This window comes from Streptomyces lacrimifluminis, assembly GCF_014646095.1.
Lineage (GTDB): Bacteria > Actinomycetota > Actinomycetes > Streptomycetales > Streptomycetaceae > Streptomyces > Streptomyces lacrimifluminis.
In genome coordinates, this window is the sequence record NZ_BMMU01000006.1 from 113664 (window position 1) to 171334 (window position 57671).

45 protein-coding genes (2 of these 45 cut by a window edge) are annotated in these 57671 nt (G+C 70.6%); 22 read left to right on the plus strand and 23 right to left on the minus strand.

What is annotated here, in order from left to right; genetic code table 11:
• A protein-coding gene (locus IEY89_RS11965) for an autotransporter (protein ID WP_189147478.1) crosses the window boundary here: on the minus strand, nt 1-1422 show its 5' portion. The gene continues 687 nt to the left of window position 1, outside the view; the window shows 1422 of its 2109 coding nt (coding positions 1-1422); it begins with the start codon at nt 1420-1422; the stop codon falls past the left edge of the window.
• A gap of 313 nt (nt 1423-1735) precedes the next feature.
• Between IEY89_RS11965 and IEY89_RS11970 the strand changes: the two genes are divergently transcribed.
• Nucleotides 1736-2920 (plus strand): glycoside hydrolase family 43 protein, encoded by a 1185-nt coding sequence (locus IEY89_RS11970; RefSeq protein ID WP_189147331.1) that lies wholly within the window; start codon nt 1736-1738, stop codon nt 2918-2920.
• Nucleotides 2917-4329, plus strand: a complete 1413-nt coding sequence (locus IEY89_RS11975) for an RICIN domain-containing protein (protein WP_189147332.1) — start codon at nt 2917-2919, stop codon at nt 4327-4329. The genes IEY89_RS11970 and IEY89_RS11975 overlap by 4 nt, the downstream gene beginning before the upstream one ends.
• A gap of 27 nt (nt 4330-4356) precedes the next feature.
• On the opposite strand, the gene IEY89_RS11980 is transcribed toward IEY89_RS11975, so the two are convergent.
• Entirely contained in the window at nt 4357-6054 is a 1698-nt protein-coding gene (locus tag IEY89_RS11980) for a rhamnogalacturonan lyase B N-terminal domain-containing protein (RefSeq protein WP_189147333.1), read from the minus strand.
• A gap of 216 nt (nt 6055-6270) precedes the next feature.
• Here IEY89_RS11980 and IEY89_RS11985 point away from each other — a divergent pair, with 216 nt between their 5' ends.
• Nucleotides 6271-7329 (plus strand): rhamnogalacturonan acetylesterase, encoded by a 1059-nt coding sequence (locus IEY89_RS11985; protein WP_189147334.1) that lies wholly within the window; start codon nt 6271-6273, stop codon nt 7327-7329.
• Between the two features lie 635 nt (nt 7330-7964).
• Here IEY89_RS11985 and IEY89_RS11990 read toward each other — a convergent pair.
• Complete coding sequence (locus tag IEY89_RS11990) at nt 7965-8774, minus strand: alpha/beta fold hydrolase (RefSeq protein ID WP_189147335.1); 810 nt, start codon at nt 8772-8774, stop codon at nt 7965-7967.
• Nucleotides 8775-8906: 132 nt separating this feature from the next.
• The gene (locus IEY89_RS11995; RefSeq protein WP_189147336.1) at nt 8907-10226 is read right to left on the minus strand and encodes a jacalin-like lectin; all 1320 of its coding nucleotides are present in this window, start codon (nt 10224-10226) and stop codon (nt 8907-8909) included.
• Between the two features lie 219 nt (nt 10227-10445).
• Here IEY89_RS11995 and IEY89_RS12000 point away from each other — a divergent pair, with 219 nt between their 5' ends.
• Nucleotides 10446-12152, plus strand: a complete 1707-nt coding sequence (locus tag IEY89_RS12000) for a PHP domain-containing protein (RefSeq protein ID WP_189147337.1) — start codon at nt 10446-10448, stop codon at nt 12150-12152.
• A complete protein-coding gene (locus IEY89_RS12005) occupies nt 12149-12661 on the plus strand; it encodes a hypothetical protein (protein WP_189147338.1) in 513 nt (170 codons plus the stop codon). The genes IEY89_RS12000 and IEY89_RS12005 overlap by 4 nt, the downstream gene beginning before the upstream one ends.
• A gap of 43 nt (nt 12662-12704) precedes the next feature.
• Here IEY89_RS12005 and IEY89_RS12010 read toward each other — a convergent pair whose 3' ends face one another.
• The 9 genes from IEY89_RS12010 to IEY89_RS12050 form a co-directional block, all read right to left on the minus strand.
• Nucleotides 12705-13505, minus strand: a complete 801-nt coding sequence (locus tag IEY89_RS12010) for an ABC transporter permease (RefSeq protein WP_189147339.1) — start codon at nt 13503-13505, stop codon at nt 12705-12707.
• 5 nt (nt 13506-13510) lie between these two features.
• A complete protein-coding gene (locus IEY89_RS12015) occupies nt 13511-14314 on the minus strand; it encodes an ABC-2 family transporter protein (RefSeq protein WP_189147340.1) in 804 nt (267 codons plus the stop codon).
• Nucleotide 14315: 1 nt separating this feature from the next.
• The gene (locus IEY89_RS12020; protein WP_189147341.1) at nt 14316-15329 is read right to left on the minus strand and encodes an ABC transporter ATP-binding protein; all 1014 of its coding nucleotides are present in this window, start codon (nt 15327-15329) and stop codon (nt 14316-14318) included.
• An 82-nt stretch (nt 15330-15411) separates the two neighbouring features.
• Nucleotides 15412-18300, minus strand: coding sequence for a glycoside hydrolase family 2 TIM barrel-domain containing protein (locus IEY89_RS12025; protein WP_189147342.1), 2889 nt, complete (start codon nt 18298-18300; stop codon nt 15412-15414).
• A 25-nt stretch (nt 18301-18325) separates the two neighbouring features.
• Nucleotides 18326-19204, minus strand: coding sequence for a carbohydrate ABC transporter permease (locus IEY89_RS12030; protein WP_189147343.1), 879 nt, complete (start codon nt 19202-19204; stop codon nt 18326-18328).
• Nucleotides 19201-20166, minus strand: coding sequence for a carbohydrate ABC transporter permease (locus IEY89_RS12035; RefSeq protein WP_189147344.1), 966 nt, complete (start codon nt 20164-20166; stop codon nt 19201-19203). Before IEY89_RS12035 ends, IEY89_RS12030 begins: the two co-directional genes overlap by 4 nt.
• A 20-nt stretch (nt 20167-20186) precedes the next feature.
• Complete coding sequence (locus IEY89_RS12040) at nt 20187-21449, minus strand: ABC transporter substrate-binding protein (RefSeq protein WP_189147345.1); 1263 nt, start codon at nt 21447-21449, stop codon at nt 20187-20189.
• Between the two features lie 216 nt (nt 21450-21665).
• A complete protein-coding gene (locus IEY89_RS12045; RefSeq protein WP_189147479.1) occupies nt 21666-22907 on the minus strand; it encodes an ROK family transcriptional regulator in 1242 nt (413 codons plus the stop codon).
• Nucleotides 22908-23082: 175 nt separating this feature from the next.
• Nucleotides 23083-24327 carry an FAD-binding protein gene (locus tag IEY89_RS12050; RefSeq protein ID WP_189147346.1) on the minus strand — a complete coding sequence of 415 codons (1245 nt, stop codon included), beginning with the start codon at nt 24325-24327 and terminating at the stop codon, nt 23083-23085.
• Nucleotides 24328-24476: 149 nt separating this feature from the next.
• Between IEY89_RS12050 and IEY89_RS12055 the strand changes: the two genes are divergently transcribed.
• On the plus strand, nt 24477-25799 hold the full coding sequence (locus IEY89_RS12055) for a radical SAM protein (RefSeq protein ID WP_189147347.1): 1323 nt from the start codon (nt 24477-24479) through the stop codon (nt 25797-25799).
• 263 nt (nt 25800-26062) lie between these two features.
• Nucleotides 26063-27556: a cellulose-binding domain-containing protein gene (locus IEY89_RS12060; protein WP_189147348.1), complete on the plus strand. Its 1494-nt coding sequence runs from the start codon at nt 26063-26065 to the stop codon at nt 27554-27556.
• 85 nt (nt 27557-27641) lie between these two features.
• On the opposite strand, the gene gnd is transcribed toward IEY89_RS12060, so the two are convergent.
• Nucleotides 27642-29084, minus strand: a complete 1443-nt coding sequence (gnd, locus tag IEY89_RS12065) for an NADP-dependent phosphogluconate dehydrogenase (protein ID WP_189147349.1) — start codon at nt 29082-29084, stop codon at nt 27642-27644.
• Between the two features lie 317 nt (nt 29085-29401).
• Here gnd and rsgA point away from each other — a divergent pair, with 317 nt between their 5' ends.
• From rsgA to IEY89_RS12080, 3 genes are all read left to right on the plus strand, one after another.
• Entirely contained in the window at nt 29402-30559 is a 1158-nt protein-coding gene (gene rsgA, locus IEY89_RS12070) for a ribosome small subunit-dependent GTPase A (protein ID WP_189147350.1), read from the plus strand.
• 278 nt (nt 30560-30837) lie between these two features.
• Nucleotides 30838-32253: a bifunctional transcriptional activator/DNA repair enzyme AdaA gene (locus IEY89_RS12075; RefSeq protein ID WP_189147351.1), complete on the plus strand. Its 1416-nt coding sequence runs from the start codon at nt 30838-30840 to the stop codon at nt 32251-32253.
• Nucleotides 32250-32777: a methylated-DNA--[protein]-cysteine S-methyltransferase gene (locus tag IEY89_RS12080; RefSeq protein ID WP_189147352.1), complete on the plus strand. Its 528-nt coding sequence runs from the start codon at nt 32250-32252 to the stop codon at nt 32775-32777. Before IEY89_RS12075 ends, IEY89_RS12080 begins: the two co-directional genes overlap by 4 nt.
• A gap of 13 nt (nt 32778-32790) precedes the next feature.
• Here IEY89_RS12080 and IEY89_RS12085 read toward each other — a convergent pair whose 3' ends face one another.
• Nucleotides 32791-33162, minus strand: a complete 372-nt coding sequence (locus IEY89_RS12085; RefSeq protein ID WP_189147353.1) for a PPOX class F420-dependent oxidoreductase — start codon at nt 33160-33162, stop codon at nt 32791-32793.
• Nucleotides 33163-33291: 129 nt separating this feature from the next.
• On the opposite strand from IEY89_RS12085, the gene IEY89_RS12090 reads away from it, so the two are divergent.
• Nucleotides 33292-34563, plus strand: coding sequence for an SGNH/GDSL hydrolase family protein (locus tag IEY89_RS12090; protein WP_189147354.1), 1272 nt, complete (start codon nt 33292-33294; stop codon nt 34561-34563).
• A 104-nt stretch (nt 34564-34667) separates the two neighbouring features.
• On the opposite strand, the gene IEY89_RS12095 is transcribed toward IEY89_RS12090, so the two are convergent.
• On the minus strand, nt 34668-35150 hold the full coding sequence (locus tag IEY89_RS12095; protein ID WP_189147355.1) for a DUF456 domain-containing protein: 483 nt from the start codon (nt 35148-35150) through the stop codon (nt 34668-34670).
• 357 nt (nt 35151-35507) lie between these two features.
• On the opposite strand from IEY89_RS12095, the gene IEY89_RS41490 reads away from it, so the two are divergent.
• The gene (locus IEY89_RS41490; protein ID WP_268240730.1) at nt 35508-37421 is read left to right on the plus strand and encodes a protein phosphatase 2C domain-containing protein; all 1914 of its coding nucleotides are present in this window, start codon (nt 35508-35510) and stop codon (nt 37419-37421) included.
• Between the two features lie 25 nt (nt 37422-37446).
• On the opposite strand, the gene IEY89_RS12110 is transcribed toward IEY89_RS41490, so the two are convergent.
• Complete coding sequence (locus IEY89_RS12110) at nt 37447-38685, minus strand: helix-turn-helix domain-containing protein (protein ID WP_189147356.1); 1239 nt, start codon at nt 38683-38685, stop codon at nt 37447-37449.
• A gap of 258 nt (nt 38686-38943) precedes the next feature.
• Here IEY89_RS12110 and IEY89_RS12115 point away from each other — a divergent pair, with 258 nt between their 5' ends.
• From IEY89_RS12115 to IEY89_RS12125, 3 genes are all read left to right on the plus strand, one after another.
• A complete protein-coding gene (locus IEY89_RS12115; protein WP_189147357.1) occupies nt 38944-39612 on the plus strand; it encodes a hypothetical protein in 669 nt (222 codons plus the stop codon).
• Between the two features lie 90 nt (nt 39613-39702).
• On the plus strand, nt 39703-40218 hold the full coding sequence (locus tag IEY89_RS12120) for a hypothetical protein (protein ID WP_189147358.1): 516 nt from the start codon (nt 39703-39705) through the stop codon (nt 40216-40218).
• Nucleotides 40219-40660: 442 nt separating this feature from the next.
• Nucleotides 40661-41077 (plus strand): ATP-binding protein, encoded by a 417-nt coding sequence (locus IEY89_RS12125; protein ID WP_229695193.1) that lies wholly within the window; start codon nt 40661-40663, stop codon nt 41075-41077.
• Nucleotides 41078-41140: 63 nt separating this feature from the next.
• Here the strand turns inward: IEY89_RS12125 and IEY89_RS12130 are convergent, their stop codons facing one another.
• Nucleotides 41141-42187, minus strand: coding sequence for a DUF2637 domain-containing protein (locus IEY89_RS12130; RefSeq protein ID WP_189147360.1), 1047 nt, complete (start codon nt 42185-42187; stop codon nt 41141-41143).
• A 331-nt stretch (nt 42188-42518) separates the two neighbouring features.
• Nucleotides 42519-43361, minus strand: a complete 843-nt coding sequence (locus IEY89_RS12135) for a (2Fe-2S)-binding protein (RefSeq protein WP_189147361.1) — start codon at nt 43359-43361, stop codon at nt 42519-42521.
• Between the two features lie 237 nt (nt 43362-43598).
• Between IEY89_RS12135 and IEY89_RS12140 the strand changes: the two genes are divergently transcribed.
• Nucleotides 43599-44486, plus strand: a complete 888-nt coding sequence (locus IEY89_RS12140) for a GntR family transcriptional regulator (protein ID WP_189147362.1) — start codon at nt 43599-43601, stop codon at nt 44484-44486.
• 120 nt (nt 44487-44606) lie between these two features.
• On the opposite strand, the gene IEY89_RS12145 is transcribed toward IEY89_RS12140, so the two are convergent.
• Together IEY89_RS12145 and IEY89_RS12150 are read right to left on the minus strand one after the other, a co-directional pair.
• Nucleotides 44607-45380, minus strand: coding sequence for a hypothetical protein (locus IEY89_RS12145; RefSeq protein WP_189147363.1), 774 nt, complete (start codon nt 45378-45380; stop codon nt 44607-44609).
• Between the two features lie 285 nt (nt 45381-45665).
• A complete protein-coding gene (locus tag IEY89_RS12150; RefSeq protein ID WP_189147364.1) occupies nt 45666-47345 on the minus strand; it encodes a PucR family transcriptional regulator in 1680 nt (559 codons plus the stop codon).
• Between the two features lie 313 nt (nt 47346-47658).
• On the opposite strand from IEY89_RS12150, the gene IEY89_RS12155 reads away from it, so the two are divergent.
• From IEY89_RS12155 to IEY89_RS12175, 5 genes are all read left to right on the plus strand, one after another.
• Nucleotides 47659-48549, plus strand: a complete 891-nt coding sequence (locus IEY89_RS12155) for an FAD binding domain-containing protein (RefSeq protein ID WP_189147365.1) — start codon at nt 47659-47661, stop codon at nt 48547-48549.
• The gene (locus IEY89_RS12160; protein ID WP_189147366.1) at nt 48549-49136 is read left to right on the plus strand and encodes a (2Fe-2S)-binding protein; all 588 of its coding nucleotides are present in this window, start codon (nt 48549-48551) and stop codon (nt 49134-49136) included. Before IEY89_RS12155 ends, IEY89_RS12160 begins: the two co-directional genes overlap by 1 nt.
• 1 nt (nt 49137) lies before the next feature.
• Nucleotides 49138-51537: a xanthine dehydrogenase family protein molybdopterin-binding subunit gene (locus tag IEY89_RS12165; protein WP_189147367.1), complete on the plus strand. Its 2400-nt coding sequence runs from the start codon at nt 49138-49140 to the stop codon at nt 51535-51537.
• Between the two features lie 256 nt (nt 51538-51793).
• On the plus strand, nt 51794-53236 hold the full coding sequence (locus IEY89_RS12170) for an NCS2 family permease (RefSeq protein WP_189147368.1): 1443 nt from the start codon (nt 51794-51796) through the stop codon (nt 53234-53236).
• A gap of 48 nt (nt 53237-53284) precedes the next feature.
• Nucleotides 53285-54436 (plus strand): XdhC family protein, encoded by a 1152-nt coding sequence (locus IEY89_RS12175; protein ID WP_189147369.1) that lies wholly within the window; start codon nt 53285-53287, stop codon nt 54434-54436.
• A gap of 172 nt (nt 54437-54608) precedes the next feature.
• On the opposite strand, the gene IEY89_RS12180 is transcribed toward IEY89_RS12175, so the two are convergent.
• Together IEY89_RS12180 and IEY89_RS12185 are read right to left on the minus strand one after the other, a co-directional pair.
• The gene (locus IEY89_RS12180; RefSeq protein ID WP_229695172.1) at nt 54609-55253 is read right to left on the minus strand and encodes an ATP-binding protein; all 645 of its coding nucleotides are present in this window, start codon (nt 55251-55253) and stop codon (nt 54609-54611) included.
• A 519-nt stretch (nt 55254-55772) separates the two neighbouring features.
• Entirely contained in the window at nt 55773-56213 is a 441-nt protein-coding gene (locus IEY89_RS12185) for an SRPBCC family protein (protein WP_189147370.1), read from the minus strand.
• A 286-nt stretch (nt 56214-56499) separates the two neighbouring features.
• Between IEY89_RS12185 and IEY89_RS12190 the strand changes: the two genes are divergently transcribed.
• Nucleotides 56500-57671 carry the 5' portion of a cytochrome P450 gene (locus IEY89_RS12190; RefSeq protein ID WP_189147371.1) on the plus strand. It continues 91 nt past the right edge of the window, so 1172 of the gene's 1263 nt are visible here — the first part of the coding sequence; its start codon is at nt 56500-56502; its stop codon lies off the right edge, out of view.

The following is a 57671-nucleotide window of genomic DNA, read 5'->3' on the forward strand; positions in this document are numbered from 1 at the left end:
GCGAGCGAGAGTTGCTCCGCCGCTGAGTGCCAGCGTGCCCTTCGTGACCGTCGTGGTCCCGCCGTACGTCACTCCGCTGCCCGTCAGGGTCGTCGTCGCCGCGCCCGACTGGGTGAACGAGCCGCCGCCGCTGATCCGCGACAGCACCAGTGCACGGCTCGTGTTCCGGACCACCAACGAGCCGTTGTTCACGACCTTGTAGAGCGAGCCTGCGGTGTACAGGCCGCCGTCGCCGCCCGCCCTTCCGCTGCCCAGGCGCAGCACCGCGCCCTTCTCGACCGTCGTCGACCCGTCGTAGTACTGGACGGCGGCGAACGTGACATCGTTGCCGCGCGTCCCCTTGATGACGATGTCCCCGGCGCCGGGCGCGGACAGGGTGTCGTGGAACCGGCCGCCGCCTATGGGGGCGCCCAGCGTCACCGGGCCGTTGTAGTCGAACGTCAGGAGCGAACGGGACCTCGCCGCAAGAAGGTTGATGTATACCGTCTCCGACGTACCCGGCATGAAGATCTTGTTCGTGGTGCCGTCGCCCCACTGGACGTTCGCGCCCTTGATGTTGGTGCCGCGCTTGTTGACGTTCCTGCGGGCGGGTGTCCAGTTGAGGGCGGGGTCGCTGAGCGAGGGGTCGGTGTCACCGCCCTGGTCCGACCAGCTGTACTGGCCGGTCAGCACCACCTTCGAGCCCGGGCGGGACTGGACGTTGATGTCGCTGCCGTACTCGCGCTGGTAGAAGTCCATGCCCATGGAGACCGTCTGGCCGAGCGGTGTGTCGACCGTCCAGGTGCCCTGGTTGAGGACCTTGCGCACGAGGGGGAGCGACGTCGCGAACTCCGGTCGGCCCGCGTTCACTTGGGTGCCGTTGTCGATCACCCCGGCGAAGGCGTGGATGCCCGAGAGGTCCCAGGTGCCCCAGAGGAAGCGAGGCTGGGTCACGAGTCCGGCGCCGCTGATCGTGCCCAGGTTGTACGCGCTCTTCAGCGAGAGGCGCAGGGTGCCGTCCACCCGGATGTTGTCCTGGTTCAGGCGGAACGCCGGGGTGTTGTAAGGGAAGTGGCCGATCAGGCCGGTCGTACCGCCGTTGCCGTACTGGAGGGTGGCTCCCCGTTCGACCGTCACCGCAGGCGGGTCGGGGTTCGTCACCGTGACGTACGGGTGGTTGCCGCCCGGGATGCGCACCGTCTGCCCCTGCCGGGACCTGGGCAGCGTGAAGTCGCTGTCCCTGGTCAGGACCAGGGTGCCCGTGCCGCGCACGGTGAGGGTGCCCTCTCCGCGGAAGACACCGTTGTACGTCGTCGTCCCGGCAGGCACGGTCACCACCGTGTCGCCGGTGAGCGTGACGTCCCGGCCGGCGAGTACGTCGGCGGTGGCGTCCCGGGAGCCGGCCGCCGACGCGGGCGGGGAGCCGAACAGGACGGCGGTCATCGCGAGGGCCGCGGCGGCCGTGACCGTCCGGCGACATGTCCTGGGGGCGGGGCTGGTGTTGGGGGAGTGGCTGTGCACGTGACCGGAGACGGACGGACTTCCGGGTAATAACAGAAAGTTGCCCAGCGGATTCGTGCCTTCCGACCCGTTGACCTTCCCGTAGCACGCGCTTACCTTTTCGGCGTTCGGAATGGCAGATCTTGTTCGCAATTACGAACGTTTCTCGTGTCACTCCCCACGCACGCACACAAATGCACACTCCGAGCCCCGCACCCATCGACATCTCGTGCCCCACCCCCGAGAGGCAGTCAGCATGAGCCGCGCCGACGACCTGCCCGAAGTCCCGTCCGAAGCCCCGCCCGAAGACTCCGTCGCCTCCGCCCTCCCCTCCCTCTCCGCCCGGAGGACCCTCCTGAAGGGTGCCCTGGCCGGCGGATTCCTGGCAGCCGGTTCCGCCATCGCCGGTGTCTCCGGCGCCGCGCATGCCGCCACCGCCCCGGCGGGTGCACCCTGCGCCACCGCCCCGTACGTGAACCCCCTTGTGCGCAACCGCGCCGACCCCCACATCCACCGCCACACCGACGGCCGTTACTACTTCACGGCCACCGCCCCCGAGTACGACCGCATCATCCTGCGCCGCTCCCGCACCATCCGTGGGATCGCCACCGCCGACGAGTCCGTCATCTGGCGCAAGCACGCGACCGGGCCCATGGGTGCGCACATCTGGGCGCCGGAGATCCACCACATCGACGGCAAGTGGTACGTCTACTTCGCCTCCGCACCCGCCGAGGCCGTCTGGGACATCCGTATCTGGGTCCTGGAGAACTCCAACCGCGATCCGTTCGCCGGCACCTGGGTCGAGCGCGGGCAGTTGAAGACCGCCTGGGAGACCTTCTCCCTCGACGCCACCACCTTCACCCACCGCGGCTCCCGCTATCTCGCCTGGGCGCAGCACGAGCCCGGCATGGACAACAACACGGCTGTCTGGCTGTCGAAGATGGCCGACCCGCTGACCCTGACGGGACCTCAGGTGCGCCTCACCACACCGGAGTTGGACTGGGAGCGCATCGGCTACCGGGTCAACGAGGGGCCGTCGTTCATCAAGCGCAACGGCCGGATCTTCATGTCGTACTCCGCCAGCGCCACCGACTTCAACTACTGCATGGGCCTGTTGACCATCGACGCCCGCGCCGACCTCATGGACCCGGCCAACTGGACCAAGTCCCGGACACCCGTCTTCACCAGCAACGACACGACCAAGCAGTACGGCCCCGGCCACAACTGCTTCACCGTCGCCGAGGACGGCTGTACCGACGTCCTCGTCTACCACGCACGGCAGTACAAGGAGATCGTCGGCGATCCGCTCAACGATCCCAACCGGCACACCCGGGTGCAGAAGCTCGGCTGGAACACCGACGGCACCCCGGACTTCGGCGTCCCCGTCGCCGATACACAGACAGACACGCAGGTCGGCTCACTTACGGAGAGTGGCTCATGAGACGTGTGTACGCGGTTCTCCTCGCCCTGTGTCTGGCGCTGGCCGGCGCCCTCGCCACCGCCGGCCCCGCCCAGGCCGCGGCCGTCACCATCACCAACGGCACCCAGTTCACCGCTACCAACGGAGGCCCCGTGCACGCGCACGGCGGCGGGGTCATCAAGGTCGGCTCCTACTACTACTGGTTCGGCGAGCACCGCAACGCCGACAACACCTTCCAGTACGTGGACGCCTACCGTTCCACCGACCTGAAGAACTGGGAGTTCCGCAACCACGTCCTGACGCAGTCCAGCGCCTCGGAACTCGCCACCGCCAACATCGAGCGGCCGAAGGTCGTCTACAACGCGGCCACCGGCAAGTACGTGATGTGGATGCACAAGGAGAACGGCGCCGACTACAGCGAGGCCCGTGCCGCCGTCGCCGTCTCCGACACCGTCGACGGCAACTACACCTGGCAGGGCAGCTTCCGCCCGCTGAACACCCACATGTCCCGTGACATCACGGTGTTCGTGGACACTGACGGCACCGGGTACATGATCTCGGCGGCCCGGGAGAACTACGACCTCCAGATCTACCGGCTCACCGCCGACTACACCGGCGTCGCCGCGCTGGTCGCCGACCCCTGGCACGGCGGTCACCGCGAGGCGCCGGCCCTGTTCAAGCGCAACGGCGTCTACTTCATGCTGACGTCGGGCGCCACCGGCTGGAACCCCAACCAGCAGCAGTACGCCACCGCGACCAGCATCACCGGCCCGTGGACCGCCATGACGAACATCGGCGACGCGACGACCTACGGCTCGCAGACCGCGTACGTCCTTCCCGTGCAGGGGAGTTCGGGCACCTCGTACCTCTACATGGGCGACCGCTGGGGCAACGCCTTCGGCGGGACCGTCAACGACTCCCGTTATGTGTGGCTGCCGTTGAGCTTCCCCTCCTCGACCACGATGTCCATGTCCTGGTCGCCGGAGGTCACCCTCGACACCGCCACCGGGACGGTCACGGGCAACAACGCCACGTACAACACGCTGATCGCCCGGCACTCGTCCAAGTGCGCCGATGTCACCAGCCAGTCGCTGTGGGCGGGCGCCCAGATCAAGCAGTACACCTGCAACAGCGGCAACAACCAGAAGTACTGGTTCAAGTCGGTCGCGAGCGGCTACTACCAACTGATGGTCCGCAACAGCTCGTTGTGCGTCCAGGAGAACGCGAGCACGGTCACGCAGGAGAACTGCAGCTCCTCGGCCACCAACCAGCAGTGGTCGCTCACGACCACCGGCTCCTACGTCAAGGTCGTCTCCCGCGCGAGCGGCGAGTGCCTCGACGTGAACGGCGCGTCCACCGCCGACTCGGCCGCCGTCATCACGTACACGTGTGGCAGCGGAACGAACCAGCAGTGGACGCGTGGGACATGACGCACCATCAGGTCGTGTCAGGTCAGGTCATGTCAGCAGGTCGAGCGCGTCGATCGCCGTGCCCGCACTGAGGTAGGAGGTCGTCCCCGACCCGCTCACCACGTTGATCTTCAGCACGTTGTACTGACTGGTGTCCGTGAGCCAGGCGCTCGCCGGCACACTGTAGGTGAACGTGTTGTTGTTCCCCCGGTAGGAACCGTTGGTCAGGGACCGGGTGTTCGGCTGGGTGGGCGGGGACGGGACGGCCGACGTCCAGGTGTCGTTGACGACGACCTGCGGGCGGCCGTTGGCGTAGGCCGTCGTCACGCCGATGCGCAGGGTGTGCGCGGCGGCGGCCTGTGCCGCGGTCAGCCTGAAGTACACCAGCAGACCGCTGTTGACGTCCTTCCAGAGGTAGCAGGGGAACCCCGACGTCTCGGTGCCACTGCCGATCACCACGTTGCCGGTCCAGGCGGCGGCCCGTACGTCCGACGGATGCGCGTACGTCATCAGGTCGGCGTTCTTGAATCCGCTCGGAGTGCCGTTCCAGTCGTTGATCCGCCAGATCGCGCTCGCGTTGCTCGGGTCGTTCGTGGCGGGGATCGCGATCGAGTTGAGGGTGGTCGTGCCACCGGCCGTGACCGTCACCGAGGTGGTGTACACGGCGAGTTCGCCCTTGAACACCGTGAGCGTGTACGTCCCCGGAAGGACCCCCGCGATGGAGAAGTAGCCGTCCGAGACGCGGGCCGAACCCCAGTACTGCGCCGCCGAGTTGGCGATTCCGACCGTGTACGCGTACGCCGTGTTGCGCCCCGTGATCCCGACACCCGCGACCCGGCCCCGGCCGCCCGCGGAGACGTAACCGGAGATGCCGAGCGAGTCCGCCCAGGAGGTGGTGAGGGTCCCCGGGAACAGCGACGAGGACGGTGTGCCGCCGTCCGTGAAGGCGATGACGTACGGGCCCTGGAGGCCGAAGCGTTGGTCCTCGGTCTGGTTCTGGCCGTAGTACAGGATCTCGTACAGGCCGCCGCCGTCCGCGCTCTGGTGGCGCAGGAGGGAGCGGTAGAACGGGCCGCCGGAGGCCTTTTCGTGGTTGGAGCGCACGATGTACAGACCGACGCTGCCGGTCCTCCAGCCGACGTAGCTGTAGTCCATGACCCGCAGCTTGGAGTAGTGCTTCGAGCGGGTCTGGCCGTCGGACTTCGCGAAGACGTCCGAGGCTTCGATCGTGCTGTTCGTGTACGTGTACGAGTCGGGCTCGTCGTTGAGGAACAGGCCCGCCTTGACGCGCAGGATGAAGCGGGTCGCCGAGACCGACGTGTCGGCCTTGTTGGTCCACACGTAGACGTTGTTCTCGCCGCTGCGGGCCGCGTAGTAGTGCTTCAGCGTGCCGTAGGTGACGCTGACCAGGATCGTCGAACCGGACTGCTGGATCGTCACCGCGGAGGAGCCGAGGCCGGACTCGATGTGCGAGTTCATGCCGCCGTAGCCCTGGTACTCCGTGCCCCGGTAGACCAGCGAGGACAGGTCGCCGTTGGACTTGCGGACCTTGAGGACGAGGTTGGCGCCGGTGTCGATGACGTAGTTCGTGCCGTCGTCGGTGTAGCCGAAGGCCGCCGCCCGGGCGGTGCCGGGAAGGGCGAGCCCGGCGGCGGTGGCCGTGGCGCCGAGGACGAGCGCGCGGCGGCCGAGGTGGAGCCCGGAGCGCCCGGGGTGACCGGGGGTTCTGTCGTTGGCTGCGGACATGTGGGGGTGCCTCCTTCGGAGGTGGGGGTGTGGGGCCGTGGGGGGGTGCGGTGTTCGGAAGACTGACAGTTGAATCGATTTCGCGAAAGGGCTTTCGTTGTAAGGAAGTTGGCATTCATGTGAAAACGTGCAGGACTCTAGAAAGCGCTTGCCAGACGATGTACGGTCCTGCCGCTGGGCCTTGTCGAGCGTCGGAGGACTGCTGTGGGAATCGCGATGAGACGTTTCAACCGCGCCGTGCTGGCGGCCGTGACCCTGAGTACCGCCGCCACCCTGGCCGTCGTACCGGCCACCGCTCACGAACGGCCCTCGCACGGCCCGCGCGCCCTGGGCATCGAGAACTGCACCGCCACCGCCTGCCACTTCGACGTCGCGCCCGGCACCTACGACGTACGGGTGCTGCTGGGCGGTGAGGCCGCCGCCAGTACGACCGTCACCGGTGAGACCCGGCGCGCGCTCCTGCCGGAGACCGCCACGGCGGCCGGCGAGCGCGTGGCCCGCAGCTTCACCGTCAACGTCCGTACGCCCGAGGGTGAACCGACCGGCGCCGAGGGCACCCCCGGCCTCGATCTGGTGCTCGGCGGCTCGGCGCCGGCCCTGGCGGACATCCGGGTCACCCCCGCCGCCCGCCACACCCGGCAGATCTTCCTGGTCGGCGACTCGACCGTCTGCGACCAGCCGGGCGACCCGTACTCGGGCTGGGGCCAGGAGCTCCCGCAGTACCTGCGCAAGGGCCTGTCCGTCGCCAACTACGCGGATTCCGGCGAGAGTACGGTCACCTACCTCGCCAACTCCGTGCTCTTCCCGACCGTCCGGCCGCTGATCCGGCCCGGCGACCTGGTCCTCGTCCAGCTCGCGCACAACGACAAGCAGACGGACGAGCCGACGTACCGCGCGAACCTGGAGACGCTCGTCGCGGGTATTCGCGAGCGAGGGGGGAAACCGGTACTGGTGACTCCGATCGTGCGCCGCTGGTTCAACTCCGACGGCACCCTGAACAACGGCACCGCCCTGCTGGTCAACGGACTCGGCGTCGACCACCCGGCGGTGATCCGCGCGGTCGCGGCGGCACAGGACGTACCGCTGATCGACCTGACGGCGAAGACGAAGGCACTGGTGGAGTCCCTCGGCGTCGAGGGCTCCAAGGCGCTGTACCTCTACAACGAGAAGCGCGACAACACGCACACGTCCGTCCATGGAGCCACGGCGTACGCCGGGTTGGTGCGCGACGAACTGGTGGCACAGCGGCTGGTCCCCCGGCGCGGGGTCCGCTAGGGCCGCTACAAGAACCCCTGGAGCGTCCTGACCGGAACCGGGGCGCTCCAGGCTCGACAGCGGATCGCCTCGGCTGCTCGCGGCTGATTCGGTGCCGAGACCAGCCGTACGGCGAGGCCCATCAGGACCGGAGTCAGCCCCCAGTGGCAGTAGCCGCCAACTCGCCTTCCCCAGAGCCGTGTTCACGAACTGCGGCAGGAACGCCACGTTGCACAGCATCATCCTGGGGTTGAGGAGATCGGTGACGGCACCCTGCCGGAAGGCGCGCCTCAGGCCCGGACCGGATGGGCCCGATGCCGCTGTCACGTCCTCCTCGGTCGCCGGCGGCGAGCGGTCGCGGAACGCTTGGCCGTGAGGTGGAGGAGATGGCGGCGCCCTGCCGGCCACGTGGTGGTAGAGCGTCGCCGGCAGGGTCGTGAAGAGAACCGGCAGGCCGAGCGGCGCCGACACCGCGCGCACCAGGGCACCGGCCGACACCCCCAGCGTGGCGGGCATGCCGGTGACCGGGCCCCCGCGTCCACGCGACATCCGGGCGGGGCGGGCGCCCCAGGGTGAGGCGCCCACGTACGACGAAGTGGTGGCGCTCGGTCACCAGTACCACGGTTCCCCGGCCCCGATCCCGATCCCGACCCGGATCAGCCGACCGGGACCAACGTCTCCCGAAGCCGCGCCGCGAACTCCACCGGGTGGGTGAGCACCCCGAGATGCCCTCCCGGGAACTGGCGGGCGACGCTGCCCGTACGCCGGGCGAGGAACGTGGCGGTGCGGTGCAGGAGTTGGCCGACCGAGTCGATGCCCATGGCGACGGTGAGCCGGGGAGAAGGGGCGGAGAGTGCGGCGAGGTCGGGGGCGTAGGAGGTGAACGGGACCAGGACGCGGGTGAGCGAGATGGCCATGGGGGTCGCCAACTCATCGGTGCGGGAAGGAGGTTGGTCTGCCGCGTCCGACAGCCTGTCCAGTTCCTGTTCGGTGAGGGCCCGTTCCTCCAGGCCCGCCGTCATACGGGCCGACGCGGCCTCGACGCCCCGGGCGCGGTAGATGTCACGCACCTCGGTGAACAGCGCCCGCTGCCGCTCGGCGTCCGGCAGGACAGTCACGACCGGTGGCTCGTGCGCGACCACGTGCCGCAGTCGGCCCGGGTGCCGGGACGCCAGGTCGAGCGCGGCGACGGCCCCCGCGCTGCTGCCGAACACGTACGCGGACTCGCCCTCGGGGAGCACCGTCTCCAGCACCCGGGCGGCACCCTCGCTCCACCACTCGACGCGCTGTTCCCCGACGGGCTCGCCGAGTTGGCCGTGGGCGAGGCCGAGCGGGTCGTACGTCACGACGGTGAAGCGTTCGGAGAGGGGAGTAGTGATGTTCTCGAGGCCCATGGGGTGTCCGGCGCCGCCGGGGATGATGAGGAGGACGGGGCCGGTACCGCGCACGTCGTAGTGATCACTCATCCTCCCGAAGTTACCCGCTGGGACGGCCGGGAGCCGAGGATTTTCCGGAGGCGCGGGCGGAGGTGCGAGCGGGCGGACACGGGAAGCGCGTCCGCCCACACAACAGTACGGTCGATCCGGGGAGTCGGCCGGTCAGGCGATCGGCGCGTACACCACGCCCAGCTTGTCGATCTCGTTGCCCGAGCGGCCCGTGAAGCCCACGATCTGCCAGCCCGCGGGTGCCGTGAACGTCGCCGTGTCCGTCGTCGCCGTGCCGGAGGTCAGGGTGCGGGACCTGTCCGTCGTGAACGCCGCGGAGAAGATCCTTGTCCGGCCGTCCTTCTGACCCTGTGTCAGCTTCACCGAGGTGAGGTGTTCGCCGGACGCCAGGGTGAGGGAGGTGGCGGTGCCACCCGTGCCGCCGTGGGTCAGGGTCGTGCCGCCGTCGTGCGTCAGGGACACCGCGTCCAGGCGGGAGGCGCCGCGCAGGGTGAGCGTGCGGGGCGAGGGGGCCGCCGGGAGGTCGTCGGCGTCGTTGAACGCCGTGCCGTGCGGGCCGCCGATGATGTCGCTCGCGCGCAGCTTCGAGGGCAGCGTCCAGGAGAAGTCGACAGCGTGCGGGAAGTGGTCGGAGAGGTTGCCGCCCGCGGAGTCCAGGAAGGACGCCCACTCGTTGTTGTAGCGGGTCGCGGAGAGGTTCACGAGCTTGCTGCCGCGGTAGAGGATCTTGTCGACGACCTCGCAGTTGTTCGTCGGCGCGGTCGTCGGGCACATGAGCGCGTCGCTGCCCTGCGTCGGCTGCACGCCGCCCTTCACCAGCTGGACCCAGGCGTCCGTCAGGCCGTTGTCCGACACGAGCGAGCGGATGTTGTCGGGCGTGCGCGTGTACCGCGTGTTCGTGTCACCGGCGACGATCACCGCGTTGCCCGCGGAGTTGGCCTGGATGAAGGCGGACAGCTGCGAGATGTTGGACCGACGGGCGGCGTGCGCCTCGGCGGTGTCGTCCGCGTTGGGGTGGGCGTTGTACACGTCCACGTAGACGCCCTCGGCGAGTCGCACCCGGGCCAGCGAGAACCCCTTGGGAGTAAGGCAGTTGGTGCCGGTGCAGTCCTTCCACTTCACCCGCTCGAAGTCCTGGAATGCGTAGTCCGAGAGGGTGTTGAGACCGTCACCGAAAGGCACTCCGCCACTCGTAGCCGTGCGGTACGCGTGGTTGTCGTTCGCGTACAGGGCCGCGTGGTAGTTGAAGTCCTCCTGGGCGTTGACGATGTCGTACGCGCCCAGGCGCGGCGATATCAGGGGGGTGTTCACCTCGGGGTTACCCGAGCTCAGCAGCTCCGGAAGGCCCGCGACGTTGTACGTGAGGACGTTGAAGGTGCCCGAGGTGGCGGCGACCGCCGGAGTCGAGCCGGTCGTGGCGAGCCCGGTCAGCGCGAGGGCGCCGGCCGCGAGGGTGCCGATGAGTCTTCTCATGGTGGGGGTGTCTCCAGGGGGGATAGGTGAACGCTGCTCAGGTTCACGGCCAACAGTGTGCTGGACAAGGGCTGTTGGGGGAACAGTGAGTGGAGTGTCGATCCGCCGTGTCAGGGTCGTTCGGCGATCACTCCCTGGTTGAGCAAGGTTCATGTTTCACACCGATTCTCCTCAGGCGGCGCACTACTACGGGCGCCGCGAGACAGAGGAGACGCAGCCATGGGGCACGGACACCCGCACGGCCACGGGGATGACCATCACCATCACCATCACGGTCACGAGGGCGGTACGGACACGGCGCTGCCCGCGGCCTTCGACACCTCTGTGCCCGACGAGGCCCTGAGCCCCGAACAGCAGTCGCGCCGCTCGCTCCTGCACAGGGCGGGGCTCCTCGGTGCGGGCCTCACCGCCGCGAGCGTCGTCGCCCCGGCCGCCGCCACCGCGCACGCGGGCACCAACGGCCGCCGTACGAAGGGCTTCCTGTGGCTGGCCGGGGACCACCACATCCACACGCAGTACAGCAACGACGGCAAGTACCGTGTCGTCGACCAGGTCCGCCAGGGTGCCCGGCACGGCATGGACTGGCTGGTCATCACCGACCACGGCAACGTGACCCACTCGAAGATCGGTGTCGAGAAGGTCAACCCGGACATCAGGGCGGCCCGGGCCGCCTACGAGGACACCCTCGTCTTCCAGGGCCTGGAGTGGAACATCCCGGCCGCCGAGCACGGCACGGTCTTCGTGCACCCCGGCAAGAACGAGGTCTCCGTCCTCAAGCAGTTCGAGACCGACTACGACGGCGGCGTGAAGGGCGCCACCGGCTCGACGCCCGCCAACGAGGCGCTCGCCGTCGCCGGCCTCAACTTCCTTGCGGAGCAGGTGAAGCGGCGCAAGGTCCAGGACGCGCTGATGCTCGCCAACCACCCGGCGCGCAAGGGCATCGACTCGCCGCACGAGATCCGCGCCTGGCGGGACGCCACCCCGGAGCGTCGTATCGCCGTCGGTATGGAGGGCGCCCCCGGACACCAGGCCGCCGGGATACACGCGGACTTCGGCATGGGCCGAGCCCGCGGCCTGTACGACGGCAGCCCGGGTGCGAACTCCTTCGCGGGATACCCGCTGGAGAGCTACCGCACCTGGGGCGGCTTCGACTGGATGACGGCCACGGTCGGCGGCCTGTGGGACAGCCTGCTCGCCGAGGGCAGGCCCTGGTGGATCACCGCCAACTCCGACTCCCACAACGTCTACACGGACACCGCGGTCCGCGGCCCGAACACCGACTACGAGGCCAACGGCCGGCACGACGACCCGGTCTACGGCGGGAAGGTCGACCTCACCGAGGGCGACTACTGGCCCGGCCAGTACAGCCGCACCCACGTCGGCGCCGACGGCTTCTCCTACGCCGCCGTCATGGACGGCATCCGCGCCGGCCGGATCTGGGTGGATCACGGCCAGTTGCTCAGCGGCCTCGACGTGCGCCTCTCGGGCGGCGGCCGATGGAGCACCCTCGGCGGCGCCCTGCGCGTGAAGAGGGGCACCCGGGTCACGCTGTCGGTGGACGTGGCGCCGGCCGGCGGGCCCAACTGGGCTGGATTCGTACCGAAGTTGGCTCGCGTGGACGTCATCCAGGGAGATGTCACCGGCCCGGTCGCCGACAAGGACACCTTCACGGCGCCGACGGCCAGGGTCGTCAAGTCCTACGAGGTCAACCGGTCCACCGGCACGGTCCGGCTCACCTACGACCTCGGGCGCGTCGACCGTCCGCTGTACGTCCGGCTGCGCGGCAGCGACGGCAACCGGTCCGCCGTCGGCGCGATGGGCGCGGCGGTCGATCCCGCGGGCCCGGCCATCGACGTGGTCGGTGACGCGGACCCGTGGCGCGACCTGTGGTTCTACACCAACCCGGTCTGGGTGCTCCCTTCGTGACGTCGTACGCCCTCTGGGCCGGCACCTCGGTGTCGGCCCTCGACGCGGCCGATCACCTGCTCCTCGGCCTCGCGGCCGAACTCGGTCTCCCGGAAGCCGCGTTCGGATGCACCCACTTTCTGCGTGGCGACCGGCCCCGGATGGCCCTGTCGCTCACGCTGCCGTCGGAGCCGCTCCTGCGCACCGCCGAGGAGCGGCTCCGAGCCCAGGGGTACGAGGTGACGCCCGGGGTGCCCGACGCGGTCGGCCGCGCGGTCGTCTACCCGGGCTTCGGCTCGCTCACCGGCACGGTAAGGGTGGGGGAGTTGCTGGCCAGGAGCGCGATCGACCGGGTGACGGTTCTGGGTACGCCGGGTCAACCAGACCCGCGGCAACGGTTGGTGACGCGTGATCATGTGCGTCCGCAGTGGCACGGCGGCGAACTCGTCCTCGCCGCCATGCCGGCCGTCGGGGGCACCCTGGTGCCGTTCGAGGTACCCGACCCGACACCGTGCTGCGCGGATCACTGACGGGATCACTGACGGGATCACTGAAGGGACCACCGCACGGGCGTCACCCGTTGACCCCCGTGTAGTGCCCGAGGCTCCACCGCCACAGGAGACGCGCTCCCAGAAACGCCGCCAGCCCCAGCAGCGGAGAGGCCGCCGCCAGCCAGTACGGCACACCCGTGTCGTGGCCGTGGCCGGTCAGTACCGCCGCCGGGAAGTACGCGACGAACGCCAGCGGCAGTCCGAAGGTGAGGAAGCCGCTCACCGCCCTCGGCAGCACGTTGAGCGGATAACTGCCGAACGTGCCGAGCAGCTCCTCCAGCCAGCGGCCCCAGTAGTCGGCGGCCGGGAAGCGCAACGAGGCGCAGGCCACCGCCGTGAACAGAGCCGCCTCCAGGAGCATCCCGCCGAGGACGCAGACGACGAGGTACGTGATGCGGCCCGCCGTCCAGTCCAGGTCGCTGCGGGAGAGCGCGCCCACCATCAGGCCCACGGCCACTGTCAGGTCGCCGATGGCGTTGGTGGGGAAGTAGGACAGCTGGACCTGGCGGAACACCGGCATCGGGCGGACCAGATAGGTGTCGATCATCCCCTCCTGGATGATCCTGCCGATACCGTGCATCCGTCCGAGGAACAGCACGAAAATGGCGTGTGCCAGCATCCGGGTCGCCGGGATCAGCAGCACCTCCGAGCTGTCCCAGCCGCCCATCCCGGTGAACCGGGTCAGCAGCACCGTCGCGAACACGATGACCGACACCTGCCAGACGGCGCCGATCGCGATCATCAGCAGGAACTCGGAGCGGTACTCCAGCTGGGCACGGAAGTTGAGGCGCGTGATGCGCCACGCGATACGTACGGCGTTCACGGGCCTCAGCCTCCCTGGGAGACGACACGGAGGGCGGCCCGCCGCCACAGGAACCGGGTGAACAGGGCCAGTACGAGGACCCAGCAGGCCTGGACACAGAGCTGGAAGGCGGCGTCCGAGAGCGGGATGCGCCCCACGTACAGCGACAGCGGCACACTCAGCGTGGCCTGGAAGGGCAGGAAGGAGCTGAGGGTGATGAACCAGTCCGGGAAGAACCACAGCGGTGCGTACACCCCGGACAGCAGGTTCTGCGCGAAGACCAGGATGAGCATCGCGGCGCCGTTGCGCAGCGTCCAGAAGCACAGCTGGTCGATGACGAGCATGACGTAGTACAGAACCAACTGGCCGAGCAGCAGACTGAGCGCGAACACCCCGGCCACAGCCGCCGATCCGGGCGGCCGGACCACCCCGGCGGCCAGGCAGAGGGCCAACCCGGCCAGCGCCCACGCGAACCCGTAGAGCTGCTCGCCGAGCGCCCGCAGCGCGTAGTAGCGCTGGGGTGCCAGCGGGCGCAGGTACCAGTACACGATCGTGCCGAAGTGCATGTGCTGGAGCACGGTGTCGCGGCCCGCGTACTGGTCCAACTCCCGTAGCCGGGAGGCGAGTACGGCCATGACGGCGTACGTCACCGCCTGCTCGCGGTCGAGGCCGGCCGTCGTACCGGTCTGCTGGTAGAGGCCGTTCCACAGGGACGCGACCAGGACCACCTGGACGGTCAGCCGGATCAGGGCGGCGGTCACCCGGGGCGGGGCGTACAGCTCGCCCAGAGGGGTGACCCTGGCGGATCGCCAGGCGTGCAGGACGGCCATCTCAGCCGCCCCCGCGTGATGCGGGTGCCTCGGCCTGGACGTACGCGGCCCGCATCACGTCCTCCAGGTCGGCCTCGTCGAGGGCGATGTCCGACACCTCGTACCGCTCGATGACCCGCTTGAGCGCCTGGTGGACGGTCGGGGCGGCCGGACCGTCGGGGCCGAAGACCACCTTCGGGCCCTCGCGGCGGAGCAGCGCGATGCCCGGGAGCGCCTCGGCCTCCGCGTGCGGGTCGGCCAGTGTCGCCCGTATCTGCCAGGTCGAGCCGAACCGCTTCTTGATCTCGTCCAGCGTGCCGTCCAGCACGAGCCGGCCGTGGTTGACGAGGACGACCCGCTCGGCGAGCCGCTCGACCTCCGTCATGTCGTGCGTGGTGAGCAGCACGGTCCGGCCGCGCTCCTCGACCTGATGGCGCAGGAACTCCCGCACCTGCTCCTTGACGACCACGTCCATCCCGATGGTGGGCTCGTCGAGGAACACCACCGGCGGGTCGTGCAACAGCGCCGCCGCCAGGTCGCAGCGCACCCGCTGGCCCAGCGACAGATGCCGTACGCGGGTGTCCCAGAACGTGGACAGTTCCAGCAGGTCGTCGAACTCCCGCAGGCGTACGGCGTGTTCGGGCTTCGGTATCTCGTAGATGTCCCGCAGGATCGAGAACGACTCGCGCACCGGCAGGTCCCACCAGAGCTGGGTGCGCTGGCCGAACACCGCCCCGATGTTGCGGGCGTTGCGCTCGCGCTCCAGGTACGGCACCACGCCGGCGACGCGTGCCTCGCCGGACGTGGGGGTGAGGATGCCGGTGAGCATCTTGATGGTCGTCGACTTGCCGGCGCCGTTCGGCCCGAGCAGGGCCAGGAGTTCACCGGGCGCCACGTCGAAGGTGATGTCGGAGACGGCGTCCTTCGCGACCCGCTCGGGCTGGACGAGGGAGCGCAGTGCCCCGGTGAAACCGGGACGCCGGACAGTGGTGTGGAAGGTCCGGGACAGGCCTCGGACCTCGATGGAACCACTCACTCAGGGAACCTCCGGGAGTTCGCGACGCGCGAACACGGCCGTCCGGCTGGAAAGCCGGACGGCCGTGTGACCGGTAACATAGTCAGTTGTCGACGGCCGAGAGGGCAACGGAGAATTCAGCGGGCTGAACCCGCAGCAGGTACTGCGGAAGCGTGCCCGGACCGCAGGACTGTGAGCCGATGCCCTGCTGCCCGTGGTCGAGGTTGACCCAGACCGTGTCGCCCGGGGTCAGGTCGGTGAGGTGGTCGGCCGCGTCGAGCTGTTCGCTCGTCCAGCGGCGCGCCGTGAACCAGAACTCCGGGTCACCGTCGACCCGCAGCCCGCCGATCTCCGCCCAACGGACGTCGGCACGGGCGCCGTTCTCCTGCGGGCGGAGGTAAGGCGTCTGCAGGTCGTTGACCGTGGACTCCCAACGACCCAGCATGGAAGCCGACTTGGTGTCGGGGTAGCCCTCGCCGGGCCCGCCGCCGAACCAGGTCACCCGGTCCGCCGCCGGCAGTCCCAGCCGGACACCGAGCCGCGGCAGCGGCAGCGTCCAGTGGCCCTCCGGGTCGACGGACACGGTCAGCTTCAGCCTGTCCCCGTCGGACGTCCAGCGGTACACCGTGTTCAGACCCACCTCGGCCGCCGCCGGCGCCACCCGGGTCCGTACCGTCAGCGAGTCCTCGCCCGACTCGACGGCGTCCAGGCGGTGTTGCATCCGGTGCAGGCCCAGATTGCGCCAGAGCATGCCGTAGCGCTCGTCGGGCTGCCAGGCAGCGCCGTCGTCGTTGTCGGTGGGCGCCCGCCACACGTCCAGCCGCAGATCCCGCACCTCGCGGCCACCGATCGACCGCAGGGCACCCGTGCGGGCGTCGAAGGTGCCCGGGCCGAGGGTGATGACCCCGTCGGCCAGGACGGGCGCGGCCGAGGCGGCGACCGTCGGCGTCGGCCGCGCGGACGCCGGAAACTGGCCCCAGGCCACCTGGTGTCCCTCGGGGCCCCAGGCCGACTCCTCGGCCAGCAGTGCCCGTACGGTCCACAGCGACTCCGCGCCGCCCCGCGCGTCGACGGGCGGCTGCGGCAGCTTCACGTCCGCCGACGCGCCGGGGGCGAGGGTCGCGGGCACCGCCAGGGTGCCGGTCTCGACCGCCGTGCCGTCGACGTCGTACGACCACACGAAGGTGAGCGCGGACAGGTCGGCGAAGTCGTACGCGTTCGTCACGCGCACGGTCCCGTCCCTGCCGTCGCCCTCGATCCGGACCGGTTCGATGACCTTCTTGTACTCGACGAGCCCCGGTGACGGCGTCCGGTCCGGGAAGACCAGCCCGTCGCAGACGAAGTTGCCGTCGTGCAGTTCCTCGCCGAAGTCGCCGCCGTACGCGTAGCCGAACCGCTCGTCCTTGATGCCGTGGTCGATCCACTCCCAGATGAAGCCGCCCTGGACGCGGTCGTGGGCCTCGAAGATCCGCTGGTAGTCGGCGATGCCGCCGGGGCCGTTGCCCATGGCGTGGCCGTACTCGCAGAGGATGAAGGGCAGTTGGCGGCGCTTGTGCGTGCCGCCGTCCAGGCCCTGGCCGATGCGCTCGGTCTCCGCGTGGTCGGCGTACATGCGGGAGTACATGTCCGTGTCCCGGCAGTCCCAGTCGCCCTCGTAGTGCACGAGCCGGGAGGTGTCGCGGCTGTGGATCCACTTGGCCATGGCGGTCAGCCCGCGTCCGGTGCCGGCCTCGTTGCCCAGCGACCAGATGACGACCGACGGGTGGTTCTTGTCGCGCTCGACCATCCGGGACGCGCGGTCCAGCAGAGCCGGGGTCCAGCGGTCGTCGTCGACGGGGTTGTCGCGCCAGTTCTGCTCGGTGAAGCCGTGGGTCTCCAGGTCGCACTCGTCGATGACCCACAGGCCGTACTCGTCGCACAGGTCGAGGAAGGCCGGGTGCGGCGGGTAGTGCGAGGTGCGCACCGCGTTCACGTTGTGCCGCTTCATCAGCAGTACGTCGGCCCGCATGGTCTCCAGGTCGAGGGCGCGCCCCCTCTCGGGGTGCCACTCGTGCCGGTTGACGCCCTTGAACAGGATCGCCTTCCCGTTGACCTTGATGAGCCCGTCCGCCAGTTCCACGGTCCGGAAACCGATGCGCAACGGCACCCGCTCACCCGCCGTGACCAGCACACCGTCGTACAGGCGGGGCGTCTCGGCGGTCCACGGCTCGACCGCGACCGTTACCGGGTCCCCGGTCCTGACATCGATGTCCAACTCGGGGACGGTGACTCGCCCCTCGACGTCGGACTCGACGCGGAGCGTGCCCTCGCCGGTCGTGTGGTCGTACGAGGAGTGCACGAAGAAGTCGAGGACGCTGGCCGCCGGGCGGTGCAGCAGCGTCACATCGCGGAAGATCCCCGGCAGCCACCACTGGTCCTGGTCCTCCAGGTACGAGCCCGCCGACCACTGGTGGACCCGGACGGCGAGGACGTTGCCGCCGGCCTTCAGCAGATCCCCGACCGCGAACTCGTGCGCCAGCCGGGAGCCCTTGAACTCGCCGATGTCCGTGCCGTTCAGCCACACCCGGGCGCACGACTCGACCCCGTCGAAGCGCAGCACCGCCCCGCCGTCCGACAGGCCGGGCCAGTCGGACGGCAGGTCGAAGACGTGCAGGTGGTCGCCGGTCGGGTTCTGGGTCGGCACGCGCGGCGGGTCCACCGGGAACGGGTAGCGAACGTTGGTGTAGATCGGAGCACCGAAGGCCCCGTCACCCTGGAGGACCCAGTGACCGGGGACCGTCACCTCGGCCCAGTCCCCGGCGTCGTACCCCGGCTCGGCGAACGAGTCGTCCGCGCCGTCGGCGGTCGGCGACAGCCGGAAACGCCAACTGCCGTTCAGGGACAGTGAACCGGCGTCCGAGGACGCGTACCAGGCGCGGGGCGGAAGGGCCCCGCGGCCGGGTGAGACGTCTTCGACGTAGTCGGTGGACATGGCCGTGGTGCGGAAGGACATCGGTCTCCAGGTATTGAGGGAAGGTTCAGCCCTTGATGCCTGTCTGTGCGATCCCCTGCACCAGCCAGCGCTGGAGGAAGAGGAACACGAACACCAAGGGAAGGATGGAAATAGCGGTCGCCATGAAGATCAGGTGGTAGTTGACCGTCTGGTTCGTCATGTACGACGACAGTGCCACCTGCACCGTCCAGGCGCTCGGATCCTGGCCGATGACCAGTGGCCACAGGAAGGAGTTCCAGCCGTTGATGAAGGTGATCGTGGCGATCGCCGCGAAGAAGTTCAGCGAGTTGGGTACGACGACACGCCAGTACGCACCCCAATAGCCGAGCCCGTCCACGCGCGCCGCCTCCTCCAGCTCTTTCGGGAACCCCAGGAAGTACTGCCGAAAGAGGAAGCAGGTGAAACCGCTGAAGAGGCCCGGGATGATGAGACCTCGGTAACTGTCCACCCAGCCGAGGGACGAGACCAGGACGAAGCTGGGCACGAAGGTCACGGCGGTCGGGACCATCAGGGTGGCCAGAACGAGATAGAACACCTTGTTGGCGTGCTTGTAGGGGATGCGCGCGAGTCCGTAGCCGGCGAGCGAGCACACCAGGAGGATGCCCACGGTGTGCAGAACGGCGACGACCACGGAGTTCCACATGGACTGGGCGAAGTCCACGGTGACGTCGTTGAACGGCTCGGTGACGTTGCCCCACTGGATGTCGGTGGGGAACCACTTCCAGTTCTCGCCGGTGATCTCCGGGTCCGTCATCAGGGAGTTGCGGACGATCAGATAGAAGGGGAGCAGGAAGAGCAGGCCGGCTACTCCGGTCGCGATGTACAGACCGGTGTTGCCCATGACGCCGCCGCGATTGGACCTGCCCGGCTTCTTCTTCCCGATCTCGGGTGCTGTGGTGGTCACTTGCCCTCCTCACCCCTTCCGAAGCCCATGATCTTGCCCTGCAACAGGGTCACGACGCAGATCAGCATCGTCAGCACGACCGCGCCCGCGCTGCCCGCGCCGTAGTTCTGGTTCTCACCGAGGGCCATCTTGTAGAGCTCGACCAGCGGGGGCTGTCCCCAGGTGGCCTTGGAGAGCAGGTTGAAGAACTCGTCGAAGGCCTGGTAGGCGGCGACCAGCAGGAGCAGGATGACCGCGGTCGACGTCGCCCTCAACTGGGGCAGGGTGATGTAGCGGAAGGTCTGCCACCCCGGCTTGGCGCCGTCGATGGCGGCGGCCTCATACAGCTCACGCGGGATGTTCTGCAGCGCCGCGATGAACAGGATCATGTAGAAGCCCGACTGGAGCCACAGCCGTACGGTCACGATGACCAGCCAGTACCAGGGCGGATCCGGAGACGCGAGCCAGGCGATGTTGTCGACGCCGAACCAGCCGATGACCGTGTTGGCGAGGCCGAAACGGACCCCGTTGAAGAGGGACATCTTCCAGATCAGCGACGCGGCGACATAGCTGACCGCCGTGGGCAGGAAGAAGACCGACCGGAAGAAGGCCCGCATGAACCGCAGCCGGTTCACCAGCAGGGCCAGGCCCAGCGAGAGGGCCCAGGTGGCCGGCACGATGAACGCCGCGAACACGGTGAACGTGACCAGCGAGTTCAGGAAGTCGACGTCGGTCAGGACCTGCTTGTAGTTCTCGAAGCCGACGAATTCGCTGGGCGTGACCGTGAAGCGGGCCTCGAAGAAGCTGAGGTAGATGCTCCAGCCGATCGGCACGAAGACGAAGACGATCAGGCCGAGGAGGAACGGCCCGGTGAAGAGCCAGAAGTTGAAGGTGCTGCTCGCCCGCGGGCCCCGCCGCGGCCGGTCCTTGGAGACCTTGGCCGGGGCGGGCTGGGCGACCCCGCGCGTGGTGGTGGTCGACATGTCGCAGTCCGTCCGGTGGTCTATCCGAAGAGCTTCTTGAGTTCGGTGTCGACCTTCTTCTCGCAGGCGGCGAGCTGGGCCTTCGGGTCGTCGTCCTTGCGCACGGAGTTGGCCATCACGTCGTTGAACGAGGCGATCATGGCCTGGGTCCAGCCGATGTTGTCGAAGTGGCCGAACTCGTTGAACAGCTTGACGCCGTCGGCGGGCAGGCCGGTCTTGAGCTTGGTGGCGCTCTCCGCGAGGGAGGTGCGCGGCGGGATGTGGAAGCCGTAGGAGGTGGCCCAGTCCTCCTGGTACTCCTTCTGGTCGATCCACAGCCACTTCACGTATTCCTTGGCCGCCTCGACGTTCTTGCCCTTGGCGTTGACGAACATCGACCAGCCGCCGTTGTAGACCGACTCCTGGCCCGCGGACCCGACCTTCGGGAAGGGGAAGATGCCGATGTCGTCGCCGAGCGCCTGCTGCATGGCCGGCATGGCCCACATGCCGCACCACTGGATGGCCGTCAGGCCCTGGGTGAAGGCCGAGGGGTCCCACCAGTCGGCGGGAGCACCGAGCAGCAGGTTGCCGCTGGTGAACAGGGTCCGCAGCTGCTTCAGCCCCTCGGCGACGCCGTCCGTGTTGAAGGCGGGCTTGTTGTCCGCGGTGAGGGTGTCGGCGCCGGCCGACCAGATCAGGTTGTGCTGGACCGGGGTGAGGTCGTTGCCGAGGTAGGCGCCCTTGATCTTGCTGGTCTTGAGCTTGGCGGAGACCTCGATCAGTTCTTCCAGCGTGGTCGGCACCTCGACCTTCGCCTTCTCGAAGAGCGAGGGGCGGTAGAAGAAGAACTGCGGGTCGTCGATCATCCGGACGCCGTATATCTTGCCGTCGACGGTGTGCGACGTGATGTCGGCCTGGTTGAAGTCGTCCTTGACCGGGTCGATGATGTCGGTCAGGTCCGCCACCTGGCCACTCTTGATGAGCTGGATCTGCGGGTGGAACTCGAAGACGTCGGGTGCGTTCTTGGTGAGCAGCGCGGCGAACAGCTTCTGTTCGAAGTTGGAGCCGGTGATCCACTGCGTGGTCACGTTGGCGCCCTTGTAGGCCTTGGCGTACTTCTTGATGGCCTGCTCGGTGCCCGCCTCGCCGTACGCGTGGAAGTACTGGACGAGTGCGTCGCCCGATCCTCCGCTGCTGCGGCCGGTGTTCCCGCCGCACGCGGTCAGTCCGCCGGCGGCGGCGAGACCCATGGCGGCCCGCAGAACGTTTCGGCGGTCCCAGTTGCTGTTGCTCAATGCCGACATGTGACGTCCTTGTCTCGAGTACGGCCGCAGCCCTGTCGCTTCAGCGCCAGATGGCTCAAATGAGGTTGCGGAGCGGGACGTTAACCTTCGGCTAAGCCTTCGGCAAGGGGTTGGACGAAGCCCGTTCGAAACGTTGCGGACCGTTCGGAATATCGGACGCGGCGGACTGGCGGACCGTCTCAAAGACGGTTCGCGCATAGGTGGTTGAGAGTTGGATCAGACTGGTTTCAGCGGCACCGGAGCGCCGCGCCGGGCGGCCGACGACCGCTGGGTGACCGAGGACAGGGCGCCTTCGAGGGCGAAGGTCGCCGCGCCCAGGCACACCGGGTCCCCGGGGATGGGGGAGAGGACGATCTCGGTGGCCGCCAGGGGCCGTTTCAGCGCGTGCCGGGCCACGGCCTCGCGGACCTCGGCGACCAGCGGCTCGCCGAGCGTGGCCGCGACCCAGCTGCTCAGCACGACGATCTCGGGGTTGAGCAGGTTCACCAGGTCGGAGATGCCGGCGCCCAGATAACGGGCGGTGTCCCGGACCACCTTGACGGCCACCGGATCACCGGCGGCGACCCCACGGGCCAGCGCGTCGACGGTCGCCGTCTGGTCCTCGGGGTGCAGCAGCGCGCCGCCGGGGTCCAACTCCCTCAGGTTCAGCATGATTCCGGGCGCACCGACATACGTCTCGACGCACCCGTGGTTGCCGCAGTGGCACAGGCGCCCGTCCAGGACGAGGGTCGTGTGCCCCCACTCCCCGGCGCTGTTGCTGACCCCCCGGTGCACCCCGCCGCCGATCACCAGGCCGGCGCCGACGCCCGTCCCGAGGTTCACCACGACCGCGTTGGCGTGTCCGCGCGCGGCCCCGAACCACAGCTCGGCCACGGCGCAGGCACGCAGCGGGTTGTCCAGGTGCAGCGGATAGGCGATGTGCTCGGTGAGCAGGTCGAGGAGGGGTACGTCGTGCCAGTCCCAGTTCGGCGCGTACTCGGCGACACCGGTGACCCGGTCCACCTGGCCCGGCACACTCACCCCGACGCCGAGGACCCGGGCGCCCTCGATCCCGGCCTGCGCGACCACCGAACCGACGGCCGTGGTGACATGCCCGACCACCTGCTCGGGGCGGCTCTCGCCGGGGCGCATGTGCTCGGCGGCGCGGGCCAGGACGTTCAGCCCCAGGTCGAACAGCTCGGCCCGGACGTAGGTCTCCGCGATGTCGACGCCGATCAGGGCGCCGCCCGCCGCATTGACGGCCACGAGCCCCCTCGGGCGGCCACCGGCCGAGTCCTCGAAGCCGACCTCGGTCAGCATCCGCAGGTCGAGGAGCTCCCCGACGAGCGTGGCGACCGTGGCGAGACTGAGCCCGGTGGCGGCGGCCAGCTCCTGCCGGGACGTCGGTGACTCGGCGATGATCTGGCGCAGCACCTCGTAGCGGTTCGCGGTGCGGATGTCACGTGATGTGCGCTTCACCACCGGGCTTGCCCCCTCGCCGTGCAGACCTCAGTGCGGATCTGAATGCGGACAGACCGGAGCACGACGGCACCGGCGCGGCGCAAGGCTACGGGCAGTGGGGGAGGTTCGACAAGGGGTTAGGAAAGGGGCTGAAGAAAGTCCCCGCGCACGTGGCGGCGCACCTGGGCCGAGGTCAGTCACCGAGGACCTCCCGCACGAACGCGTTCGTGAACTTCTGCGAGGGGTCCAGGAAGGCCGCCAGCGCCGCGAAGTCCGTCAGCCGCGGATACCGTCCGCGCACCACCTCCGCCGGTACGGCGAACACCTTGCCCCAGTGCGGACGCGCACCGTACGGGTTCAGCGCCGCCTCGACCCGCCGGACCACGGGCAGTACCGCGTCGGTGTCCGCCACCCAGGTGAAGTGGAACGCCACGCTGTCCCGCCCGTACGCCGGACTCAGCCACTGGGTGTCGGCGGCGATCGTCCGGACCTCGCACACCTGGAGCACCGGCGCGACGACCTCCCGGATCGCGTCCAGCGAGCGCAGGGCGTCCAGGGCGTACGGGCGCGGCAGCAGGTACTCCGACTGGAGCTCCTCGCCGCTGCTCGGTGTGAACTCCGCCCGGAAATGCGGGAGTCGCTCGTGCCAGGGCCCCGGCACCCCGAACTGCTCGGTGCAGTTCACGGCCGGCATCCCCGGCACCGGGTGCATCGCCTCGGTGGCGGGCGTGGCCCATGGGAAGTCCGGCCCAGCCTGGTCGGTACGCCGCTTCAGCCACACCTGTCGGAAGCCCGGCGCACGCCAGTCGGTGAACAGACTCACGCTGTACGCGGCGCCCGCCACGGCCTCGAAGTCCAGCCCGTCCAGCGGCAGTTCGGTGAACACGTACTGCTCGACCCCGAAGTCCGCCTCCAGGTCCAGGGTGAGGGCCGTGACCACGCCCAGAGCGCCGAGAGCGGTGACCGCGCCCTCGAACCGTTCCTCGCCCCGCGTGATCGTCACCGTCGAACCGTCCGCCGTGACCAGCTCGACCTCGCGCACCGGGGCGGCGAGCGAACCGTTGCCGACACCCGAACCGTGGGTACCGGTCGCCACCGACCCCGCCACCGAGATGTGCGGCAGGGACGCCATGTTCGGCAGGGCGAGCCCGCGCCCGTGGACGACCCGCGCCAGCTCCGCGTACCGGACCCCGCCCCCGACCCGGACCGTACGGGCCGTCGTGTCGACGTCGACCTCCTGCTCCAGCCCGGCCAGGGAGAGCAGGACACCGCCGTCGCCCGGCTCGGCGATCTCGTTGAAGGAGTGCCCGCTGCCCAGTACCCGCACCCGCGCGCTCTCGGCGACGAGCGCCCGCAGGGCGTCCAGGGATCGCGGTCGGTGCAGCTCCGTGGGCGTGTAGATGATGTTGCCCGCCCAGTTGGTCAGCGTCTCGGCCATCGGGTCCGTCCCTCCGCTCAGGTGCGTCGACCCTCTCACGCAGGGGCGTGGGGCATGCCCGAGGGGCCCCGCGGCCCCGGACGCGCAGGCGGGGGCATACCGTGAGGAGTCGAACGCCGGAGTACCGCCGGAGCTGGAGGAGACACGGGATGGGCAGCCGCACCGCGCTGGTCGAGGATCTGATGGAGCGCTTTCCGCACGTACCGCGGGAAGCCGTCTTCAAAGAGGACCTGCTCAGGGGTGGTGTGGCCTTCGACCCGTCCGCGCTCAGCGACAATGAGGGCGGCGACGTCAAGCCGAAGTCCTACTTCATCTTCTCCTTCGACCATGGCACCCTCCCCGAACTGGGCGAGGCCGCGCTGCGCCGGCCGCCGGAGGAGATCATCCTCACCGGTGGCCCCTACGACCTGCGCCGGACCGTGGTCTCGGTGCGTGTGAACCCCGCCTCGCCCTACCGGGTGGCCGCCGACGGCGACGGCGTGCTCGGCCTCTACCTCGACGGGAAGCGGATCTCCGACGTCGGGGTGCCGCCCATGCCGGAGTACTACCGGCACACCCTCTCCAGCGGGAAGTCCGTCATGGAGGTCGCCCCCACCATCCAGTGGGGCTATCTGATCTACCTGACCGTCTTCCGCGTCTGCCAGTACTTCGGCGCCAAGGAGGAGTGCCAGTACTGCGACATCAACCACAACTGGCGCCAGCACAAGGCGGCCGGACGGCCCTACACGGGCGTGAAGGACGTCGACGAGGTCCTGGAGGCCCTGGAGATCATCGACCGCTACGACACGGCGAAGGCCTCCACCGCCTACACCCTCACCGGCGGCGCCATCACCTCCAAGCTCCAGGGCCGTGACGAGGCCGACTTCTACGGCATGTACGCCAAGGCCATCGAGGAGCACTTCCCGGGCCGCTGGATCGGCAAGGTCGTCGCCCAGGCGCTCCCGAAGGACGACGTACAGCGCTTCAAGGACTACGGCGTGCAGATCTACCACCCCAACTACGAGGTGTGGGACCGGAAGCTCTTCGAGCTCTACTGCCCCGGCAAGGAGCGCTACGTGGGCCGCGACGAGTGGCACAAGCGCATCCTCGACTCGGCGGAGGTCTTCGGCGCGCGCAACGTCATCCCCAACTTCGTGGCCGGTGTGGAGATGGCCGCGCCGTCCGGTTTCACGACGGTCGACGAGGCGATCGCCTCCACCACCGAGGGCCTGCGCTTCTTCATGTCGCACGGCATCACGCCCCGCTTCACCACCTGGTGCCCCGAGCCCACCACCCCGCTCGGCAAGGCCAACCCCCAGGGCGCGCCGCTGGAGTACCACATCCGCCTGTTGGAGGCCTACCGCGCCACGATGGACGAATTCGGCCTCGACTCGCCCCCCGGTTACGGCGAACCCGGCCCCGGCCGCGCCGTCTTCTCCGTCAGTTCCTTCATGGACAGCCTGCCGGCCCGGGATCCGGCGCCGAAGGTCTGAACGGAACACCGCCGCGATCCGTATGGGGGGACGGTGACCATGGTTCAAGGGAACGAATCCGGTCGTTTTTCCCACTTCGCGATTACTTTACGGCGAGCCCGCGTTGACATGTTGCGACATGTGGATACGTCGCTTGTCAGTTGTGCGTGAAACGTGAAAAGCTCGGGCTCCGTTTCGCGAAGCGGTCCCCAACTCCCCTGCTCGTGGGGTCAGTTGACCTTGACGTTGGCGTGTGCAAGCCGTTGATGCTGGAGTCCCCCCATATGCCAGATCTGCCGACCCCTCAGGACGCCGCCGAAGCCGCGCTGTTCTCCGAGTGCTGGGACGCGGTCCTCTCGTACGCCGACCTGTGCACGTCCGGCTCGTCCGCCGGCACCGAACTGGCCGCCGAGGCGTTCACGCACGGTATCCACGCGGCCCGGGCCGCCGACTTCGGTGCCCGCAACACCGGGCGCCGCATACCCCGCCTGCCCTGGATACCCCTGCTGCTGGCGGCGGTTCGCAGTACCGCCGCGTCCTGGGAGGAGACCGGGCACGGCAACCATCTCGACCCCGACCTGCGCCTGTGGCTCAACTCCGACAAGGCGGCCCGGTACGTGGGGCCGCCGCTGCGCCGCCCGCTCGCCCTGCGCGCCCTGCGCGACATGCAGGAACCGGACGCCATCCTGCTCTGGCTGGCCGAGGTGGAGGCGCTGCCACTGCCCCAGGTGGCCCGCCGGCTCGGCCTCGACCCGGAGAGCGTCGCCGAGGAACTCGCCCAGGTACGCGTCCTGTTCAGGGACCGCTGCCAGCGCAACCTGCTCGACACCCCGATGAGCCCCGACTGCCGCCGCTTCGCCCGGCTGCTCGACGCGGTCACCCGGTCGCAGGGCGCCGAGATCCCCGAGGACCTCTCCCGGCACCTCGCGACCTGCGTGGAGTGCGCCGAGGCCGCCGCCTGCCTGCGGCTGTACGGCGGGATCGGCGGGCTGCCCGCCGCGCTCGCCGGCGGCGTCATCGGCTGGGGCGGACTCGCCTACCTGGAACGGCGCCGCCGCGCGGCCGAGGCCGGTCTGCTCGGCGGGCGCTCCGAAGCGGGCATCAACACCGGTCTCACCATCGGGGAGTACCGCCCGCGCATTGGCCGTACCGCGATCCTGGTCGCCGCCGTCATCGTCTCCGCGCTGGCGCTCACGGTCTCGCTGATGCCCTTCAACGGCTCCGGCGACGACCCCTCCGCGAAGGGCGGCGCGACCGACGGAAAGCCCGTGGTGGACCCGGCGTCCGTCCTGCCGTCCGGCCTGACCGTCCCCGCGGGCTCCACCCAGTCCCCGGTCCCCCGGCAGTCGGACCCGGAAACGTCTCCGCCGCCGCCCGCCGACAAGCCCGGCCCGGCGCCCCAGGGCACCTCCACCTCCGCCGCGCGCGGCGAGACGCCGAAGCCGAGCCCCGACAAGAGCGAACCGGTGTCCTGCGAGGTCGAGTACGACCTCGTCAACGAGTGGCCGGACGGCTTCCAGGCCACCGTCAACGTCACCTCCGCGAAGGCCATCGACGGCTGGCGCATCGCCTGGAGCTTCCGCGACGGCCAGCAGGTCGGCCAGATGTGGGACGCGAGCTTCTCCCAGGACGGGGCCCGCGTCACCGCCACGGCCGCCGACTACAACAGGTCCGTCGCGGCCGACGGCACGGTCTCCTTCGGCTTCCTCGCCAGCTGGCAGGGCAAGAACGAGGCCCCGTTCGACTTCACGCTGAACGGCAGCAGCTGCACGAGCTGAACCCTCCGTACGTACCCGGGCCGGCCACGTCGAGCGACACCGCTACGGACGTGGCCGGCCCGTTCCCGCTTCGGCGGGACGGAGGTCAGATCACCTCGGTCTCGCTCCGGTCGGCCCGCTCCCAGAGGGTGTGGAAGCGGCCCTCCCGGTCGGTACGCCGGTAGGTGTGGGCGCCGAAGTAGTCGCGCTGGCCCTGGGTGAGGGCGGCCGGCAGGCGCTCGGTGCGCAGGGTGTCGTAGTACGACAGGGCGGCGGAGAACGCCGGGACCGGGACGCCGTGCCGGGCGGCCGTGGCCACGACCTCGCGCCAGGGAACCTGCGAATCGGCGATCTCCGCCACGAACCCCTCCTCGGTGAGCAGGGTGACCCGGCAGGGATCGGCGGCGTACGCGGCCCTGACCCGGTCGAGGAAGGCGGCGCGCACGATGCAGCCGCCGCGCCAGATCCTCGCTATCGCGCCGAGGTCGATGTCCCAGCCGTACTCCGCCGACGCGTCCAGGATCATCTTCCAGCCCTGGTCGTAGGCGATGAGCTTCGACGCGTACAGGGCGTGCTCGACCAGGCAGGCGAAGCGCTCCGCCTCGTACGCGGTGAGGTCCCAGCTGGTGCCCCCGGGCAGCTCGCGATACGCGGCGCGCAGGGCCCGCTGGCCCGAGGCGGCGCGGGCGAAGGTGGCCTGGGCGATGGCGGTGACCGGGGAACCGAGCTCCAGAGCGGTCCGCACGGTCCAGCGGCCGGTGCCCTTCTGCCCGGCGGAGTCGGCCACCACGTCCACGAAGGGCCGGCCGGTGGCGGCGTCGGTGTGGGCGAGCACCTCGGCGCTGATCTCCATCAGGTAGGAGTCGAGACGGCCCTTGTTCCACTGGCGGAAGATCTCGGCGATCCGCGCGGGTTCGTACCCGCCGACCTGGCGCAGCAGATGGTAGGCCTCGCCGATCAGCTGCATGTCGGCGTACTCGATGCCGTTGTGCACCATCTTCACGAAGTGCCCGGCGCCGTCCGTGCCGACATGCGTCACACAGGGCTCGCCGTCCACCTTGGCACTGATCGTCTCGAACATCGGCCCGAGCGCGGCATACGACGCCACGGAGCCGCCCGGCATGATGCTCGGCCCGTGCAGCGCGCCCTCCTCACCGCCCGAGACACCCACACCCACGAAGTGGATACCGAGCCCGCGCAGCGCCTGTTCCCGGCGGCGGGTGTCGGTGAAGTGGGCGTTGCCGCCGTCGATGATCATGTCGCCGGGTTCCAGGAGCGCGGCGAACTCGTCGATCACCGCATCGGTGGCAGCCCCTGCCTGCACCATGATCATGAGCCGCCGGGGGCGCTCCAGGGCCGCCACGAACTCCTCGGCCGTCTCGGCCGGCACGAAGGCGCCCTCATGCCCGAAGTCCTCGACCAGCGCCTTGGTCCTGGCGGGGGTCCGATTGTGGAGGGCCACGGTGTAACCGTGCCGGGCGAAGTTCCGGGCCAGATTACGGCCCATCACCGCCAGGCCGGTGACGCCGATCTGCGCGGTCGCCTTCATGGTGTGCTCCTTCGCTCGGTGCGGTCCCAACCGCCACACGATCAGTTACGGCTGGCGGGGCCTCAGTTGTTCAGCCGGATATCGGGTGGCGTGGAGAGCGGGGGCGCGCTTAGGGTGAAAGAGCTTTCTGCGACAGCCGTCGCAGGCCGAGTGCTGATGAGTGACGACCAGGAGGTGTGACCCCGATGACTGTCATTGCGATGGGCGCTGCCCGCATCCAGAAGTTCATCAAGTCCATCTCCGTGGCCACCGGCTGACCTTCCACCTTCTCCGCGCCCACGTGCGCGTGCCGGGGCCACCCTTGTGAAGGGTCTCCCTTGACTTCCCTCTCGGCTTCGTCTTCTTCAACCACCTCATCTGCTTCATCCGCTTCGTCCGCCTCCACCGGTTCCGCTCCGTCGCTCCACCCGCTCGTCCCCTACGGCTGGGACGACGCATGGGCCACCGCATACGCCCCGTACGCCGCCGAAGGGCTGCTCGTCGGGCGGGTGATCCGCGTCGACCGCGGCCAGTGCGACGTCGCCACCGCCGACGGAGTGCTGCGCGCCGACACGGCGTTCGTCACCCCGCACGATCCGCTGCGGGTCGTGTGCACGGGTGACTGGGCAGTGGTCGAACCGGTCGGCGACCCCCGTTACGTCCGTACGTATCTGCCGCGCCGGAGCGCCTTCGTACGGTCCACCTCCTCCAAGCGCTCCGAGGGCCAGATCCTCGCGGCCAACGTCGACCACGCCATCATCGCCGTGTCACTGGCCGTGGAACTCGACCTCGGCCGCGTCGAACGGTTCCTGGCGCTGGCCTGGGAATCGGGCGCGCAGCCCGTCGTGGTGCTCACCAAGGCCGACCTCGTACCGGACGCGACGACCCTCTCGTATCTCGTCGAGGACGTGGAGGCCACCGCTCCCGGGGTGCCGGTCCTCACCGTCAGCTCCACCAACGGGGACGGCATCGACGTCCTCGCCGCCGTTGTCGCCGACGGTACGGCCGTGCTGCTCGGGCAGTCCGGTGCGGGCAAGTCGACGCTCGCGAACGCGCTGCTCGGCGTGGACGTCATGGAGGTCCAGGCCACCCGTGACGCCGACGGCAAGGGCCGGCACACCACGACCACCCGCAATCTGCTCGCGCTGCCCGGCGGGGGCGTCCTGATCGACACACCGGGGCTGCGGGGCGTCGGCCTCTGGGACGCGAGCACCGGCGTCGGGCAGGTCTTCGCCGAGATCGAGGAACTGGCCGCCGGGTGCCGCTTCCAGGACTGCGCCCACACGGCCGAGCCCGGTTGCGCGGTGCTGGCGGCGCTCGACTCGGGGACGCTGGCCCAGCGGCGGCTCGAGAGCTACCGCAAGCTGCTGCGGGAGAACCAGTACATCGTCGCCAAGACCGATGCGCGGTTGCGGGCGGAGATCCGGAAGGACTGGAAGAAGAAGGGGGCGGAGGGGAAGGCGGCGATGGAGGCGAAGCGAGGTCGCCAGCGGTAGGGGCACCGGGGCGCGCGGGGGTTTCTCGCCCCCGTGCGCCCTGTCCCTGGGTGCTGCGCCCCAGACCCCCATCGGCCCTGAACGGGCCTTGTCCTCAATCGCCGGACGGGCTGGATGGTGCGGGCCGGCGCTGAACACAGACGATGAACAGGTGGCTGGGCCAAGGCCGCGTCGCGAGGTTCGGGGGCGCCCGGCAGACGTACCGAGACGGGTGGGTGGGAAACGTGGTGTCCGATAGCCGCCAGCCGCACCTCCCTCCGTGACGCAGACTGGACAGCGTGACCGACCAGGACACCAGGTACGCAGCCGTCCGCAGCAGGGACGCCCGGTTCGACGGCGAGTCCCTCTTCGCCGTCGAGACCACCGGCATCTACTGCCGCCCCAGCTGCCCGGCCGTCACCCCGAAGCGGCACAACGTACGGTTCTACCCGACGGCCGCCGCCGCGCACGGCGCCGGCTTCCGGGCCTGCCGCCGCTGCCGCCCGGACGCGGTCCCCGGCTCCGCCGAGTGGAACGTGCGCGCGGACGTCGCAGGCCGGGCGATGCGGCTGACCGGCGACGGAGTCGTGGACCGGGAGGGAGTCGCCGGGCTCGCCGGACGGCTCGGATACAGCACCCGCCAGGTGCAACGTCAGCTCACCGCCGACCTGGGGGCGGGCCCGGTCGCCCTGGCCCAGCGGGCGCACACCGCACGCGTGCTCCTGCAGACCACCGCGCTGCCGGTCACGGAGATCGCGTTCGCCTCCGAGTCCGCCAGTGTGCGCCAGTTCAACGACACGATCCGAACCGTGTACGCGGCCACCCCGAGCGCCCTCCGCGCGATGGCCCCCCGAGCCGTCGTCCCCGCGTCCACGTCCACCCCACCCGGGATCCCCCTCCGCCTCTCCCACCGCGGCCCCCACCACTCCGCCGCCGTCTTCGGCCTGCTCGCCCTCGAGGCCGTCCCCGGCGTCGAGGAGCTGAGCGGCAGCCCGGGCGGCCGTACGTACCGCCGGACGCTGCGCCTCCCGTACGGCACCGGAATCGCCGCCGTCGAGGAGCGTGGGGCCAGGCCCCGGGGCCGCTGGCTGGAGGCCCGGCCGCACCTCACCGACCTGCGGGACCTGACGACCGCCGTACAGCGACTGCGACGCCTGTTCGACCTGCCTCGGACCCTCCCCCATAGCCCTGAACGGACATGGGAGGTGCCCCCAGCCGTCGACGAGCGCCTCGGCGCGGATCCCCGCCTCTCTCGCCTGGTCGCGCTCCGGCCCGGCCTGCGTGTCCCCGGCGCCGCCGATCCGGCCGAACCGGCCGTGCGTGCGCTGGTGGGCAGGACGGCGCGGGAGGGGCTCGTGACGAGGTACGGCAAGCTGCTCGACGCCCCCGTCGGCACCCTCGCCCGTCTCTTCCCCGAGCCGGCGGCCCTGGCGGAGGCCGCCAGGGCGGAGGGCGGCCCCCTCGGCGCCCTCACCGCCGCCCTCGCGGACGGCACCCTGCGGCTCGACCCCGGCGCCGACCGCGACGAGGCCCCCCGCGCACTGCACGCCCTGCCCGGACTCGACGCCCGTACCCTCGCCGTCATCAGGGCCCGTGCCCTCGGCGACCCCGACGTCGCGCCGCCCGGCGTGGACGTGCCCGACACCTGGCGCCCCTGGCGCTCGTTCGCCCTCCATCACCTCATCGCCGCAGGCGAGTGGGAGCCCACATCATGACGACACACCCCGCTGTTTCCGCGACCGCTTCCGTCACCGCCTACTGGACCTTCCTCGACGGCCCGCTCGGCCAACTCCTCCTCACCGCCGACGAGTCGGGCGCGCTCACCTCCCTCTCCGTGCCCGGCCAGAAGGGCGGCCGGAGTGTTGAGCAGGGCTGGCGGCACGACCCCGGGCCCTTCCGGGCGGCGGAAGCGCAACTCGCCGCCTACTTCGCCGGTGAACTCACCGAGTTCCGGCTGGAGTTGCGCAGCACCGGGACGGACTTCCGGCAGCGCGTATGGGATGCCCTCGACTCGGTGCCGTACGGGGAGACCACCACGTACGGGCAGATCGCCGCGCGGATCGGGGCCCCAAGGGCCGCCGTACGGGCGGTCGGTGGGGCGATCGGTGCCAATCCGCTGCTCGTCCTGCGGCCCTGCCACCGGGTGATCGGCGCGGACGGCTCCCTCACGGGATACGCGGGCGGCCTCGACCGCAAGCGTCACCTGCTCGGTCTGGAGGGCGTCCCGCTGACCCCGTGACCGTGACCAGTCCTCAGTTCTCCTCCAGGCCCCAGCTGTGGATGCGCCTCGGATGGACGCGGATCACTTCCTCACTGAAGTGGCGGCCCAACTCGTGCGGGCCAGTGAGGAGTTCGGCCTCACCCCGGATGTCGACACCACGCACCCGCCACGGGCTCAGGCTCACCACGTCGTCGACGACCAGCGCCACCTTCGGGTTCTTCTCCAGGTTGCGCCACTTCTTGGTGGTGCCCATCGACCGACCGCCGATCAGGAGCGTCCCGTCGTCCTGCGGGAAGAAGCCGACGGGGTTCGCCTGTGGCTGTCCATGGGGGTCGACGGTGGCCAGCCGTCCCAGTCGCTGGCTCCGGAGATAGGCACGCTCGGCCGCGCTGAATTCGGTCATGCCGGAAGCCAAACACGACGGCTCCGGCAGGCGCAGCGGAAACGCGGGTGTACGTGCGAACATACGTGCGCGCCGCCATGGGTGTGACATGGCGTTGGCGCGGCCGACCGCTCGGGGAACCATGCGCACATGACCCGCGCGATCATGGTTCGGCACACCCTCGCGGCCCTGGTGACCGCCCTGGCCCTCGCCCCGCCCTCAGCGAGAGCCGACACGGGGAGCACCCCCGCACCGCCCCCGGCCCCTGTCCCGTCTCCCGTGCGGGAAACCCCCGTTCCCCGCGTCTGGACCGGGACCTGGGAGGCCGCCGCCTCCGGGACCGTCCCCGCCAGGCCCGGCGCCACCTACCGCAACGTCCTGCACGTCAGCGTCGGCGGCAGCGCGCTCCGCGTCCGCCTCACCAACCGGCTCGGCACCCGGCCCCTCCGCCTCGGCGCCGTCACCGTCGCCCTCCAGGAACCCGGCGAACCCAAGAGCCCTGACGCCGCGCCCGGCTCGATGCGTACGGCCACCTTCGCGGGCGCCCCCACGGTGACGATCCCGGCGGGCGAGGACCGGGTCACCGACGCCGTCACGCTCGCCGTACCCGCCGACACCAACCTGCTCGTCACGGTCCACACGCCGGGGGACTCAGGCCCGGCGACCTACCACCGCACGGCCAAGCAGACCAACTTCCTCGCCCCGAGCGGAGACTGGGCCGCCGCGGAGGACGGCGACGCCTACACCAAGACCCTCAGCTCCTGGTACTACGTCACCGGCGTCGACGTCCTCGACGCTCCTGCCACCGGCAGTGTGGTCGCGCTCGGCGACTCCCTCACCGACGGCGGCGGCACGACCACCGACACCAACCGCCGCTGGCCCGACCGCCTGGCCGACCGGCTCGCCGCACTGCCCCCGAACCGCCGTCTCGGCGTCCTCAACGCGGGTATCTCCGGCAACCGCGTCCTCCTCGACGGAGTCGGCCCACGCGCCCTGACCCGTTTCGACACCGACGTCCTCTCACGGACCGGAGTGCGCGTGCTGATCGTGTTCGAGGGCATCAACGACATCAACGGCACCCCCGAACAGACCGTCCCGCGCGCCTTCGTGGAGGCCTACAAGTCGCTCGTTGCCCGCGCCCACGCCCGCGGCATCCGCGTCATCGGCGCCACCATCACGCCGTACGGCGGCCACGGCCGGTGGAGCGAGGCCCGCGAGTCCGTACGCCGGGAGGTGAACAGCTTCATCCGCACCGGCGGCATCTTCGACGCGGTCGTCGACTTCGACGCCGCCGTACGGGACCCGGCGTTCCCGCACCGCATGCGCGCCGCCTACGACCCCGGCGACCACCTCCACTTCAACGACGCCGGCATGCGGGCCATGGCCGACAGGATCAACCTGGCCGACCTCAGGGGGCTGTGAGCCGTCAGGGGGCAGGCGTCTGCGAGCGGCTGCGGGCCCCGGCGTGGGGCCCGCCCTCGGCCCAGGGCGGATCCGGTGGCGCGGACGGTACGAGATCCGACGCGTCAACCCCAGAGTGTGGCGCCCAGCCACGCACCCGCGATCAGCAGGCAGGTGAAGAGTTCGACGAAGACGCTGGTGCCGCCCGCCCGCATCACCCGCCGTACCGCCGCCACCGCCTCGCCGTGCCGGCCGAGCCGCAGTCGCTCATGGAGATAGGCGCCGCCCACGAAACCGGGGAACGCGCCGAGCACGGGCAGCAGGAAGAAGCCGAGAAGGGCGCCGATCCCGGCGTACACCGCCATTCGGGGGGTGGCGCCGCCCGCCCGCAGCCGGCGCGGGGGGAGCTGCCAGCGGACCACCTGGGACAGGAACAGCACGCCGGTGGTGCCCACGAGCACCCACCACGAGACCGCCCGCGGATCCTTCAGCGCCCACCACAGGACCGCGGCCCACACGAGCCACGACCCCGGTACCCCGGGCACCAGAACTCCGCACAGACCGAACAGCATGACCAGGCCGATCAGCAGGAGATCCCATGCTCCCATCTGCCCAGAGTGCCGGAGGACGCGGGACACCGCAGGTCAGACGGAAACCGGCCACGACGCGAACCCGCTCGCACACCTCTGTACCACCCGTCCCACCGCCACGGTGTCGCCTCCGCGAACCACAGCGGAACCCAAGGAAAACCGGTCACACTCGGGTCGGAGCGGGCCGGTACAGGCCCGTCAGGCGTCGCCGGGCGGTTCTCCCGTGGGGGGTGGGGCCGCCCGGCGGCTTGTTTCGTACGGACGTTCGACATGTCATCCGACACGCCGTCGAACACGCCGTTCCCGACGGGACACCCCGCCGGATTTTCCTGATGCCCCGTTTTCAACCGGCCCATCCGGTGGACAATTGAGGTCATGAGCCAGCAGGGGGAGAGGTCCACCGGTCACGAGGACGATTGGTGGGGGCAGTTGTACGACGACTCCACCGAGGACACCGGGCCCACGGCCGCGGGCGACTCCCTGGACGACCGGTTCGCCTCGGCGTCGGGCACGGTCGACGCCGCGAAGTCCGATGCGATTCCGGGGCAGGACGGGACAGGCGCGCTGTTCGGGCGAGACACCGTGTCGGGGGACACCTTGGGTGCCTCCGGCGCCCTTTCGGAGTGGGACGAGCCGGGAGCGGGGGCTCCGCCACAGCTGCCGCCACCGCCACCGACACCGCCCTCGCGGCCCGTGCCGCCTCCGATGCCCGTGTCCCGTCCGGTGTCGGCACTTCCGCCGCAGCGGGGCGGTGTCTCCTACGGGACGGCGGACGCGGGGCGGACCAGCGGGCCCAGGCAGCCCCGCGCCCCCTGGGAGCCGCCGGCCGCCATGCCCTCGGGCCCCACGTCCTTCCCGCCGGGCCCCAAGCCCCCGGGCTTCCACGACCGTACGCAGCCACCCGCGCCCGACGCCGCCTTCGTGGACGGGGGTGCCGGATCGGCCCGCGAGAGCGCCCAGGAAGCAGGCGCCGGCATGGCGGAAGCCACGGACGCCGTGTGGGGCGCTCCGCCGCGTCCGGCCGCCGCGGCCGGCTCCGTCTCCGCTTCCACCTCCGCGTCGTCCGGGGAGGGTTTTCCGGACGGGCCGCACTCCGACCGGGCCGCACCGACGACCCGGCCCCCACACGACGCCACCCCCGATCCCGCCCAGGGCGGCCCCCCGGCCAACTCCTCCTTCCTCCTGGCCCGCGCCCTGCGTACCCGCACCCGCCGGGACATCCCCGCGCTGCCGTCCGAGACACCGGAGGCGCAGGAGCCGCCGGAGAGCCCCGGGACACCCGCGCTCCCCTCCTCCGCCCTCACCGTGGACGAACCTCCCGCCACCGTCGACCACGTCGGCTCAGGTCCCCCCACCTACGCCCCCGAACCAACCGCCCTCCCGCCCGCCGACCCCGACGACCTGGGCGACCTCGTCCCGGACACCGTGCTCGACGGGGCGCACTACGGCGCCTCCACACTTCGGGCCGTCTCGCTGCGCGGGGACTCCGCGCGCTTCCGGGGCGAGCCCCGCCGCGACTCCCTGCTCACCGCCCGCTTCGGAACGGGCGACCACGCGCTCGTCCTCATCGCGATGGCGACCGGCGCCCGTGCCACACCGGGCGCGCACCGGGCAGCAGCCGAGGCCTGCCAGTGGATCGGGCGCGCGGTGGGGCGCAGCCATGTCCGGCTCGCCGAGGATCTCCGTGCCGCCCGGCGCGGTGACCTCAAGTCGGGGCTGCACCGGCTCACCGACCGCAGCCTCGGCAAGCTCCGGGCGAGCGCCGCCGAACAGGGCATCGAGCCCGAGGAGTACGCCGCGGGCCTGCGCTGCCTGTTGCTCCCCGCCGACCCGGACTGCCGTACGCGCGTCTTCTTCGGCGTCGGCGCGGGCGGACTGTTCCGGCTCCGGGGCGGCGAGTGGCAGGACATCGAACCGCGGGTCACCGAGCTCCCGGCCGGTGAACCCGTCGTCGGATTCGGTTCGCTGCCCCACGAGACCCCGGACGGGGACCGGCTCACCATGGACCTCGGGATCACCACACCTCCGAGCCCGTACGAGCCCGCCCCCGAACCGCCCCGCGAACCCTTCCGTTTCCGCGCCTCCGTCGCCCGCCCCGGGGACACGCTCCTGCTGTGCACCGGCGGCCTCGCCGAGCCGTTGCGCGGCGAGCCCGAGCTGTGCGAGTACCTCACGGAACGCTGGTCCGGCGGCACCCCGCCCGGCCTCGCCGCGTTCCTGGCGGACATCCAGGTCCGGGTCAAGGGATACGCGGACGACCGTACGGCCGCCGCCGTCTGGGAGAGGTGACGACGGGTTCGGGGGAAAGGGCCGCTCAGTCCGTGCGCAGAACCCACTCGCGCGTCGAGTACCAGTAGCGGGGCAGCCCCTTGATACCGCTGGTCCGGAACGGGCGTCCCGCGTCGTCGATGCGGACGGTGCCGGTGCGGCCCTGGGAGGACCAGTCGAGCTCCAGGTACCAGCGGCAGTCGCATGTCACCGTCCGGGCGGTGACCAGCAGTACCTCCGGGTCCTGGGCGGAGACGCGGTAGGGGAAGCGCACCGCCGGGATCGGCGTCCCCGCATCGGAACCGGGCGCCGAGCGGGCGATGGGCCGGTCCTTGTCGAGGTCGACGGAGAAGTACCGGGGAGTGATCGAGCCGCCGCAGCCCTGGTCCATGGAGTACGCGGTGCCCTCGGCGGGATCGCTCCGCCCGACCACCCGGACCCGGAGTGCCTCCAGGACCACCGCCGTCGAGGTCCGCCCCTGCACCGAGATCTCGACGTTGGTGTCGCCTCCGTGCACCGCGTGCTGGCTCGCCGCCCAGGGAGCGGCGTCCTGTGCGGTGGGCGGCGGTGGGACCTGATCCGGTGCCTTGGCGATGACGTAGTCGTGGCCGCAGCCGAGCGACCAGGCCTGGGAGTTCGCGGTCCAGGTGATCGGCGCGGGGGAGACCTTGGCCGGGGAGGGCGACCGGGTCGAGGGCGCCTCGGACGGGGAGCGGTCGGTGGACAGGGCCGACAGGCTGCCCAGCGTGCCCAGTGTGGCGAGGAGCGTGCCGGCCACGGCCGTGGTGACCGCGATCCGGCGATGGCGGTACCAGGGACGCCGGGCAGCGGGACGGCCGGCGGGAGCGGACACGTCCGGGACGGCGTGCTCTGCGGGGGCGTCCCCCGTATCGGGCGTACACGCTTCGGCGGACGTGCCCGCTTCGGCGGACCTGTCCGGCTCCACGGATGTCTCCGCCTCCACGGATCTGCCCGGTTCCACGGATGTCTCCGGCTCCGCGGATGTCTCCGGTCCTGCCGGTGTACGTGCGCGTTGCCGTGCCGCCACCGCCAGGATCCACCGGCGGTGCAGTTCCACGCGTTCCTCCGGCGACGCCCCGCACAGCGCGGCGAACCGCTCGACCGGCGCGAAGTCCAGCGGGACCGTGTCGCCGGAGCAGTAGCGGTGCAGGGTGGAGGTGTTCATGCCCAGGCGCCGGGCCAGCGAGCCGTAACTGCGGTCCGTACGCCCCTTCAGCCGCGTCAGCAGCGCCGCGAACTCCGCCACGTCGTCGTACGTCGACACACCCTTCCCCCGTCCTCATCCGATCCTCGTGTCCCGGAACCGCATCCCAGGCACTCCATATACCTGCACGTCAGAGGGGGCGGGATGGTTCCACCGTCGCGGATCGCGTGTCGGCCATTGCGGTTGCCCCGGGTGGCGGCCGATGCTGTGGACGTCGCACCGACCGCCGCCGGATCGACCACCCGGCGCGGCGACATCCGACATCACCCAGCCATGCAGAACCGTGCACAGTCGTGCACCCAGACACGGGGGACACCCATGCGTACTCGCCATGCCCAGGCCACCACCGCCACCTCCACCCGGGCCACCAGGGCCGGCCTGATCACCGCGCTCTCCGCACTCACGGCCCTCGCCGCGGCCGGGCTCGCCCTCGCGGCCCCGGCCGGCGCCACCGCGAAGCCGAGCGCCCCGGCCCAGCCCAAGTTCCTCTCGGCCGCCGAACTGCCGCCGCACCCCAGCTCCGCCTGGACGGCGGGCCGGGTCAAGAAGGGGGTCCCGGACGAGCTGAAGTCCTGCTTCGGCGGGGCGCTGCCGGGCCACGACTCCCGTTACCGCGAGTTCCGCACCGAACTGGACACCGGCGCCGTCCAGCTCACGCTCGTCGCCGCCAGCAACGCCAAGGCCAAGGCTCTCGCCGAGCGGCTCAACAAGGACATGCGCTCGTGCGCCGCGCGGATCGAGCAGGCCGACCCCGAGATCGAGGCCGAGTCCAGGGACTACGGCACGCTCGCGGTAGAGGAGGGCGCGCACGTCTACGGACTGCACACCGAGACCTCGTACGGCGCCACCGACATCCACCTTCTGTCGGTAGGCCGGGACGGCCGCGCCGTCACGGTCGTGGAATGGGGCCAGCTGGGTGACTTCACGGGTGCCCCGGTGAAGGCCTTCAAGAAGACGACGACCACGGCGGTCAAGAAGCTCTACTGACCGGCGGTACCGACCGGCCATACCGAGCCGGTTCCAGCGATCAGCGGCTCAACTGATCATCGACTGATCACTCACGGGGAGAACACCGAAATGAACCGCCGCCCCCTCTCTCGCCGGCCCGCCCGCCGTGCCGTCGCTCTCGCCCTCGGTATCGCGGCCGTCACCGCCCTCCCGCTGGCGCTGACCGCCTCGGCCCAGGCGACCCCGGCCCAAGCAGCCGCCTGGGCGCCCCGGACGGTGACCGGCAGCCCGTCCGACTCCGTGACGCGCATCGCCGACTTCTACGGCGCCTGCATCGACGCCCAGAGCGGCCCCGGCAACGGCGGAAAGCTCGCGGCGGAACTCCGCAAGCACTACATCCACCCCGACTACCTGAAGAAGCTGGTCGCCTGGGAGGAGAAGAACCACGCGGACGGTGTCCTGCGCGCCCAGAACGTCCCCGTCCGTTGGACGGTCACCGACAACGGCACCGCCGACCACACGGAGGCCGGCATCACGCTGACCTGGGGCTCGGGGAGCACGGCCGACACCACCAAGCTGGTCGTCGGCACGACCCGGGATCACCGGATCATCCACATCGGCACGAAGGGCATCGGCGGGAAGTGACCTACGGCCGGATCGGCAGCCCGCCCTGGACGGTTCGGCCGATCCACCACTCTCACGCGCCCGTCCATGACTGGACGGGCGCGTGAACTGTCGCAGCGTCCGCTCCAAACGCCCCTCCAGCAGCGCCCGACGGGCACGACCGAGGTCCTGATCCGGCCAGGAACGGTCCGACCAGCCCCGTACATCCGGTCGTTGAGGATTCGACATGACTGCCGTGTTCAGGTCGGGGGCATGGATCCCGTGAACGCGTTCGATCAGGAGGGGACAGTACACCGGCGTCCGGGCGGGGGTCATGAAGAGGCAGGCGCGAGGAGGCGGTCCCGTAGCTATCGGGGCCTTCTCGGTGAAAACGGCGGAGGAAACGACCGAGTACGACGACGGCTACGACGACGACGGCAACGACAACCACGACAACCACGACAACCACGACGACGGCAATGCCATCGGCGATGACGGTGGCGTGCACCGGGGGGAGGCGCCGCAATTGAGGCGCAGGCTGGGCTGTTCGGATCTGCGGGAGGTACCGGAGGCCCGCAGGGCACTGCGTGAGCTGTTGCGGCACTGGGGGAGGCCCGGCAGCTCGGAGATAGCGGAACTGCTCACCAGTGAGCTGGTCACCAACGCGCTGGTCCACACCGACCGTGACGCGGTACTGACGGCGACCGTCTCGCCGCGCGGATTACGCGTGGAGGTACGGGACTTCGTGGGACGCAGGCCGGGACTGCGCGCCCCGAACGCCGAGGACAGCACCAATGGCAGAGGTCTGGTTCTCGTGGAGTCCCTCGCCGACGCGTGGGGAGTGCGGGCGCACGGAGTGGGCAAGGCGGTGTGGTTCGAACTGAACGGGGGCGCGGCCTGAACAGGCCACGCCCCCATGTCGGTAGCGCTCGGTTCGCGCTCAACTCGTGCTCAGCAGCGTCGCTCAGCCGTACTGCTGCTCGAGGTCCCGGAGCTTGCGCTCCAGGGAGTCCAGGCGGGGCAGGGCCATCGTGTCGTCCTCCGCCGTGAGGTCGACAGTGATCGAGTCACTGCTGCCACGGACAGGCTGGAGGGAGGGACGGGCGCGCAGGGGCAGCTGCTCCGCGGAGGAGGATATCGCAGGGTCCGAGGTGACCTGGGCGGGCGCCCGCTCCACCTCGACCTGCTGACCGCCACCGCCGCCACCGCCGCCGAACGGGCCGCGGTGGCCCCGGCTGATCGCCTTGAGGTGCGCGCGCTCGGCCCGCTCCTGCTCACGCCGGCGCAGGCGCGCCTGCTCCTTCTGGCGGCGGTCCTCACGGACCTCGTCGACCGCTTCGTCCAGGCTGCGCACACCTTCCAGGAGCATCAGCGACCAGGCCTTGTACGTCTCACGGGGCGCCCGCGCCCAGCGGACCATACGGATCTGCGGCAGCGGACGCGGCACCAGACCCTGCTCGCGCAGGGCGGCCCGGCGGGTCTGCTTCAGCGCGCGGTCGAAGAGCACCGCGGCGGACAGGGACATGCCGGCGAAGAACTGCGGGGCGCCCGCGTTGTCGAGACCGCGGGGGGCGTGCACCCAGTTGAACCAGGCGGCCGCGGCCGCGAACGTCCACACGAGCATCCGGGAACCGAGGGCCGCGTCACCGTGGCTGGCCTCGCGTACCGCGAGCACGGAGCAGAACATCGCCGCTCCGTCCAGACCGAACGGGACGAGGTACTGCCAGCCGTCGGTGAGGTTCAGGTTCTGCTCGCCGAAGCCGACGAGTCCGTGGAAGGAGAGCGCCGCGGCGACCGCCGCACAGCAGAAGAGGAGTACGTAGGACGCCGTGGCGAAAATGGCTTCCTTGCGCCTGCGGCGCTCTTCGGTGCGCTCCCACGAGTCGTCCTGGCTCGCTTTCGCCCCCGAGGAGCGCTTGCCGCGCGCCAGCACCGCCACCGCCGCCAGCACGCCCAGGAGCAGTACGGCGCCCGGAAGCAGCCAGTTAAGCGATATGTCGGTCAGTCTCATCTGGGGTCCCTTGCATTGGGATAGGGCGTAACGCCCGCCATAGTGGCCCAATCCCCTCAGCCCTCAGGGGGTTTCGGGGCAAGAGGCCGCCTAAGGAGGTGCAAGGGGATGCTCAGGGCGACATTCTGCTCGAACTGCCGCTTGAGGGGCGGGAGTTGAGTTCGAATAAGACTACCCGTACGGGTGGTTCCACGGAAAGTTCCTGCGACAAGTGAGGAACTTGTGAAGTGCCCGTAACGATGGGGAGCCCCAGTCGAACGTGATCTACGGCGGCGATCCTACGGCACGCCGTGCCCGCTCTCCGGGGAGGGGGTCGATTGCTGAGGGTGCCTCAACTCGCGGCGGCGTCCGTCAGCTTGGCCACGCGGGTGTTCTCGCAGAGGCGCGGGCAGTTGTCGCACATCTCGTCCGGGCGGATCGTGTAGAAGAAGCAGCAGCTGGCCCGGTCGCGGGTGGGCAGAGGCGCGCCGTCCGGCCCGGTCGCGTCCCGGAAGCCGGCCGAGCCGACGAACGGCCGCGTCGAGCCCGGCAGCAGCAGCTCCAGCTCGCGTCGCGCGCGGTCGGCTTCGCCGACGACCTGGCCTATGTGGTGCAGGCCCTCCACGACGTCGTCGGTGACCACGCCCCACAGGGCCCGGCCGCGCCGCCGCATCCGCGGCCCGAAACCGCCGAGCACGGGCTCCAGGTGTTCGGTGAGCGCCGCCCGTACCTCGCCCCGCAGCGCCTCCTCGTCAGCGACTACCCGGGCTCCGGGCAGGTTCGCCGCCGGGTCGTCGGGCAGGCACGCGAAGGTGCCGGTGCGCACGCCGAAGCGCCCGTCGGTGCGGTGGTAGGAGACGTCCTCGACGGGCAGTCGCGGCACCCGGCGGTGCAGGAACCACGGCACGGTGATCAGCAGGCAGGCGGTCCACGCGTACCGGTGCAGTCCGAAACTCGCGACGACGTCCGGGCGGCCCCGCTCCCCGTAGTCCCGCAGCACCTGCTCGTCGTCCCAGGCGAGGAAGGAGTCGAGGTCGATGTCGCCGGCCGCGAGCCCGGCGGCCCGGACCCATCCGGCGCCGCGCGGATGCGCCTGGCCGGGGCCCAGCTCAATGACTGCGGCGTGCGGGTAGGCCTCGGCGAGCCGGTCGTACGCGTCCGCGACGGCGGACCGGGTCTGTACGGGAGCGGACATGTCGGGACCACCGCATCTCGATAGATCGCGCGAAGATCAAAGGTAAGCCTTACCTTACCCGCCCTTCCTGTGATGTGATCGGGATTTAACACCGGATTCGGCCTGGATTCGAACCTCGACTCGAATCGGGATTTGAACTGACGGAATGTGCGCCTATGGTGCTTGACGGGCGAGTAACAACCCGCCGCAATGACCCCATGTGCCGTCAAGGTGCCATCTAGCCCGGAGGAGGCCCCCGTGCAGCACGCCGGCCCACAGGGCGCGCACGGCTCGCCCGAGACGAGGGCCCCGGCTGCACACCCGCCGGCCGTACGCGTTCCGCCGCAGCTCAGGGCCGCGGACGTGGACCGCGGGTGGGGCCCAGGGGTGAGCGGGTCGACGGCTCGCGGAACCACGGGTGCCGGTGCGTCTGTCGACGGCGCCCGGGGTGAGCACACGCACAGCGAACAGCCGATCCCGGGACCTCGCACGGCACCGTCCGGCCCCGCGCGGGCGCGTCCCGTCGTCCAGCGGTCCTCCGTGCGCGGCCAGATCCTCGACGCACTGCGCGCCGCGCTCGTCGGGGGCGAGCTGGCGCCCGGCGAGGTGTACTCGGCCCCCGCGCTGGGCGACCGGTTCGGGGTGTCCGCGACGCCCGTCCGCGAGGCGATGCAGCAGCTCGCGCTGGAGGGCGCCGTCGAGGTCGTCCCCAACCGGGGCTTCCGCGTCGTGGAACGCGGCGCCCGGGAGCTGGCCGAGCTGGCCGAGATCCGCGCCCTGATCGAGCTCCCGGTGCTGCTCCGGCTGGCCGCCACGGTACCCGCCGAACGCTGGACGGAACTCCGCCCCCTCGCCGAGGCGACGGCCCAGGCGGCGTCCACCGGCTGCCGGGCCACCTACGCGGAGACCGACCGAGCCTTCCACCGCGCGGTCCTGTCCCTCGCCGGCAACAGCCAGCTGGTCCGGATCGCCGACGACCTCCACCGCCGCGCCCAGTGGCCCCTCGTGGACACGAAGGCCGACACGAGCCGATCGGCCCTCATGGCGGACGCGGCAGATCACGGAACCCTGCTGGACGCCTTGACGGCAGGGGACGTGTCAGCGGTCCAGTCGCTGGTACGGAACCATGTGACAGGCGCTCACTGACCCAACCTCAGGGGCGCGGGGCTGTATCTGATGTGCGGCTTTGCCGCGTGGGCGCGCTCAGCCACGGCGGACCCGCACTCGCCCCACGACCGAACCGCTCCACCCCGCCCGCGTGACGCACTACGCGGAAGCCGCCGGCGGAGCCAACTGCCGCGCCAGCCAGGTAGGAACGCCCCCGAGCAACCGGAACAACCGCCCCGCCTCGGCCCGCAGCCGCGAAGCCTCCGGCTCGGACTCCGCATCGGCGAGCGAGGCCAGCGCGGGCGCCGTCCCCACGAGATACCCCAACTCCTCCCGGATCCGCAGCGATTCGCTGAACCCGTGCCGCGCCTCCGCCAACTCCCCGTCACGTAGGGCGAGTCCGGCCAGATGACGCCATGTGAACGACAGCAGCAGCGGATCGGCGTGCGCGGTGGCCCCCGCGTGCGCCCGCCGGTACGCGGCCCGCGCCGCCTGCGGGGAACGCGCCAGGTTCTCGGCCAGCAGCCCCCGCCGGAAGTCCAGCACGGCGCGCCCCGGCGCCCCCGGCGGGATCAGCGCCGCCGCCCGCCCCAGCGCGGCCCGCGCCTCGTCGGCGCGGTCCCGTACGCCGAGCAGGGTCGCCGCGTACGCCAGCTGCCCGCGCTCACATGCCGCCGCGCCCCGCTCGTCGTCGCTCCGGGCCACCGCCTCCGCCGTACGCAGCGCGTCCTCGGCCTCTCCCCAGCCCTGCTCGGTGTAGAGGCACCGTTCCACGAGCAGCGCGGCCCGCTGGAGCGAGGCGTCGGGCGTTGCCGGGTCGAGCAGCGCCGCCGCGTCCGCCCAGCAGGCGCGTGAGCGCAGCCGCCATACCGCGGTCTGGAGTGGATCGTCACCAGAGTTCGTTCCGGAACCAGACATGGCGGTGTACGCCACGTTGCCCTCCCCAAGGTCCTGTCCTTCGGATCAGCTCGGGGTCGCGTGGCGCAAGGCACCGCGCCTCTGCACCTGCCTGATCCGAAGAACAGGCCCAGCACGCCATCGAGCTGTTGAGTGGTGGCGGAATCTCAGCACGAATCACGGTGCCGGGCCAAGAGGGTGGGTGAAAGAATTCACAAAGTCGGGGAAGAGGACGGGCCCGGGTTGCCGTGCGACCGGTCCCGCCCGGCGTGCGTCGGGGCCGCGCGCCCCGGACCTCCGGCGCCGCACGGCGTCCTGGGCTCAGCTCATCCGCAAAGCCAGGAAGAAGTCCAGCTTGTCCTCCAGCCGCGACAGATCACGGCCCGTCAACTGCTCGATCCGCCCCACCCGGTACCGCAGCGTGTTGACGTGCAGATGCAGCCGCGCGGCGCACCGCGTCCACGAGCCGTCGGACTCCAGGAACGCCTCCAGTGTCGGGATCAGTTCGGCCCGGTGGCGCCGGTCGTAGTCCCGCAGGGGGTCGAGGAGGCGGGCCGTGAAGGCGCGGCGGACGTCGTCCGGGACGAACGGGAGCAGCAGCACGTGGGAGGCCAGTTCCTGGTGGCCAGCCGCGCACACCCGGCCGGGGCGCGCCCCGGCCACCCGGCGGGCGTGCCGCGCCTCCTCCAGCGCCCCGCGCAGCCCCTCCGCCGAGTGCACGGCCGCGCTGACGCCGATCGTGAGCCGCCCGTCGTCGTCCAGACCCGCGGACAGCGGGTCCCGTACGCGGGTGAGCAGTTCCTCGGCCAGAATCCCCGCCTCCGAACCGTCGTGCTCCGACGACACCGCCGGCAGCGGTACGAGGGCGATCGCCTCGTCCCCCGTATGCGCCACGGCGATCCGGTCGGAGTGCTCCGGGCCCGTCAGGACCGGGGCGACGAGGATTTCCTCCAGCAACGCCTGGGCCACCGGGCCGCCCTCGATCACGCCGCCGGCCCAGTCCACGCGGGCCACGACGACCTGCCAGTGCGGGGCCGCGCCGAGGCCGGGCAGCAGGACCGGCGCGGCGACCCGCAGCCGGGCCGCGATCTCGGCGGGCGCGGCGCCCGTCTGCACCAGCTCCAGGACCTCCTGGGCGAGCCGTCGCCGCACCACGCGTTCCGCGTCGCGCCGGTCGCGCTCGACCGCGATCAGCTGCGTGACGCCCTGGAGCAGATCGAGCCGCTCCGCAGGCCAGTCCCCGGCGTCCGCCTCGACGGCGAGCAGCCAGTCGGACAGCAGGCTCTCGCGCACGTCCCGTGAGCCGCCCGGCGCGGCGGTGCCGCTGCTGCCGCGGACGGGGAAGAGGGAGTACGTCACGGCGCCCACCGCCACCCGGTGGGGTCCGCGTCTGCCGGTGCGGGCCGCCGTCAGATGCTCGGCCGCCAGTGCCGCGCACACGTCGGGGGCCGGGGCGGGTCCGGAGACCTTGGAGCCCGCGATGATCCGTCCGGCGGGGGAGAGGACCCAGGCGCGCAGGTCGAGGTCCGAGCCGAGCAGGTCCAGAACCACGTCGGGGCCGCCACCCGCCGGACCCGAGGTCATCATCCGGCGGTGCCGCTCCACGACGGCCGCCAGGTCCCCGGCACGCTCACCGGACACCTGCCGGACGACATGCTCGGTGATCGACGCGAACGCCACCGACTCGTGCACCGCGAACAGCGGCAGCCGGTGCCGGGCACAGGCCGCGACCAGGTCGTCCGGGATGTTCCCCAGTTCTGCCTCACCGGCACCCAGGGCCGCGACCCCGGCCCCCGCCAGGAGCCGTACGAACGCCTCGGAGTCCGCCGGGTCCCGGCGCCAGGCCAGGCCCGTGAGCACCAGCTCGCCGCCCGAGAGGTAACGGCTGGGGTCCCTGAGGTCGGTGGTCATCACCCCGCGTACGGTGCGGTCCAGCTCGTCCTCGCCGCCGAGCAGCGTGAGGCCCAGCGCGTCGGTGTCCAGCAGTGCGCGCAGCCGCATTCTCGTCGCCGCCGTTCTGTTTGCGAGCCGCGCTTTTCCGCCTGCGCGGCGCTCACTGTTTCCAGGGAAAATCAGAGAGGTTACTGATGGCCTCTGTTCATACGAATCTACAAGACGATCGCCCTGGCCAGCCAACTCCTTCATGGTTTCCGTGACTGACCCGGGCGGAGCACAGCCCTGTGTACTGGCTCCACCGCACGTGAACAGCACATGAACGAGCCAATCGCACGACCCGCGGGGACGATCCACGGGTACTGCCTACTGGTACAGCCCACGGGTACGACTCACGCGACGAAGAGGAAAAGAGCCGGTCATGGACTTCCTTCGCCCCGCCAGCTGGGAGGAGGCGCTCGCCGCGAAGGCCGAGCACCCCACCGCTGTGCCGATCGCGGGCGGCACCGACGTGATGGTCGAGATCAACTTCGACCACCGCCGGCCCGAGTACCTCCTCGACCTGACCCGTGTCGGAGATCTCTACGAATGGGAGACCGGCGAGCAGAGTGTGCGGCTCGGCGCCTCCGTCCCCTACACCCGGATCATGGAGAACCTGCGCGCCGAGCTGCCGGGCCTGGCCCTCGCCTCCCACACGGTCGCCTCCCCGCAGATCCGCAACCGGGGCGGCGTCGGCGGCAACCTCGGCACCGCCTCCCCGGCAGGCGACGCCCACCCGGCGCTCCTCGCCGCGGGCGCGCAGGTCGAGGCCGAGTCCGTACGCGGCACCCGGCTGATCCCGATCGACGACTTCTACACGGGCGTCAAGCGCAACGCGCTCGCCCCCGACGAGCTGATCCGCGCCGTCCACATCGACAGGGCGGACGGCCCCCAGCAGTACTCCAAGGTCGGCACCCGCAACGCCATGGTCATCGCGGTCTGCGCCTTCGGGCTCGCACTGCACCCGTCGACCCGGACCGTCCGCACGGGGATCGGCTCGGCGGCGCCCACACCCGTGCGGGCCAAGGCCGCCGAGGAGTTCCTGAACGCCGCGCTCGCAGAGGGCGGCTTCTGGGACAACGGGAAGATCATCACGCCGTCCGTCGCCAAACAGTTCGCCGACCTGTGCGCGGGCGCCTGCAACCCGATCGACGACGTCCGGGGCACCGCGAGCTATCGCCGCCACGCGGTCGGCGTGATGGCCCGGCGCACGCTGACGTGGACCTGGGAGTCGTACCGCGGCACCGCCGCTCGCACGGAGGGAGTCGCGTAATGCGCGTCAATTTCACGGTCAACGGCCGTCCGCAGGAAGCGGACGACGTGTGGGAGGGCGAGTCCCTGCTGTACGTCCTGCGGGAGCGGCTCGGCCTGCCGGGTTCCAAGAACGCCTGCGAGCAGGGCGAGTGCGGGTCGTGCACCGTCCGCCTCGACGGCGTACCGGTGTGCTCGTGTCTCGTCGCGGCGGGACAGGTGGAAGGGCGCGAGGTCGTCACGGTCGAAGGGCTCGCCGACCACGCCAGACAGCGTACGGAGCACGGCAGTTGCGGAACGGGCTCCTGCGGTACGTCACTTGACGCGGCCAAGCAGTGGCAGCCCAAGGGCGACACGGACTCCCAGACCGGTGAGGGCACCGAACTGGCCCCCATCCAGCAGGCGTTCATCGACGCCGGCGCCGTTCAGTGCGGCTTCTGCACGCCAGGACTGCTGGTCGCCGCCGACGAGATGCTGGAGCAGAACCCCAACCCGACCGACGCGGACATCCGCGAAGCCCTTTCGGGCAACCTGTGCCGTTGCACGGGCTACGAGAAGATCATGGACGCGGTCCGGCTCGCGGCGGCCCGACAGGGAGAGGCGGTCTGACATGCCCGGCAGGAACGCTCCCCTCGGGACCCCCACCAAGGTCACCCAGGGCTCGAAGACCAAGGGCGGCATCGGCGAGTCCACGCTCCGCCCCGACGGCACCCTCAAGGTCACCGGCGAGTTCGCCTACTCGTCCGACATGTGGCACGAGGACATGCTCTGGGGCCAGATCCTGCGCTCCACGACCGCCCACGCCGAGATCGTCTCCATCGACACGGCCGAGGCCCTCGCGCTGCCCGGCGTGTACGCGGTCATGACGTACGACGACCTGCCGACCGACGTGCGGAACTACGGCCTGGAGATCCAGGACACCCCCGTCCTCGCCCACGGCAGGGTCCGTCACCACGGTGAACCGGTCGCCATCGTCGCCGCCGACCACCCGGAGACCGCGCGCCGCGCGGCAGCGAAGATCAAGGTCGAGTACCGCGACCTGCCGGTCGTCACCGACGAGGCCTCCGCGACCGCGCCGGACGCGATCCTCCTCCACGAGAACCGCACCGACCACCACGTCGGCCATGTCGACCACCCGAACATCGTCCACCGCCAGCCGATCATCCGCGGCGACGTCGAAGCCGCCCGTGCACGCGCCGACTTCATCGTCACCGGCGAGTACACCTTCGGCATGCAGGACCAGGCCTTCCTGGGCCCGGAGTCGGGCCTCGCCGTCCCCGCCGAGGACGGCGGTGTGGACCTCTACATCGCCACCCAGTGGCTGCACTCCGACCTGCGCCAGATCGCGCCCGTGCTCGGCCTGCCCGAGGACAGGATCCGGATGACGCTGTCCGGGGTCGGCGGCGCGTTCGGTGGCCGCGAGGACCTGTCGATGCAGATCCACGCCTGCCTGCTCGCCCTGCGCACCGGCAAACCCGTGAAGATCGTCTACAACCGTTTCGAGTCCTTCTTCGGCCACGTCCACCGGCACCCCGCCAAGCTCACCTACGAGCACGGGGCCACCAAGGACGGCAAGCTGACCCACCTGAAGGCGCGGATCGTGCTCGACGGCGGCGCGTACGCCTCCGCCTCCCCGGCGGTCGTCGGCAACGCGGCCTCGCTCGGCGCCGGACCGTACGTCATCGACGACGTCGACATCGACTGCATCGCCCTCTACACCAACAACCCGCCCTGCGGCGCGATGCGCGGCTTCGGCGCGGTCCAGGCCTGCTTCGCCTACGAGGCCCAGATGGACAAGCTCGCCGACGCCGTGGGCATGGACCGGGTCGAGTTCCGCCGCCTCAACGCCATGGAACAGGGCTCGCTGCTGCCCACCGGCCAGGCCGTCGACTCCCCGGCCCCGGTCGCCGAACTCCTGCGCCGGGTCAAGGCGATGCCCCTCCCGCCGGAGCAGCAGTGGCTGACGGCGGGCGAGGCGGCGGACGTACGCCAGCTGCCGGGCGGCCTCTCCAACACCACCCACGGCGAGGGCGTGGTCCGGGGCGTCGGCTACGCGGTCGGCATCAAGAACGTCGGCTTCTCCGAGGGCTTCGACGACTACTCGACCGCCCGGGTACGGATGGAGGTTGTCGGCGGTGAGCCGGTGGCCACGGTCCACACGGCGATGGCGGAGGTCGGCCAGGGCGGGGTCACCGTCCACGCCCAGATCGCCCGCACCGAGCTGGGCGTCGCCCAGGTGACGATCCACCCGGCCGACACCCAGGTCGGCTCGGCCGGTTCGACCTCGGCCTCCCGGCAGACGTACGTCACCGGTGGCGCCGTCAAGAACTCGTGCGAGCTGGTCCGCGAGAAGGTCCTGGAGGCCGGGCGCCGCAAGTTCGGTTCCTACCACCCCGCTTGGGCCACGGCCGAGCTGCTGCTGGAGGGCGGCAAGGTCGTCACGGACGCCGGTGAGGTCCTCGCCGACCTGGTCGATGTCCTGGGCGAGGAGTCCGTCGAGGTCGAGGCGGAGTGGCGGCACCGGCCGACCGAACCCTTCGACCTGCGCACCGGCCAGGGCTTCGGACACGTCCAGTACTCGTTCGCCGCGCACCGGGCCGTCGTCGAGGTCGACACCGAACTGGGCCTGGTGAAGGTCATCGAACTGGCCTGCGCACAGGACGTCGGCAAGGCGCTCAACCCGCTGTCGGTCGTCGGCCAGATCCAGGGCGGCACCACGCAGGGCCTGGGCATCGCCGTGATGGAGGAGATCGTCGTCGACCCCAAGACGGCCAAGGTGAGGAACCCGTCCTTCACGGACTACCTGATCCCCACCATCCTCGACACCCCGACCATCCCGGTCGACGTCCTCGAACTCGCCGACGAGCACGCCCCGTACGGCCTCCGGGGCGTCGGCGAGGCGCCCACCCTGTCGTCGACTCCGGCCGTCCTGGCGGCGATCCGGAATGCGACGGGCCTGGAGCTCACGAAGACTCCGGTACGCCCGGAGCACCTGACGGGCACGGCGTAGTCGGTTCCGTGCGTTGTCGGGTGCGGGCCCGGTGGGGCTCCTCGCGCAGTTCCCCGAGCCCCTGAAAAGCAGGGGCTCTGCGCCCATGCTTTGCGGCCCGCAGGGGCCGTGTCCTTCAGGGGCGCGGGGAACTGCGCGACCAGCCCCCACCGGGCCCGCAGCCGACAACGGCACACCACAAGCACCCATTCGCCTCGGGCCGTCCCCCGGGTCGTGCACCTTCCCAATCCCCTATGAACCTTGGGAGTCGGCACACATGACCCAACAGTCACTGGAGTCGAAGAACGTCACACAGGACCCGGCGGCCCCCGGCCGGTCCGCACTCGACCGCTACTTCCACATCACCCACCGAGGCTCCACCCTCGCCCGAGAGCTCCGCGGCGGCATCACCACCTTCATGGCGATGGCGTACATCCTGCTCCTCAACCCGCTGATCCTCTCCGGCAAGGACGCGGCCGGAAACACGCTCGGCCAGCACGCCCTGATCACCGCCACCGCCCTCGCCGCGGCCGTCACCACGCTCCTCATGGGCTTCCTCGGCAAGGTCCCCCTCGCCCTCGCCGCCGGCCTGTCGGTGTCCGGCGTCCTGGCCTCCCAGGTGGCGCCCGTCATGACCTGGCCGCAGGCGATGGGCATGTGCGTGCTGTACGGCGTGGTCATCATGCTGCTGGTCGTCACCGGCCTACGCGAGATGATCATGAACGCGATCCCGCTGGCGCTGAAGCACGCGATCACCATGGGAATCGGCCTGTTCGTCGCCCTGATCGGCCTGGTGAAGGCCGGCTTCGTCCACCAGGGCGGGGCAACTCCCCTCTCTCTCGGCCCGAACGGCGAACTCGCGGGCTGGCCCGTGCTGTTGTTCGCCGCGACCCTCCTCCTCATCGTCATGCTCCAGGCGCGCGGCACCCCCGGCGCGATCCTTGTCGGCATCGTCAGCGGTACCGTCCTTGCCGTCGTGCTCAATACGACGGGCGTGATCGACCCGAAGCAATGGGCGAGCGGCGCACCGGAGTTGCACGGCAGCGCGGTGTCGATGCCGGACTTCTCGCTCTTCGGGGACGTCGAGTTCGGCGGCTGGGGAGAGGTCGGCGCGATGACGGTCGGCATGATCGTGTTCACTCTCGTCCTCGCCGGCTTCTTCGACGCGATGGCGACGATCATCGGCGTCGGCACGGAGGCCGGACTCGCCGACAGCAAGGGCCGGATGCCGGGCCTGTCGAAGGCACTGCTCATCGACGGCGCCGGCGGGGCGATCGGCGGCGTGGCCGGCGCGTCGGGCCAGACGGTGTTCGTCGAGTCGGCGACGGGCGTGGGGGAGGGCGCCCGTACGGGCCTGTCCTCCGTCGTCACCGGCCTGTTCTTCGCGGCCTGTCTGTTCTTCACCCCGCTGACGGCGATCGTGCCCGGGGAGGTCGCGGCGGCTGCCCTGGTGGTGATCGGCGCGATGATGACGTCGAACGCCCGGCACGTCGACTGGGCCGACCGCGCCACCGCCGTCCCGGTCTTCCTGACCGTCGTGATCATGCCGTTCACGTACTCGATCACGGCGGGCGTTGCGGCCGGCGTGATCTCGTACGTGGCCATCAAGGTCGCGCAGGGCGGGGCGCGGGAGATCGGTGCCTTCATGTGGGCCCTGACAGGCGTCTTCTTCGTCTATTTCGCCCTCCATCCCCTTGAGGGCTGGCTGGGCGTGCACTAGCCGATCCCCGTAAGTCCTTTCCGTACAGCCGTTGTTGAGGAGATCGAGATGCTGGACATCGCCGCAGAACTGCACCGGTGGGTCGAGCAGGGACGCGACTTCGCCGTGGCCACCGTCGTGGCCGTGAGCGGCAGTGGCCCCCGTCGGCCCGGAGCCGCCCTCGCGGTGGACACCGACGGCACGGCGATCGGCTCGGTCTCCGGCGGCTGCGTGGAGAGCGCGGTGTACGAGCTGTGCCAACAGGCCCTGGCGGACGGCGAGTCGGTCCTCGAACGCTTCGGCTACAGCGACGACGACGCCTTCGCCGTGGGCCTGACCTGCGGCGGTGTCATCGACATCCTGGTGACGGCGGTACGGGTGTCCGATCCCGCCCGCGAGGTGTTCGCCTCGGCCCTGGCCGCCGCCGCGCGCGGGGAGACGGCGGCCGTCGCACGGATCGTCTCCGGCCCGGGAGAGCTGCTGGGGCGCGCCCTGCTAGTCGGCCCGGACGGCTCGTACGAGGGCGGCTTCGGCGCCCACCCCGAACTGGACCGCACGGTGGCCGCCGAGGCACGCGCCTGCCTCGACGCGGGCCGCACCGGCACCCTGGAGATCGGAGAGCAGGGCTCACGTTGCGGAGCACCGCTCACGGTCCTGGTCGAGTCGTCGGTGCCGCCGCCCCGCATGATCGTGTTCGGCGCGATCGACTTCGCGTCGGCGCTGGTCCGTATGGGCAAGTTCCTCGGCTACCACGTGACGGTGTGCGACGCCCGCCCGGTCTTCACGACGCCCGCCCGTTTCCCCGAGGCGGACGAGATCGTCGTCGAGTGGCCGCACCGGTACCTGGAACGGACGGCCGTGGACGCCCGTACCGTCCTGTGCGTCCTCACCCACGACGCCAAGTTCGACGTCCCCCTGCTCCGGCTCGCCCTGCGGCTGCCGGTGGCGTACGTCGGCGCGATGGGCTCCCGCCGGACCCACCTGGACCGGAACGAGCGGCTGCGCGAAGTCGGCGTGAGCGAGCTGGAGCTGGCGCGGCTGCGGTCCCCGATCGGACTGGACCTGGGCGCCCGTACGCCGGAGGAGACCGCGTTGTCCATCGCGTCGGAGATCGTCGCCAACAGGCGTGGCGGGAGCGGGGTTTCACTGACCGGGGCGCACACCCCGATCCATCACGACGGGATGTCCACGGCGGTGGGGCGGATCGGGTCGGTGGCCTGAGGCCAGCCGAACGTCGTGTGCAGATAGCCGAGTCGGACTCCGCGGGTGGACCAACAGATCGAGACCGGCTCCGACTCCTGCCGCCTTCAGGCCGCCACTGCAGAGCGCCGGATCGGGGAGTCGGGAGCCGACCCGGCAGCTCGCCCCAGCAGCTCGATCGGGACGCCCCGGGTCACTGCCCCGACCGGTTTTCGCCGTTGCGCTGCTCCTCGAAGCGGACAGCCAGGCCGGGCCAGTGCTCGGACCACCGCGCGAGATCACCCTCGGTCAACGACCACCGCGAACGCAGGGCGGAGTCCGGCAGGAAGCGGACGCAGGTCCCCGTGGTCCCGTCGGTCTCGACGGGCTCCAGGTCGGTCACCGGGACACCGCGCTCATAGCGCTGACTCCAGGATCCGTTGAGGCGGTGGTTGGTATGAATCAGCCACTCGCTGAGCGCTGCGACGACGGACATGCCGCGACGCGCATGTCCGTCCGGAAGCCGCTCCGCCTCCGGGAGGTCGAAGAACCGAAGGTCCTTCGTGGCCATGACCGGTTTCTTCACCATCCGGCCGTACTCGTCGGCCCGGGTGTCGGTGCCCCGTCCGTCGTCCTTCACCGACACCGAGCCGTCGGTATGCAGCGTGACCACACACCGTCCGCCGCCCCGGCTCGCTGCCTCGTCGGCGGCATAGGCGACCACCTCGAGAACCAGGTGTACCGGCCCGCCCGGAGCGAACTCCGCAGATCCCTGGCGGATCCGACGGAGATGGTCCGTGTCCACGAGGCCGGCCCAGTCGTGCGTCGTGTTGACCCAGGAGGCCCTTGATCCACCCATCCGAAAAGTATCGATCAAGGCTCTCCCTGAGGCTGCCGAAACCAACCGCTCACCTGGCGTCCTTCCGCCAGGCCGATTCCCTGGATGTAGGGAGGCGCCGCGCTCCTGGCAGGAGCACTTCTGGGGGCCCACCGTGAGCCCACACCCTCCACTCCGGCATCAACACCGCAGCCACACGCCGTACTCTCTCGCCCGAGCACCGCTGGTTCGGACCCCCATCAATCAGATGCTGGTGCTCGTCAGGAGAACCCGGGGCCGACACCCCGTAGATCACACAAGGACACGGGCAGAGCCATAGCCGCCAAGGCGCCGCGCATGCTGTCGAAAACCCCACGGCGGTGATCGTGGTGGACCCTGCTCGCACCAGCCGCTGGGACGCCCAGCACTGGCACAAACCCCTCACCAACACCATTTGCAGGACCACGTCTTAAGGCCACCACGTGGTAGACACTCGCCACGATGCTGCCGCCGTGGCGTTCGGAAGCACCGGGACGACGCCGGCATCCTCGATGTCGAGGGTCACCCCGTCCTCAGCAGCCGGTTCACCGCCCGCCCGAACACATACCGTGCGGCCCCAGCCAGCGGACGGTCGAACAGCGACGGCAGCAGGCGTACGCGCAACTCCTCGCGCCAGATCACCCGCGAGCGTCCTCCCGGGCCCGGGCGTACCTCGATCTCCGCCCAGCCCAGGACGACCCGGCCGCGTTTCTCCAGGCGGCACAGGCCCGGGGTGTCCTCAGTCGGGGGCCGCCAGACGGTGACCTCCATACGGTCGTCGAAGGCGAGAGGGCCGATCCCCGAGCGGGCGACGAACACCGTGCCCTCGTGGGTCGGCGGGTCGGTGAGTACCGTGACGCGGGTCAGGGGGACGACGGAGGCATGGCGGGGCCACTCCGTGAGCCGGCCCCAGGCCTGGTCGAGGGGGAGCGGCACCGTGCGTTCGAGGAGGAAGTTGACCACGGCACGATCGTAGGGAACCCGACGGGCGACGCGGCGCGTTCCGGAGTCCTGCGGCCCGTGTTCACAGCGGACTCACACGCTTGGCCCGGGCGGGCATTCACGAGGTGACGTACGCCGGACGCCCAGCGGGGGCAATGCGTGTCGCGTCGCGGTGGGCGCGGTGGGAGTGGTGGCGTCCCGGGTCGGAGGACGTGCCCGGAAGACCGCTTCCGCCACCGCACGGTGTACGGCACCATGGGCGCGATCTCGTGACCCGTGACCCGCACCCATGGCCGGAGGGCACCGCGTGGACAGTCGACCGCACGACAGGCTCGACGAGTTGCAGAGAGACCCCTATCCGTACTACGCCCGCGCCCGCGACGCCGAGGGACTGACCTTTGTCGCCGAACTCGATGCCTGGCTGGTCGCCCGAGATGCCGACGTACGTGAAGTGCTGCGCCGCGCCGATGACTTCTCCTCTGCCGGTGCGCTGCGCCCCGACGCCATACCGGCGCCTGCCGCGCTCGCCGTGCTGGGAGGGGGGTTCGGCGGGCGGCCCGTCGTCGTCGGCGCGGACGGTGACCGGCATCAGGAGCTGCGGGCGCCGATCGTCAAAGGACTCTCGCCCGCCCGGGTCGCCGACGTCGTGCCGTACGCCGCCGAGCGCGCCGCCGCCCTGGTCGACGCGTTCGTGAACGGTGACCAGGGTAGTACCGGCGAACACAAGGGCGGGCGCGTGGAGTTGATGTCCGCGTACGCCCGCCGTCTGCCCGGAGAGGTCATCGGCAGGATCGTCGGACTCGACCCCGCCGACATTCCGGCGGTCGTGCACGGCGGGTACCGCGCCGAGGAACTTCTCTTCCGCCCGCTGGCGGAGGACGAGCAGATCGCCGTCGCCCAGGACGTGGTGGCGACACAGCGCATCCTCGACCGGTACGCCCGCGCCCGGCACGCCGAACCCCGCGAGGATCTCTGCACGGACATCGTCGCGTCCGTCACCGCCACGGGCGACGGTGACGCCGCCCCCGAACTCACCCTCGGCCAGCGCCACGAGGCCGTCTCCCACCTCCAGAACCTGCTGATCGCCGGGCACCTCACCACCACCGCGCTCATCGGTACGACGGTCCTCCATCTGCTCCGGCACCCGGACCAGTGGGAGCTGCTGTGCGCGGAACCCGAGCGCATCCCGGCCGCAGTGGAGGAGGCCGCCCGGTACGACACGGCGCTCCAGGGATTCCGCCGCGTCACCACCCGCCCGGTCACCCTCGCGGGCACCGAACTCCCTGCCGGGGCAACGCTGTTCGTCGCCTTCGGCGCCGCCAACCGGGACGGTGTGCGGCACCCCGGCCCGGACGACTTCGACATCACCCGCAGCCCGGTCCGTCACCTGGCCTTCGGTTTCGGTGCCCACGCCTGCCCCGGCTCCCAGCTCGCCCGCGAACAGCTCCGGCTCACCCTGCAGGAGTTGACCAGCCGTCT

Excerpts from the sequence above, each read along its gene's own strand:
- IEY89_RS12115 (WP_189147357.1), top strand. The coding sequence starts at position 38,944 with ATGCGTACTCGCCATGCCCAGGCCACCACCGCCACCTCCACCCGGGCC.
- IEY89_RS12025 (WP_189147342.1), bottom strand. The coding sequence starts at position 18,300 with ATGTCCTTCCGCACCACGGCCATGTCCACCGACTACGTCGAAGACGTC.
- IEY89_RS12165 (WP_189147367.1), top strand. The coding sequence starts at position 49,138 with ATGCCCGGCAGGAACGCTCCCCTCGGGACCCCCACCAAGGTCACCCAG.
- IEY89_RS11975 (WP_189147332.1), top strand. The coding sequence starts at position 2,917 with ATGAGACGTGTGTACGCGGTTCTCCTCGCCCTGTGTCTGGCGCTGGCC.
- IEY89_RS12170 (WP_189147368.1), top strand. The coding sequence starts at position 51,794 with ATGACCCAACAGTCACTGGAGTCGAAGAACGTCACACAGGACCCGGCG.
- IEY89_RS12135 (WP_189147361.1), bottom strand. The coding sequence starts at position 43,361 with ATGTCCGCTCCCGTACAGACCCGGTCCGCCGTCGCGGACGCGTACGAC.
- IEY89_RS12055 (WP_189147347.1), top strand. The coding sequence starts at position 24,477 with ATGGGCAGCCGCACCGCGCTGGTCGAGGATCTGATGGAGCGCTTTCCG.
- IEY89_RS12155 (WP_189147365.1), top strand. The coding sequence starts at position 47,659 with ATGGACTTCCTTCGCCCCGCCAGCTGGGAGGAGGCGCTCGCCGCGAAG.
- IEY89_RS12040 (WP_189147345.1), bottom strand. The coding sequence starts at position 21,449 with ATGTCGGCATTGAGCAACAGCAACTGGGACCGCCGAAACGTTCTGCGG.
- IEY89_RS12130 (WP_189147360.1), bottom strand. The coding sequence starts at position 42,187 with ATGAGACTGACCGACATATCGCTTAACTGGCTGCTTCCGGGCGCCGTA.
- IEY89_RS12090 (WP_189147354.1), top strand. The coding sequence starts at position 33,292 with ATGACCCGCGCGATCATGGTTCGGCACACCCTCGCGGCCCTGGTGACC.
- IEY89_RS12175 (WP_189147369.1), top strand. The coding sequence starts at position 53,285 with ATGCTGGACATCGCCGCAGAACTGCACCGGTGGGTCGAGCAGGGACGC.
- gnd (WP_189147349.1), bottom strand. The coding sequence starts at position 29,084 with ATGAAGGCGACCGCGCAGATCGGCGTCACCGGCCTGGCGGTGATGGGC.
- IEY89_RS12095 (WP_189147355.1), bottom strand. The coding sequence starts at position 35,150 with ATGGGAGCATGGGATCTCCTGCTGATCGGCCTGGTCATGCTGTTCGGT.
- IEY89_RS12080 (WP_189147352.1), top strand. The coding sequence starts at position 32,250 with ATGACGACACACCCCGCTGTTTCCGCGACCGCTTCCGTCACCGCCTAC.
- IEY89_RS12085 (WP_189147353.1), bottom strand. The coding sequence starts at position 33,162 with ATGACCGAATTCAGCGCGGCCGAGCGTGCCTATCTCCGGAGCCAGCGA.
- IEY89_RS12150 (WP_189147364.1), bottom strand. The coding sequence starts at position 47,345 with ATGCGGCTGCGCGCACTGCTGGACACCGACGCGCTGGGCCTCACGCTG.
- IEY89_RS12180 (WP_229695172.1), bottom strand. The coding sequence starts at position 55,253 with ATGGGTGGATCAAGGGCCTCCTGGGTCAACACGACGCACGACTGGGCC.
- IEY89_RS12000 (WP_189147337.1), top strand. The coding sequence starts at position 10,446 with ATGGGGCACGGACACCCGCACGGCCACGGGGATGACCATCACCATCAC.
- IEY89_RS11985 (WP_189147334.1), top strand. The coding sequence starts at position 6,271 with ATGAGACGTTTCAACCGCGCCGTGCTGGCGGCCGTGACCCTGAGTACC.
- IEY89_RS12120 (WP_189147358.1), top strand. The coding sequence starts at position 39,703 with ATGAACCGCCGCCCCCTCTCTCGCCGGCCCGCCCGCCGTGCCGTCGCT.
- IEY89_RS41490 (WP_268240730.1), top strand. The coding sequence starts at position 35,508 with ATGAGCCAGCAGGGGGAGAGGTCCACCGGTCACGAGGACGATTGGTGG.
- IEY89_RS11980 (WP_189147333.1), bottom strand. The coding sequence starts at position 6,054 with ATGTCCGCAGCCAACGACAGAACCCCCGGTCACCCCGGGCGCTCCGGG.
- IEY89_RS12035 (WP_189147344.1), bottom strand. The coding sequence starts at position 20,166 with ATGTCGACCACCACCACGCGCGGGGTCGCCCAGCCCGCCCCGGCCAAG.
- IEY89_RS11970 (WP_189147331.1), top strand. The coding sequence starts at position 1,736 with ATGAGCCGCGCCGACGACCTGCCCGAAGTCCCGTCCGAAGCCCCGCCC.
- IEY89_RS12060 (WP_189147348.1), top strand. The coding sequence starts at position 26,063 with ATGCCAGATCTGCCGACCCCTCAGGACGCCGCCGAAGCCGCGCTGTTC.
- IEY89_RS12015 (WP_189147340.1), bottom strand. The coding sequence starts at position 14,314 with ATGGCCGTCCTGCACGCCTGGCGATCCGCCAGGGTCACCCCTCTGGGC.
- IEY89_RS11995 (WP_189147336.1), bottom strand. The coding sequence starts at position 10,226 with ATGAGAAGACTCATCGGCACCCTCGCGGCCGGCGCCCTCGCGCTGACC.
- IEY89_RS12160 (WP_189147366.1), top strand. The coding sequence starts at position 48,549 with ATGCGCGTCAATTTCACGGTCAACGGCCGTCCGCAGGAAGCGGACGAC.
- IEY89_RS12050 (WP_189147346.1), bottom strand. The coding sequence starts at position 24,327 with ATGGCCGAGACGCTGACCAACTGGGCGGGCAACATCATCTACACGCCC.
- IEY89_RS11990 (WP_189147335.1), bottom strand. The coding sequence starts at position 8,774 with ATGAGTGATCACTACGACGTGCGCGGTACCGGCCCCGTCCTCCTCATC.